This is a genomic window from Anaerostipes stercorihominis, assembly GCF_057535655.1.
Genome location: NZ_BAAJCL010000002.1, coordinates 284,630 through 342,300, shown reverse-complemented (window position 1 = coordinate 342,300; position 57,671 = coordinate 284,630). Strand labels below are relative to the sequence as shown.

51 protein-coding genes (2 of these 51 running past the window's edge) are annotated in these 57,671 nt (G+C 42.3%); 5 read left to right on the top strand and 46 right to left on the bottom strand.

Annotated elements, in window-relative coordinates:
- The 3 genes from AC27EF_RS03720 to ppdK form a co-directional block, all read right to left on the bottom strand.
- A protein-coding gene (locus tag AC27EF_RS03720) for a phospholipase D-like domain-containing protein (RefSeq protein ID WP_487108939.1) crosses the window boundary here: on the bottom strand, positions 1-1,116 show its 5' portion. 285 nt of this gene lie to the left of the window's left edge; only the first 1,116 of its 1,401 coding nucleotides appear in the window; its start codon is at positions 1,114-1,116; its stop codon lies off the left edge, out of view.
- Positions 1,117-1,180: 64 nt separating this feature from the next.
- Entirely contained in the window at positions 1,181-1,528 is a 348-nt protein-coding gene (locus tag AC27EF_RS03715) for a molecular chaperone Hsp90 (protein WP_487108937.1), read from the bottom strand.
- Between the two features lie 283 nt (positions 1,529-1,811).
- Positions 1,812-4,433, bottom strand: coding sequence for a pyruvate, phosphate dikinase (gene ppdK, locus AC27EF_RS03710; protein WP_487108935.1), 2,622 nt, complete (start codon positions 4,431-4,433; stop codon positions 1,812-1,814).
- A gap of 306 nt (positions 4,434-4,739) precedes the next feature.
- Here ppdK and AC27EF_RS03705 point away from each other — a divergent pair, with 306 nt between their 5' ends.
- Positions 4,740-5,030 carry a hypothetical protein gene (locus AC27EF_RS03705; protein ID WP_487108933.1) on the top strand — a complete coding sequence of 97 codons (291 nt, stop codon included), beginning with the start codon at positions 4,740-4,742 and terminating at the stop codon, positions 5,028-5,030.
- Positions 5,027-5,629 carry a LysO family transporter gene (locus tag AC27EF_RS03700; RefSeq protein ID WP_487108931.1) on the top strand — a complete coding sequence of 201 codons (603 nt, stop codon included), beginning with the start codon at positions 5,027-5,029 and terminating at the stop codon, positions 5,627-5,629. Before AC27EF_RS03705 ends, AC27EF_RS03700 begins: the two co-directional genes overlap by 4 nt.
- 7 nt (positions 5,630-5,636) lie before the next feature.
- On the opposite strand, the gene AC27EF_RS03695 is transcribed toward AC27EF_RS03700, so the two are convergent.
- The 9 genes from AC27EF_RS03695 to AC27EF_RS03655 all read right to left on the bottom strand — a co-directional run bounded on the left by AC27EF_RS03695 (position 5,637) and on the right by AC27EF_RS03655 (position 17,767).
- Positions 5,637-7,004, bottom strand: a complete 1,368-nt coding sequence (locus AC27EF_RS03695) for an alanine/glycine:cation symporter family protein (RefSeq protein WP_487108929.1) — start codon at positions 7,002-7,004, stop codon at positions 5,637-5,639.
- Positions 7,005-7,255: 251 nt separating this feature from the next.
- Positions 7,256-7,960 (bottom strand): C39 family peptidase, encoded by a 705-nt coding sequence (locus tag AC27EF_RS03690; protein WP_487108927.1) that lies wholly within the window; start codon positions 7,958-7,960, stop codon positions 7,256-7,258.
- Between the two features lie 89 nt (positions 7,961-8,049).
- Complete coding sequence (gene rpoN / locus AC27EF_RS03685; protein ID WP_487108925.1) at positions 8,050-9,351, bottom strand: RNA polymerase factor sigma-54; 1,302 nt, start codon at positions 9,349-9,351, stop codon at positions 8,050-8,052.
- Between the two features lie 41 nt (positions 9,352-9,392).
- A complete protein-coding gene (locus tag AC27EF_RS03680) occupies positions 9,393-10,601 on the bottom strand; it encodes a DNA polymerase Y family protein (protein WP_487108923.1) in 1,209 nt (402 codons plus the stop codon).
- A 10-nt stretch (positions 10,602-10,611) separates the two neighbouring features.
- On the bottom strand, positions 10,612-11,475 hold the full coding sequence (locus AC27EF_RS03675) for a phosphatidylserine decarboxylase (protein WP_487108921.1): 864 nt from the start codon (positions 11,473-11,475) through the stop codon (positions 10,612-10,614).
- Positions 11,476-11,541: 66 nt separating this feature from the next.
- A complete protein-coding gene (locus tag AC27EF_RS03670) occupies positions 11,542-12,156 on the bottom strand; it encodes a CDP-alcohol phosphatidyltransferase family protein (protein WP_487108919.1) in 615 nt (204 codons plus the stop codon).
- An 11-nt stretch (positions 12,157-12,167) separates the two neighbouring features.
- Positions 12,168-13,193, bottom strand: a complete 1,026-nt coding sequence (locus tag AC27EF_RS03665; RefSeq protein WP_487108917.1) for a lysylphosphatidylglycerol synthase transmembrane domain-containing protein — start codon at positions 13,191-13,193, stop codon at positions 12,168-12,170.
- A gap of 5 nt (positions 13,194-13,198) precedes the next feature.
- Complete coding sequence (locus tag AC27EF_RS03660) at positions 13,199-13,927, bottom strand: phosphatase PAP2 family protein (RefSeq protein WP_487108915.1); 729 nt, start codon at positions 13,925-13,927, stop codon at positions 13,199-13,201.
- Between the two features lie 135 nt (positions 13,928-14,062).
- Positions 14,063-17,767: an efflux RND transporter permease subunit gene (locus AC27EF_RS03655; RefSeq protein ID WP_487108913.1), complete on the bottom strand. Its 3,705-nt coding sequence runs from the start codon at positions 17,765-17,767 to the stop codon at positions 14,063-14,065.
- 186 nt (positions 17,768-17,953) lie between these two features.
- Between AC27EF_RS03655 and AC27EF_RS03650 the strand changes: the two genes are divergently transcribed.
- Complete coding sequence (locus AC27EF_RS03650) at positions 17,954-18,583, top strand: superoxide dismutase (RefSeq protein WP_487108911.1); 630 nt, start codon at positions 17,954-17,956, stop codon at positions 18,581-18,583.
- Positions 18,584-18,662: 79 nt separating this feature from the next.
- Here AC27EF_RS03650 and guaB read toward each other — a convergent pair whose 3' ends face one another.
- The 20 genes from guaB to AC27EF_RS03550 all read right to left on the bottom strand — a co-directional run bounded on the left by guaB (position 18,663) and on the right by AC27EF_RS03550 (position 40,706).
- The gene (guaB, locus tag AC27EF_RS03645; protein ID WP_487108909.1) at positions 18,663-20,114 is read right to left on the bottom strand and encodes an IMP dehydrogenase; all 1,452 of its coding nucleotides are present in this window, start codon (positions 20,112-20,114) and stop codon (positions 18,663-18,665) included.
- Between the two features lie 173 nt (positions 20,115-20,287).
- Positions 20,288-20,656, bottom strand: a complete 369-nt coding sequence (locus AC27EF_RS03640) for a PTS glucitol/sorbitol transporter subunit IIA (protein ID WP_487108907.1) — start codon at positions 20,654-20,656, stop codon at positions 20,288-20,290.
- 14 nt (positions 20,657-20,670) lie between these two features.
- Positions 20,671-22,062: an NADPH-dependent glutamate synthase gene (gene gltA / locus AC27EF_RS03635; RefSeq protein ID WP_487108905.1), complete on the bottom strand. Its 1,392-nt coding sequence runs from the start codon at positions 22,060-22,062 to the stop codon at positions 20,671-20,673.
- 2 nt (positions 22,063-22,064) lie between these two features.
- On the bottom strand, positions 22,065-22,886 hold the full coding sequence (locus AC27EF_RS03630; RefSeq protein ID WP_487108903.1) for a sulfide/dihydroorotate dehydrogenase-like FAD/NAD-binding protein: 822 nt from the start codon (positions 22,884-22,886) through the stop codon (positions 22,065-22,067).
- 306 nt (positions 22,887-23,192) lie between these two features.
- Positions 23,193-24,158, bottom strand: a complete 966-nt coding sequence (locus tag AC27EF_RS03625) for a sugar-binding transcriptional regulator (RefSeq protein ID WP_487108901.1) — start codon at positions 24,156-24,158, stop codon at positions 23,193-23,195.
- Between the two features lie 95 nt (positions 24,159-24,253).
- Entirely contained in the window at positions 24,254-25,306 is a 1,053-nt protein-coding gene (locus tag AC27EF_RS03620) for a zinc-dependent alcohol dehydrogenase (protein WP_487108999.1), read from the bottom strand.
- 24 nt (positions 25,307-25,330) lie between these two features.
- Positions 25,331-26,209: a class II fructose-bisphosphate aldolase gene (locus AC27EF_RS03615; RefSeq protein WP_487108899.1), complete on the bottom strand. Its 879-nt coding sequence runs from the start codon at positions 26,207-26,209 to the stop codon at positions 25,331-25,333.
- Between the two features lie 634 nt (positions 26,210-26,843).
- Positions 26,844-28,472, bottom strand: coding sequence for a chaperonin GroEL (gene groL / locus AC27EF_RS03610; protein ID WP_487108897.1), 1,629 nt, complete (start codon positions 28,470-28,472; stop codon positions 26,844-26,846).
- 27 nt (positions 28,473-28,499) lie between these two features.
- The gene (locus tag AC27EF_RS03605; protein ID WP_487108997.1) at positions 28,500-28,772 is read right to left on the bottom strand and encodes a co-chaperone GroES; all 273 of its coding nucleotides are present in this window, start codon (positions 28,770-28,772) and stop codon (positions 28,500-28,502) included.
- Positions 28,773-28,943: 171 nt separating this feature from the next.
- The gene (locus tag AC27EF_RS03600) at positions 28,944-29,435 is read right to left on the bottom strand and encodes a PTS sugar transporter subunit IIB (RefSeq protein WP_487108895.1); all 492 of its coding nucleotides are present in this window, start codon (positions 29,433-29,435) and stop codon (positions 28,944-28,946) included.
- Entirely contained in the window at positions 29,432-29,839 is a 408-nt protein-coding gene (locus AC27EF_RS03595; RefSeq protein ID WP_487108894.1) for a PTS sugar transporter subunit IIA, read from the bottom strand. The genes AC27EF_RS03600 and AC27EF_RS03595 overlap by 4 nt, the downstream gene beginning before the upstream one ends.
- Positions 29,840-29,865: 26 nt before the next feature.
- Positions 29,866-31,524 (bottom strand): glutamine--tRNA ligase/YqeY domain fusion protein, encoded by a 1,659-nt coding sequence (locus tag AC27EF_RS03590; RefSeq protein WP_487108893.1) that lies wholly within the window; start codon positions 31,522-31,524, stop codon positions 29,866-29,868.
- Positions 31,525-31,596: 72 nt separating this feature from the next.
- Positions 31,597-32,952, bottom strand: coding sequence for a DNA repair protein RadA (radA, locus tag AC27EF_RS03585; protein WP_487108892.1), 1,356 nt, complete (start codon positions 32,950-32,952; stop codon positions 31,597-31,599).
- A gap of 19 nt (positions 32,953-32,971) precedes the next feature.
- Entirely contained in the window at positions 32,972-33,385 is a 414-nt protein-coding gene (locus tag AC27EF_RS03580) for an endosialidase (RefSeq protein ID WP_487108891.1), read from the bottom strand.
- Between the two features lie 61 nt (positions 33,386-33,446).
- Positions 33,447-35,912 (bottom strand): ATP-dependent Clp protease ATP-binding subunit, encoded by a 2,466-nt coding sequence (locus tag AC27EF_RS03575; RefSeq protein WP_487108889.1) that lies wholly within the window; start codon positions 35,910-35,912, stop codon positions 33,447-33,449.
- Complete coding sequence (locus AC27EF_RS03570) at positions 35,909-36,298, bottom strand: GntR family transcriptional regulator (RefSeq protein ID WP_487108888.1); 390 nt, start codon at positions 36,296-36,298, stop codon at positions 35,909-35,911. The genes AC27EF_RS03575 and AC27EF_RS03570 overlap by 4 nt, the downstream gene beginning before the upstream one ends.
- 246 nt (positions 36,299-36,544) lie before the next feature.
- Complete coding sequence (gene tnpA / locus AC27EF_RS03565) at positions 36,545-37,015, bottom strand: IS200/IS605 family transposase (protein ID WP_487108887.1); 471 nt, start codon at positions 37,013-37,015, stop codon at positions 36,545-36,547.
- A gap of 228 nt (positions 37,016-37,243) precedes the next feature.
- Complete coding sequence (gene nrdG, locus AC27EF_RS03560) at positions 37,244-37,741, bottom strand: anaerobic ribonucleoside-triphosphate reductase activating protein (protein WP_487108886.1); 498 nt, start codon at positions 37,739-37,741, stop codon at positions 37,244-37,246.
- Between the two features lie 11 nt (positions 37,742-37,752).
- Complete coding sequence (nrdD, locus tag AC27EF_RS03555; protein WP_487108885.1) at positions 37,753-39,939, bottom strand: anaerobic ribonucleoside-triphosphate reductase; 2,187 nt, start codon at positions 39,937-39,939, stop codon at positions 37,753-37,755.
- 206 nt (positions 39,940-40,145) lie between these two features.
- Complete coding sequence (locus AC27EF_RS03550; protein WP_487108883.1) at positions 40,146-40,706, bottom strand: manganese efflux pump MntP; 561 nt, start codon at positions 40,704-40,706, stop codon at positions 40,146-40,148.
- Positions 40,707-40,859: 153 nt separating this feature from the next.
- Here AC27EF_RS03550 and AC27EF_RS03545 point away from each other — a divergent pair, with 153 nt between their 5' ends.
- Positions 40,860-42,140: an HlyC/CorC family transporter gene (locus AC27EF_RS03545; RefSeq protein ID WP_487108882.1), complete on the top strand. Its 1,281-nt coding sequence runs from the start codon at positions 40,860-40,862 to the stop codon at positions 42,138-42,140.
- Positions 42,141-42,261: 121 nt separating this feature from the next.
- On the opposite strand, the gene AC27EF_RS03540 is transcribed toward AC27EF_RS03545, so the two are convergent.
- From AC27EF_RS03540 to AC27EF_RS03520, 5 genes are all read right to left on the bottom strand, one after another.
- A complete protein-coding gene (locus AC27EF_RS03540) occupies positions 42,262-42,468 on the bottom strand; it encodes a hypothetical protein (protein ID WP_487108880.1) in 207 nt (68 codons plus the stop codon).
- 45 nt (positions 42,469-42,513) lie between these two features.
- A complete protein-coding gene (locus AC27EF_RS03535) occupies positions 42,514-46,269 on the bottom strand; it encodes a phosphoribosylformylglycinamidine synthase (RefSeq protein ID WP_487108878.1) in 3,756 nt (1,251 codons plus the stop codon).
- Between the two features lie 13 nt (positions 46,270-46,282).
- Positions 46,283-47,230: a M14 family metallopeptidase gene (locus tag AC27EF_RS03530; protein ID WP_487108877.1), complete on the bottom strand. Its 948-nt coding sequence runs from the start codon at positions 47,228-47,230 to the stop codon at positions 46,283-46,285.
- The gene (locus tag AC27EF_RS03525) at positions 47,227-48,165 is read right to left on the bottom strand and encodes a M14 family metallopeptidase (protein WP_487108876.1); all 939 of its coding nucleotides are present in this window, start codon (positions 48,163-48,165) and stop codon (positions 47,227-47,229) included. Before AC27EF_RS03525 ends, AC27EF_RS03530 begins: the two co-directional genes overlap by 4 nt.
- Before the next feature lie 67 nt (positions 48,166-48,232).
- Positions 48,233-49,477: a cation:proton antiporter gene (locus AC27EF_RS03520; protein ID WP_487108996.1), complete on the bottom strand. Its 1,245-nt coding sequence runs from the start codon at positions 49,475-49,477 to the stop codon at positions 48,233-48,235.
- A 62-nt stretch (positions 49,478-49,539) separates the two neighbouring features.
- On the opposite strand from AC27EF_RS03520, the gene AC27EF_RS03515 reads away from it, so the two are divergent.
- Positions 49,540-49,857 (top strand): DUF1292 domain-containing protein, encoded by a 318-nt coding sequence (locus tag AC27EF_RS03515; RefSeq protein ID WP_487108875.1) that lies wholly within the window; start codon positions 49,540-49,542, stop codon positions 49,855-49,857.
- Positions 49,858-49,979: 122 nt separating this feature from the next.
- On the opposite strand, the gene AC27EF_RS03510 is transcribed toward AC27EF_RS03515, so the two are convergent.
- From AC27EF_RS03510 to ptsP, 9 genes are all read right to left on the bottom strand, one after another.
- A complete protein-coding gene (locus AC27EF_RS03510) occupies positions 49,980-50,510 on the bottom strand; it encodes a methylated-DNA--[protein]-cysteine S-methyltransferase (RefSeq protein WP_487108874.1) in 531 nt (176 codons plus the stop codon).
- 35 nt (positions 50,511-50,545) lie between these two features.
- Positions 50,546-51,088 carry a DUF1653 domain-containing protein gene (locus AC27EF_RS03505; RefSeq protein WP_487108994.1) on the bottom strand — a complete coding sequence of 181 codons (543 nt, stop codon included), beginning with the start codon at positions 51,086-51,088 and terminating at the stop codon, positions 50,546-50,548.
- On the bottom strand, positions 51,057-52,931 hold the full coding sequence (locus tag AC27EF_RS03500; RefSeq protein ID WP_487108873.1) for an ATP-dependent helicase: 1,875 nt from the start codon (positions 52,929-52,931) through the stop codon (positions 51,057-51,059). Before AC27EF_RS03500 ends, AC27EF_RS03505 begins: the two co-directional genes overlap by 32 nt.
- Positions 52,919-54,388 carry a glutamate--tRNA ligase gene (gltX, locus tag AC27EF_RS03495; RefSeq protein ID WP_487108871.1) on the bottom strand — a complete coding sequence of 490 codons (1,470 nt, stop codon included), beginning with the start codon at positions 54,386-54,388 and terminating at the stop codon, positions 52,919-52,921. Before gltX ends, AC27EF_RS03500 begins: the two co-directional genes overlap by 13 nt.
- Before the next feature lie 68 nt (positions 54,389-54,456).
- On the bottom strand, positions 54,457-55,662 hold the full coding sequence (gene hydF, locus AC27EF_RS03490; protein WP_487108870.1) for a [FeFe] hydrogenase H-cluster maturation GTPase HydF: 1,206 nt from the start codon (positions 55,660-55,662) through the stop codon (positions 54,457-54,459).
- Between the two features lie 9 nt (positions 55,663-55,671).
- A complete protein-coding gene (locus AC27EF_RS03485; RefSeq protein ID WP_487108868.1) occupies positions 55,672-56,601 on the bottom strand; it encodes a DNA/RNA non-specific endonuclease in 930 nt (309 codons plus the stop codon).
- A gap of 188 nt (positions 56,602-56,789) precedes the next feature.
- Complete coding sequence (locus AC27EF_RS03480) at positions 56,790-57,305, bottom strand: prolyl-tRNA synthetase associated domain-containing protein (protein ID WP_487108866.1); 516 nt, start codon at positions 57,303-57,305, stop codon at positions 56,790-56,792.
- Positions 57,306-57,308: 3 nt separating this feature from the next.
- The gene (locus AC27EF_RS03475; protein WP_487108865.1) at positions 57,309-57,518 is read right to left on the bottom strand and encodes a zinc ribbon domain-containing protein; all 210 of its coding nucleotides are present in this window, start codon (positions 57,516-57,518) and stop codon (positions 57,309-57,311) included.
- Positions 57,519-57,621: 103 nt separating this feature from the next.
- Positions 57,622-57,671 carry the final stretch of a phosphoenolpyruvate--protein phosphotransferase gene (ptsP, locus tag AC27EF_RS03470; protein ID WP_487108864.1) on the bottom strand. Its footprint extends 1,663 nt past the window's final position, so 50 of the gene's 1,713 nt are visible here — the last part of the coding sequence; its start codon lies beyond the right edge, outside the window; the stop codon is at positions 57,622-57,624.

Here is a 57,671-nt window from a genome sequence, read left to right as displayed (position 1 = left end):
TCCATGAGTGGAATATTTTCCCATATACTCAAATACAGAAACACCGGTATCCAGAATCTCGTCTCTTTTGTTTTTATAATCTGCAGAAGCACAAATATTGTCACCGGAGGCAATGGAATTTAAAATGAGCTGCGTATCCGATATCTTTTTTTTGATCTCTCGCATTCCATCGTACATATCCTCCGAAAAGACAGCATAAGGCGTGTGAATCATAATTCTTTGATCGGCATCCAACATAAGCTCTTTCAAAGTTTCCCATACCACTGGTTCTTTTCCGTAAATATGTGTCGGATTGGTAACAAGTGTCGTTTTCATCGTCGGCACTGTGATCTTTTTGTAGTCAAAGGAAGGACTTTGAAGACTTCTTTCATGCGCCAGCAGTTTTTCAATCTTTTTGGACCGCCGTTCTTTGGACCACCCGTCAAATTTTACTTTGCATACGTCCAAATTCCAAACTTGATGAAAATATGATTTCACCTGCTCCACTGCACTGCCTTTTCCGGTTCCGGCACGGACAATCAAAATTTCCCGATCCAAACCAACACTTTTTCCAGGATATTTCCCCAGAAAATAATCAAAGGTATTGCGACCTCCCATCAGGAGATACTGATCATCCACGATCAAATATTTGTCATGGAGACATCCGTTCACCGTCCACGGTTTTAAAAGATTCGGAGTATTATAAAAACGAATCTCCACATTCGGCTCGCTGCCCACCGCATGAAACATATCTTTTCCACTCATATGGAGCGTTCCGTAAAGACCGTCCACCAAAATTTTTACTTTCACTCCTCTTCTGGCAGCCTGAGTAATCACGGAAAAAATATCATCGGTACTGTTTCCTTCCCGAATATCAAACGTCGAGAGAATGATCTCTTTTTTGGCTTTTCGCATCATGTCCAAGCGTAAGTCCAGTGCCTCCTTGTTATCTTCCACAATCTTTGCGCGATCCGGTCCCTTTTTTCCTGAAGTATTATAAAAATCTTCCACTCGAATCTTTTCTTTGTTTTCGGGACTAACTGATTTCATATGGACAAATGGTGCCAGCATTCCGATCACTACATACAATAAGAAAACCAAAAGAACGACCGCCGTTCTTTTTATAACTTTTTTCATAAGCATTTCCCCCTGTAGGAAAACATTATATCCCAAGGAATCCGGTCCGTCCAGTCTCTGTTGGCTATTTTAATTTCTTTAAAATAGTTTCTGCCGCCGCACAAGCAGGACAATCACAATATCTTGCTCCCTGTGCTTTGATTTTTCTTCCATGTTCTGCCACCTGAGGAGCTTTTTCCTCTCCAAACACTTTGCTTCCATCCTCTGATTCCGCAAATGCAATTAATCCGTCAATAGGAATGAGATCTTCTTCAAGTTCTGCAATATATCGTTTGGTTTCCTCTTCCTCCCTTCCTTCTTTTACCGCTTTAAGCCATCTCTGTGCCGCCTCTTTTGCTTCCGGACTGCATGTTGGCGCTTTGATTAATTCGTTGGTCTTTGCAATAACCTCTTTTAGCAGCTTTTCTTCCATAAGAAACCTCCTTTTTTGATGATTCTCCTATTCAGAATCATTTCTATAATCAACTTACCTGTTCTTTTATTATTTACAATGACACCGAAAATGTCAAGGCAAGTCTCCCTTCCTTATTTATCACGGTTTCCAGCTGCTATGATATGGATATACGAAGCTCGATAGCATGGACCAAGCGGACAAGCCCGGACTTCAGCTCTTCGCTATCACAAATAAGCGTATCATCATTTTCTGATGATACGCTTATTGTCGTTCAATTCTTATTAAGAAAAGAGAACTCTGCCTACTTTTGCAGAACCGCCTGTGCAGCCGCTAATCTTGCAATCGGCACACGGAACGGAGAGCAGGATACGTAGTCTAATCCAGCTCTGTAACAGAACTCTACCGTAGATGGATCTCCACCATGCTCTCCGCAGATTCCAAGGTGAATATCCGGGCGAGTTGCCTTTCCTTTCTTCGCTGCCATCTCAACCAACTGACCGACACCGCTCTGGTCCAATCTTGCAAATGGGTCAGATTCATAAATCTTATTCTCATAGTAAGACTCTAAGAATTTACCGGCATCGTCACGAGAGAATCCAAATGTCATCTGTGTCAGGTCATTGGTTCCGAAGGAGAAGAATTCAGCTTCCTCCGCAATTTCATCTGCAAGCAAAGCTGCTCTAGGAATCTCAATCATTGTACCTACTTTGTACTGAATGTCGGATTCATAGTAAGCTTTTACTTTCTCTGCAGTCTCCACTACCACTTTCTTTACAAACGCAAGTTCTTTCTTTTCTCCCACCAACGGAATCATAATTTCAGGAACGATATCATATCCTTTTTCCTGTTTTACTTCGATTGCAGCTTCCATAACAGCTCTTGTCTGCATTTTGGCAATCTCCGGATACGTCACTGCAAGACGACATCCGCGATGTCCCATCATCGGATTAAACTCGTGCAATGCTGCACGTCTCATATTGATCTCTTCTACTGTTACTCCCATATCCTTTGCCAGAGCTGTAATCTCTTCCATTGTGTTTGGAAGGAACTCATGAAGAGGCGGATCTAAGAAGCGGATTGTAACCGGTCTTCCTTCCATTACCTCATACAAATCTTTGAAGTCTTTCTTCTGATATGGAATCAGCTGATTCAATGCAACTTCTCTTGCCTCTTTGGTCGTAGAAAGAATCATACGGCGAATTTTCGGAATTCTTTCTGCGTCAAAGAACATATGCTCTGTACGGCAAAGTCCAATACCCTCTGCTCCGAATTTTACTGCATTCAATGCATCTGCCGGAGTATCGGCATTTGTTCTTACCTTTAATGTACGAATCTCATCAGCCCATGTCATAATACGATCAAAATTACCGCTGATGCTTGCAGGCACTGTGCGGATTTCTCCCAGATAAATCTTTCCGGTAGAACCATCCAGAGAAATGTAATCTCCTTCTTTGACTGTTTTTCCACCTAAATTAAAAGATTTGCCGTCTTCTGCAAATTTAATATCTCCGCATCCTGCAACACAGGCAGTTCCCATACCGCGGGCAACTACCGCTGCGTGAGATGTCATACCGCCGCGGGCTGTCAAAATACCTTCTGCTGCATGCATTCCCTCAATATCTTCCGGAGATGTCTCCAGACGCACAAGAATGACTTTCAATCCGGCTTCATGATGAATCTTCGCGGTTTCAGCATCAAAATATACTTTACCTGCTGCTGCTCCCGGAGATGCCGGAAGTGCTTCTCCAATCGGCAATGCTGCTTTCAGCGCTTCTGCATCAAAGTTCGGATGCAGCAGCTGATCCAAAGCTTTGGCATCAATTCTTGAGACAGCCTCTTCCTTGGTAATCATTCCCTCATCCACTAATTCACATGCAATACGCAAAGCCGCAGTAGCAGTTCTCTTGCCATTTCTTGTCTGAAGGAAATAAAGCTTCCCTTCCTGAATGGTAAATTCCATGTCCTGCATATCGCGATAGTGATCTTCCAGCGTATGTGCAATCTCCATAAACTGCTCGTAGCAATCCGGAAGATCCTCAGCCAGTTTTGTAATCGGCTGCGGAGTACGCACACCTGCTACTACGTCCTCACCCTGTGCATTAATCAGATATTCTCCGTAGATCTGTTTTTCACCTGTGGACGGATTTCTTGTAAACGCAACACCGGTTCCTGATGTATCTCCCATATTACCGAATACCATGGTCTGAACGTTCACCGCTGTTCCCCAATCCCCAGGAATATCGTTCATTCTGCGGTAATAGATCGCACGAGGGTTGTCCCAGGACCGAAATACCGCCTTAATTGCTTCAAACAGCTGATCTTTTGGATCCTGAGGGAAATCTTCTCCTAAAGCTTTGCGATAGATCCCCTTATATCTCTTGATCACTTCTTTCAGATCATCTGCATCTAAATCTGTATCGAACTGAACGCCTTTTTCTGCCTTGATGTCATCTAAAACATCCTCAAATTTTGCTTTGTCAACTTCTTTTACAACATCTGAGAACATCTGAATAAAACGACGATAAGAATCATAAGCAAATCGAGGATTTCCTGTCTTCTTAGCAAAACCTTCGACTGCTGCATCATTCAATCCCAGATTCAAAATAGTATCCATCATACCAGGCATGGATACTCTGGCTCCGGAACGAACAGAAACTAAAAGCGGGTCTTCAAGGTCTCCGAACTTCTTACCCTGAATCTCTTCCAATGCTGCCATAGCTTCGTAAACCTGCTGTGCTACTTCATCACTGATCTTTCCACCGCACTCATAATAATTGGTACATGCTTCTGTGGTTACTGTGAATCCCTGAGGAATCGGCAGATTTAAGCCTGTCATCTCTGCCAAATTGGCACCTTTTCCTCCAAGAAGGTTGCGCATATCCGCATTTCCTTCACTAAACTTATAGACCCATTTTGTTGACATGTTAATACCTCCTAAATTTAAGTTCTGTCACATCATATGTCATTGGATTTATTGTACCACACTTTTTATGTTTTGGGAAATATTTTTATATGTTTTTCACAATTTTTTTTATTATTTTGCATATTTCTTATGAATTCTGTATACTTCGATACAAAAACCAAAATTTCTCCCCAGACAAAGGATTTTCTTTCAACAGAATCCACAAAATCTAATGACTTTCCCTTCTTTTTTTGATAGAATAATACCATTCGTCCAAAGACCGGACGTCAGTGACAGAGGCTGTAAATATTTTAAAATTTAGAAGGAGTGATTTTTTTGGATATTATCATTATTATGTGCATCGGAATTTTGGCAGGACATTTTATTGTGCCAAAAAAATTGAAACACTGGAATCAACGAATTTCTTTTTTTTGTACACTGCTCTTAATTTTTTCTATGGGAGTTATGCTTGGACAGCGGGAAAACTTTCTAAAGGATCTGATCTCTTTGGGAATGGTCAGCTTTCTCTTTTTCTTAATTCCTGTTTCCCTGTCCATTCTATCCGTTTATATTCTCACCAAACGATTTATGGAAAAGAAAGAGGTTTCGGAGCAATGATGGTTATACTCACAATTCTTGCTTTATTTGCAGGTCTTTTATACGGAATTTTTGAAATTAATTTCCCTGTGATTTCTATCCTCAGTGAACATTCCGATTTTATTTTATATCTTCTGATGTTCTCTGTGGGCATCAGCGTCGGGATGTATCAGGGAATTGTCCGAAAAATCAAAGCTTATCATCTTCGGATTTTTATCATCCCTCTGGGAACCATTTTAGGCTCTGTCACCGGAGGACTCCTGTGCTCCGTGTTTCTTCACATGCCCTTAGAGCAGGGAACTGCTGTCGCCAGCGGAATGGGATGGTACAGTCTCGCCGGAGTAACGATCGGAAACTTAGGCGGTGCCGAACTTGGAAGTATTGCTTTTTTAAGTAATCTTATGAGAGAAATTTTTTCGTTCCTCCTGATTCCTCTTTTAGCTGTAAAACTAAATTTTTACACATGCATCGCTCCTGCAGGCGCAACAAGTGAAGATACTACGCTGCCTGTGATTCTTAAATACACCAACGAAGAAACTGTTGTTTTGTCTGTTCTAAACGGAATGATCTGCTCTTTTTTCGTTCCCCTTTTAATTTCATTCTGCTTCTATATTTTTTAAGCCTACGCTAGCGCACAGGCTCTCTTGCATCCAGATTATGAAGATACTTTTTCGTATCTTTTCTCATAAGATCCGACAAAGCGATCACTGCAATTAAATTAGGAATTGCCATCAAAGCATTTAACGTATCCGCAGCCGTCCACACCATATCCAATGCCGCCACCGGGGCAAGGAAAGAGACTGCTACATAAAGAATTCGATATAAAACCAGCACCTTTTCTCCCGCCAGATACTCTATGCAGCGTTCTCCGTAGTAAGCCCATCCGAGCACTGTTGAATATGCAAAGCACAACATGCCAAGAGTCAAAATCACAGGTCCCAGAATCGGAATCTGAGAAAACGCAAGAGATGTCAGCTCTCCTCCGTTGGTCACAGATTCCATATGAATCGCGGGATTCTTCATGATTGTCGTCACCAGAACAAGACCTGTCATAAGACATACCACAACCGTATCCCAGAAGGTTCCGGTTGATGAAACCAGCGCTTGGCGTACAGGATTTCTCGTCTGAGCAGCAGCCGCAGCAATTGGAGCAGACCCCAAACCAGATTCATTGGAAAAAAGTCCCCTTGCAACCCCATATCGCATAGCTGCTCGAATTCCGCTTCCCGCCAATCCTCCGGCAGCTGCTCCCGGAACCCATGCCAGACGGCAAATAGTCTGGATTGCCGGTATAATAAAATCGCAGTTCATAAATAAAATCACCGCACATCCTGCTATGTAAAATGCCGCCATCATCGGAACCAGTTTTTCACAGACCTTTGAAATTGACTGTATCCCGCCAAAAATTACAATAGCGGTCAGCCCTGCAACGACTACGCCAACAACCGAAGACGGAATGCCAAAATTTATTTTGCATACTTCTGCAATAGAATTCACCTGCGCTGCACATCCAATTCCAAAAGAAGCAAATCCTGCGAAAATCGCAAATAAAACTCCCAGCCACTTCATATGCAGCCCGCGTTCCAAGGCATACATTGCACCTCCCAACATTCTCCCATCTCTTGTTTTTACTCGAAACTTCACGGCAATATAGGCTTCTGCATATTTCGTCGCCATGCCAAGCACTCCGGTCAGCCAACACCACAATACTGCCCCTGGTCCTCCAAGTACAATGGCTGTTCCAACGCCAATAATATTTCCTGTTCCGATGGTTGCTGCCAGCGCAGTCGTCAGCGCTCCAAATTGTGAAACTTCGCCTTCTGCATCCGGCTCTCTGGACACCGACAATAAAATTCCCTTTGTAATGGAATACCGCTGGATAAATCCTGTACGGATTGTTAGAAAAACATGAGTTCCCAAAAGCAACAGAAGCATCGGCCATCCCCACACCATTTCGTTAAAGCTCTTTATTCCATCCCCAATCATATCAAGCATCTTTTTCCCCTCTCTTTCTTACCACGGCAAAAATTTTTTCAGAACACAGCAGATAATTCCTCTTCCTCCGCACATCGTGTGCATCCCGCGGAGCGTTTTGATCCAGGAAAGTGAAAACGTTCCTAATATCAAAAAAAGATTCCGAGGACTTCTGTGAATCTTCGGAATCTTTTGTATCATTTATCATAACTGTGTCAAATTTCTCTTATTTTACCATAGATAACAACTTCATGCAAGCGATGAATTTTCTGTTATTTCACAAGTTTTCCAATGGCAGCTGGAACTGCATCAATGCGGTCATGACTTTTTAAAACTTCTTCTCTATAATCCTTTTTGGGAACCTTTTTTTCTTTCTTGCTGATTTCCCAGAAAGGTCCTCCGGCATTGGCTCCTTGTTTTCCCTGCTGTACTACATCTTTTAGAGACCACGTTTTATAAGTATTTGCTCTGCTTCCCACGTCTACAATTTTCACCTGATCTTTTCCAACCATTCTTGTAAGAACTACAAAGTGTCCGCTGTCTGTAAAATCTCCCGGTCCCATCAGTGCAACGACCGGATGCCCGGCTCTCAAGGCTTTTTCCACGGCATCTTTACTGTATCCGAGACCTTTACAATTCAACCCATACAGCTTTGATAATCCCGGAACCACACTGTGCGAACATCCCTGTCCGGTGTAATACCAGCCATGTTTGTATGCCTGATCGCACATTTTCGGCACATCCGCCTTCTTTCCGGTCAGAGAACTGTAACACACCGCAACTGCAGTCGGTCCGCATCCTGCCGCCTGTATAGTACTTCCTCCAATTTTCTCACCCGGATAATCCGCCTGATTATAATATACCACCTTTAACTGCTGATTCTGCTCATCCGCCAATATCCCTACTGGCTGCGCCGCCAGCATCACTGTTATCGCCGCTGCCGCCATCCATTTGCTTGTCTGTTTTAAGATCTTCATAACAACCTCCGGCTTCGCCTTCTTTCGACAAATTTTATTTCCTATGCGATTATACCAAGGTTCATTATGTTAATCAAGTATTTCAAATGTTAATTTTTTATTAAATCTTTCCTTTCATAAGCCCCCGGGATTCCCATCTGTATCCGATATTTTGCCACCGTTCTTCTGGAAATTTTAACACCCTTTTTCTCAAGCTTTGCAGCAATTTTCTGATCACTCACAGGTTTTTGACCGTCTTCTTCTCCTATAATTCTGCGAATCATATCCTTCATATCCTCCGAGGTACATTCCTGACTTCCGAAGGTATAAGAAACTCCGAAAATTTCCCGAAGACTGACCGTTCCATATGGATATTGTATATATTTTCCTTTGACCGCACGACTGACCGTTGAAACATGCATTTTAATATCATCTGCAATATTTTGCATGGTCATCGGTTTCAGTTTCCCGCCCTTTTTAAAATAATCCTGCTGACGCTCTAACATTGCCCCGGAAATTTTCAGAAGAGTCTCTCTCCTTTGCTCAATACTCTCAATAATCCAACGGCATCGCTCATATTTTTTTTGAAAATATTCTTTCAGCTGGGAATCTTGTGCCTGCTCCATCATTTTTACATAATAATCATTGATAGAATAATCTCCGATCCAGCTGTCATTTAAATAAATCCTTCCCTCTCCATTCTCCCATTCTATTATGATATCCGGCACAATATACTCGGAAGCTTCCCAGGAAGCGCCAAAAAAAGGTCTTGGATTCAACTGTTGAATCTTAAATATATATTTTCTTACCTGCGCCGTGGAAATCCTGAGCTTTCTTGAAATCACAGATAATTTCCCCAGCGCAATATCCTCCAAATGTTCTTCAATGATGCATTGAAGATCTTCATTGAGTTCCTCTTCCCGTTCCAACTGAAGCTTCAGACACTCTGCTAAATGAACTGCAAACACTCCCGGCGGCTCTAACTGTGTCAGAATTCTTCTTAAATTGTCCACTTCCTCCACAGATACACCGAATTTTTTCCCGATACTTTCCAATGGAATTCTTAAGAGTCCGGAATCTTCCAGACACTCTGCCATATATCCCATGATCTCCCACTGTACTTTGGTATAATGTTTCGGATTCAGCTGTTCCATGAAAAAGCTTTTCGGATCTTTTGGAGCTTGATCCGCAATTTCCGGATACTGCATTTGAGATTCGACCGCCCTTGCCCCTTTTCTCACAAAAAATTCTTTGTCCGAGGGCTGATACTCCAACATAGGATTTTCTGCGAATTCATTTTGCAGAAACTGCTCCATCTCATAATTGTCAAATGAAAGAATTTTCAATGACTGTATCTGAAACTGACTCAGCTGCTGCGAAAGTTCTTGTTCCATCTCTAATTCAAACGACATCTCATCTCCTCCAGTTTTACTATTGTATTTCCCAGATAATATCATTTACCGTTACACTTTTTTTCCAAAAAACTGGCACGTAAAATTGCATTCTCACCGTATTTTTCTCTGATTCGATCAATGGAAGCATCGAGCTTCTCCAGTTTCTCCCGCCTTTTCTGGTCAAACAATCCCATCTGTGCAAATTCATTCCCGCTCAAATCGGTAGCGCGAATTCCCAACAGCCTTACAGACATTCCCTGATAATTTTCCCGGTAAAGCTCTCTCGCAGCCGCAGAAATTTCCTCGGTAATGTCCGTGGGAACCAAAAGCTTCCTCTGGTGAGTCCTGCGTCGAAACATGGTATCCTTGACTTCCACACAAATACAGGAAGTTTTCATGTTATCTTTGCGCAGTCTCAGGGCGACCGTTTCCGCAAGAGAAATCAGCACGTGATCAATTTCTTTTAAATCTGAAAGATCTCTCGGCAATGTGGTACTGTTTCCGTACCCTTTGTTCAAGCTTTCCTCTGCTTCCACCGGAGAATAATCAATCCCTCTTGCATAATTATATAAAGTCTGTCCGTGTTTATTCCCCACATGAGCTTTCAGCATCGCGAGATCTAATTTTTCAAGCTCTCCGATTGTACGGATACCCAAAAGCTCCAGCTTTTTCTGTGTTGCTCTGCCCACAAGAAACAAGTTCCGAACAGGAAGAGGCCACATTTTCTCCGGAATTTCCTCCGGAAATAACGTGTGTGCTTTATCCGGTTTTTCAAAATCCGATGCCATTTTTGCCAACAGCTTATTGGGCGCAACTCCGATATTTACGGTAAATCCAAGTCGGTCACGAATCTGATTCTTTAAAAGATTGGCTGCCGCCACCGGACTTTCATAAGCCCCTATGGTCTCGGTCATATCTAAAAAGGCTTCGTCTACACTATATTGTTCCAAAGTCGGTGAAAATTTCAATGCTTCCTCAATAAACGCTCTGGAATACCGCCGATACATGTCATGATCCGGACGGCAGATTTTCACCTCTGGACACTTTGTCACAGCCTCTCTGACCGTTTCTGCCGTTTGAATGCCAAATTGTTTTGCCGGTATGGATGCTGCCAGAACAATTCCGCGGCGGCGGCTTTCATCTCCGCCGATAATTGCCGGAATTTCCCGAAGATCTATTTCCTCTCCAAGATCTTTCAGTCGGTGAACCGCCTCCCAGCTTAAGTAAGCAGAATTGACATCCACATGAAAAATAATTCTTTGCTTCATCCATCTTCTCCTAGATCGCTTTTCCCAACGGTTCTCCCTGAAGAATTTTTGTTTCGCATTGCAGCCGCGTCCGCTCCAAAAGTTCTTTCTGAATCTCGACTTTTCCCTTTTCAAAAAAGAGAAGAATCGTAGAACCTCCAAATTCAAAATATCCCTTTTCCTGACCTCGTCTCATCCTTCCCGCGCCGTGATGATTTACAATTTTTCCAACCATCAGAGCGCCCACTTCCACTTGTACCACATTCCCAAAATGCTCGGTTTTCATCATTGTAAATTCCCTTGCATTTTCTTTATAAATTTTCACAAAATCATTTGCCTTTGGATTCACCGTATGATAAATTCCGGGAATAAACCGATTTTTACTTTTGATTCCATCATCAAAGTAGCAATAACGGTGATAATCGTCCACCGTCAATCGAAGAATCACCGCATACCCTCCCTGAAAACGTCTGGCAATCTTTCGATCTCTCAGCAGTGTTTCCACTGTATATCTGGTATCCTTTACAACAAAAGAGGTATCCTCCCGAATCGGATAGACACTGACTTTTCCATCACAGGGGCTTGGTAAGTAGGATTTGTCCTCCGGCATAGGGCGCATTCCCTTTTTTATTTTTCTCGTAAAAAAATCATTATAGGAACCATAGGTTTTCTCCTCATACTGGCTCATGGCAATATGGTTTCGCCTGATAAAGCCTTGGATCAGACATTTTGAAAAAGGAGAACTTAAAAAAGCTCCCCCCAACTTTGACACCCAGGGTCTGGTTAAAACCTTCAGACCAATCTGTCCTCCCACCGTCTCATAAAGAAATCTGATCAAACGATCTTGTCCGTTTTCTTCCTCATAAACATTTCCGTCTCTATCTGCATATTTCATCCAATCTCTCCTTTTCCCATTGGTTCCCCAAACCGAACTCTTTCCCTGCACATGAAATTTTGCATTTTATAAGCAGCAAAACATCTTAAACGCTACCACCGCTCCAATTACAACAAACGCAAGCATACATTTCTTTCCCGGCTTAAACACCTTAAAATCAATGACAAACAAAAGGGCAATCACCAAAATCATCCCAATGTATATGTACGGAAATTCCTGATAAAAAAATCGTCGAAGCTGGTAAACAATCGGTATAATCAATGCGACAGAAGTCACCGGAAGTCCCTGATAATGTTTTCTTCTGGAACTGCTGTGCGCCTGGCGCTGCTCTTCGGTTACATTAAAATAGGCAAGACGAATAACCGCCCCCAAAATATACATCATATAAATGATCTTTGCATACCACGTGTCCATGCCAAGACAATACCCAATGACAACCGGGTATGCTCCAAAACAGACAAGGTCGCAGAGTGAATCAATTTCGATTCCAAATTTCTTCGCATCCTCACTTCGCTTTATCTTTTTGGCAATGGTTCCGTCGTACATATCGGTAAGCCCCGAAAGCATCAAACATAAAATTGCAATCTTAAAATTCCCATGAAATGCCTGAGACATTCCGAATACAGCACTGACAACACCTAAATACGTTAAAATCACTGATACATTATAAAATCCTATCATACTTTTTCCCTCTATTCCTTCCTTTTTATGGTAACATGCGCCACGCCTGTCATCACAGCGCTGATCAATACCAATGCGTAGTAACTGATTCCCCGGCTCAAAAGCATCGCCGGATACAAAAGCCCCCCTGTAAAAATCTTTTTGAAAATACTCAAAAACAATCCTTCGCTGATTCCCATTCCTCCTGGAAGCGGCAGCATATCCACAGAAATTGAAATCACACATTGAAGCGCAACCACATCCATAAAGCCCAGTGCCGAAAGCCCCATTGCCCGATACACAAGATAGGTAATGGAAAAATGAAAAATTCTCTGAAGCAGTGTCACCACAAACATCCGAAATATAAAGACCGGATGCTCCTTTATGACCAAAGCCGCCTTATGATACTTTACCATAGATCTCTGAAATTTTTCCAGACGCTCCTCTTTCTTCTTTAGAATGTGAATTCTCTCCAGGAAGCGAACCAGCCATAGAACAATTCTTGAGGCAAGCGTCGGCTCAAATACAAGAATCAACATAAAGGTCACACACGCCACATTCAGAAAAATTCCCAGATAAAAGAAAAATGCAGCGCCCCCGATATATTTTGTAATGAGAGGATACCGAAATAAGAAAATTAGCGCTCCCAAAAATACCAAAACAAATTTATATAAAATGGTTACGATCATTAAGATCACTGTTCCCACCGATACATCCACTCTGTCACGATTCATATAATAAAGCTGCATCGGCTGTCCGCCGCTGGCAGAAGGCGTAATACAGCTGAAGAAAAATCCGACAAAGGAATATTTTATACAGTTGCGCTTGGGAACATTATCATATCGAAGCAGTCGAAGCATCCGATAGATGATATAGGACTCACTGCACACAAAGATCAAAATCAATCCCAATCCGGCAATATAATATATGGGCCGCACCGATTTTAAAACTTCCGATAACTCCGATAGTTCCTTTCCTTTCAAGACTGCATAGGCGGTCAGACCAAATAGCACAAAAAAGAACAATGTATTGCCGATGATCGTTTTCTTATTTTTCATACAATCTACCCCTTGATCTCAGATAATCTCCCTGGATGTTCCTCCTCGTTTTGCTTTTCAAATCCCAAAATTTCATTGACCTTCTGAAATACCTTCCACAGGTTCTGATACCACTGCGTCTTCTGACCAATCCAATAGCAGACCTCTCCTAAAAGAAGTCCTCCGGCTACATCAATGATGTAATGTTGTTTGGTCACCTGCGTTGAAACGCACACAAGCAACGCAAATATCATCGAAAATCTTCGATACCATTGAGGAATCTCCCTCTTTCCCCGAATGCCGATATAGCAAAACCAACTGACCAGACAGTGAATAGACGGAAATAAATTTGCCGACTGATCAATGGAATACACCATGCGAAGCGCCTGATCCCAAAAGCCCGTTCCTGTAATCTCCGGCCGCACCAGCGTGGTGGGAAGCAGTACAAAAATCACACCGCAAATCACTCTTGACAAAAAATCCCCCACAAGGAAACGATACATATGCTCTTTTCCGATTCTGCAGATCAGAATATAATTCAATGCCCAAAAAATATAGCAAATGAGATAAATACTGGTAAATTCCGGTATCACAGGAACCATTCGATCAAAAGACGTTGTAAAATCATAATGGTGGAAATCCTTGCACAAAACCATAGTTCCAGTATAAATCAAAGTATTAAAAACAAAGGCAGAAATTAGCGGAATCACCGCATATCTTGGTATGAACCCTAAAATATTATCTTTTCGATTCATCGTCTGCTCCTTTCGACAGACAATTTTCATCCTAATGAAAACCGCCGTATGTTATAAGAATCATGTCAAATTTTTGACATGATTCCTATTTATTATATCTTCCCTTCCTGCAAAAGTAAAGAAAACACCCTACTTTTAATATTTTTGTAAGAATTTCAATACGCCTTTCTTTTTTTCTCCTTTGCCTTTTCTATGAAACAGCCCGTAAATGCAAGGAACAACCAAAAGTGTCAAAAGGGTTCCATAAATCAATCCTCCGATTGTTACAATTGCCATCGGCTGCATCATCTCGGCGCCCTGACCAAATCCCATTGCCATGGTTGAAAGTCCGAGAATGGTTGTGAGCGCCGTCATAAGAATCGGACGAATTCGCATCGTTCCCGCCGTTAAAATAGCGTCTTCAAAGGCATATCCCTGTTCTCTTAACTGATTGATCGTATCCACCAATACAATTCCGTTATTTACTATAATACCCGACAGCATAACGAATCCAATCATGGCGATAGCACTCAAATCTTTTCCTGCAAGCAAGAGTCCCAAAAATCCTCCGGTAAAAGCCATCGGAATGGTAAATAAAATAATAAACGGAGATTTCAGAGACTGGAACTGGGCAACCATAATCAAATACATAAATGCAACCGCCAGCAGCAGCATTAACCCAATCTGCTGTGTCGTGTCCTGAATGGATTCGATCTCACCGCCCATGGAATAAGAATATCCCTTCGGCATTTTATATTTCGTTAAATTTTTCTGTACCGCCTGACTGACTTTTCCAATATTGTAATCATCCTTTAATTCCGCAGTTACGGTTAACATCCGCTCCTGCTGGTTTCGGCTGATGGATGAGAGACTGTCGCTGGTCCTCAGACTGGCAACATCATCTAATCTCACCTCTTTGCTCTGTCCGCCGACAGTTCCGGTAAGTTTAAACTTTTTCAGTCCATCGCGAGTCATTGTATTCTTTGCGCGATTTCCCACATTCACACTAAATTCTTTTTCATCCAAAGAAATCGTTGTCGCCTGAGAAGCATCTTTTAACTGAGCATTTAACTGCTGATACACACTTGCAACAGTCAGCCCATATTTTGAAGCCTTTTTCTTATTCACTGTAACATGAATATCCAGCGTTGTTTCCTCACTGCCATCGGTCACATTCTTCGTTCCTTTTGTCTTTTCCACAATCTGTGCAAAATCCTGACCAATTTCCCGCAGCTTTTCAAGATCATTGCCCTTCACCTCAATGGAAATTCCGCTTCCTCCCAGAGCACTCATATCCATACTGGATTCTTGTACCTGAATCTCACAGTCAAATTTCTTTGTTTTCCTTAAAATTTCGTTTTTAATTTCTCTGTTGGTTTTCTTCTTATTTTCCTTTAACAGTATGTACATACTGGACTGATCTTTCGTACTGCCTGTGGATGTGGATGCCATTCCGGAGGAACTATCCGATGAAATCATCGCCGCAACGCTCTTTACATCCTTAATTTCCTTTACCTTGTGAAGTACTGTATCTGTCATAGACGCAGTTTCTTCCATGGAAGAGCCTGTTGGCATTTTCAGAGATAACGTCATCTGCGTACTGTCCATACTTGGAATCAAAGAGGTTCCGAGATTGGCAGCTCCGGCGATACTGACCACGAACAAAGCCATCGTTAGAAACACCGTCAGAACCTTATGACCAAAGATCGGTCCCATTACTCTCTGGTATAGATTCTGAACTTTATGAATCAGATGATTGTCTTTTTCCGTCACCTTATGAAGAACTCCTGCCGACATCATCGGCACAAAGGTCACTGCCACAATCAGACTGGCAAGAAGAGAGTAACCGATGGTCAATCCCATATCCACAAACAGCTGTCTCGTAATCCCGGTGGTAAAGACAATGGGCAAAAATACAGAAACCGTTGTCAAAGTGGAAGAAGTAATCGCTCCTGCCACTCCTTTTGCCCCGACAATTGCCGCCTCCTTTACCGGAACCCCTTCCTTGCGAAGCCGGTAAATATTCTCAATGACTACAATGGAGTTATCCACCAGCATTCCGACACCCAGCGCCAGCCCCGAAAGAGAAATTACATTCAGGGTGATTCCACTAAAATACATTAGCACCACTGCAAAAACGACACTTAACGGAATCGAGCATGCAATAACAAAGGTTGGCTTGATATCTTTTAAAAACAGCAGAAGAATCATAATTGCCAGTCCGGCACCCATCAAAAGATTATCAATGACAGATCCGGTTACCATATCAATATAAACTCCCTGATCCATAATATTCACATAATGGAATCCTTTATTTTCCTTTGTGAGCTCTGCCATTCTATCTTCAATCCGATGTGCCACATCTGCTGTAGAATAATTATTCTGCTTCTGAACAGACAAAATGACCCCATTATTACCATTGACACGACAGTAAATGTCATTGGCATTGTCAATGATCGCTACATCTGCCACATCACTGAGTCTGACCGGAGGAATTCCGTCAATGCCCAGATCCATCAGCTCCATATCCTGAAGCTCTTTCAAATTCTCTGCTTTATCTCCTACTCGAACCAGATATTGTACATTATTTTCTGTAATATATCCCGCCGGCATCTCAAAATTCTGTGCCGTCAAAAGCGCCTTAACATTTTCCACCGTCAACTTATCTTTGATATTCGCTGCAGCCTCTGCCTGTTTTTTACTTTCATCAAGCTTTTGCTGACTACTCTGAAGTTGTGATTCTCCCTGTGCCAGCTGAATCTCTCCCATAGTCATTTTCTGATTGGCAGCGGCAGATTGTACTGAAAATTCTGTTAAATTTGTGCGGATCTCTTTCTTTCCCTGCTGAATCTGTTTTAAAGCCTTTTGCAGCGATTTTAAATTTTGATCCATGGTTTTCAGCGATTGTTTTGCTGTCTTCTGCTGCTTCTTCAACTCATTTACCTGAGCAGCCATCTGAAGTTTCTCTGCCCCGTCTAAGACCTTCATTTGCTCTTCCATCTTCTGAATCTGCTGATTTAAGGCTTTCAGTGTTACATTCAATGCCGTCCTCTGTGTTTTTAAGCTGGTAATCGCACTGGTGACTTCCACTTCCTTTTGAGCCAGACTCATCTGTCCGTCTGACAAAGCCGTCTGAGCTTTTGCCAGCTGCGTATTCGCCTTAGTGCGCTGGACATCCAATGTATTTTTTCCGGATTCCATCTGGGCTTTTGCCTGATCAATCTTATTTTGTGCTTCCTCAAACTGACCGTTTAATGCTTTTTGGATTTTGTTGTTTAGTTTTTCTATTTTTTTCTCATTAATGATCGCATTGATCTGTTCCTTGACCAGGCCGGTGCTGCTCACAGAAGCCACTCCGTCGACCGCCTCAATGGACGGTGTAATTTTATCATTTATCAAATCAGACAGCTCTGCGGTACTTAATTCATCTGAGTCCATAGCCGTTACCATAACAGGCATCATATCCGGATTCAATTTCATAATCGTTGGATTTCCAACCTCATCCGGCCAATACCCCTTTATCATATCAAGCTTTTCCCGCATATCCAAAGATACCGCATTCATATCCGTATCTCCCTCAAATTCCATCACGACCATCGACATATTTTCACTGGAGATAGAATTTACTTCTTTAATATTAGAAATTGTCGCCATGGATTGCTCGACTGGTTTTGTTACCGTCGTCTCTACAGTCTCCGGAGATGCCCCCTGATATGTCGTCATGACAATTGCATAGGGAAGTTCCATGCTCGGCAGTAAATCCGTAGTCATTTTTGTAAAAGAGACAATCCCCAGAATAATCACCAGGACAACACCCACAATTACCGTATATGGTTTTTTTACACTAAATTTTGAAATCATTTTTTCACCTTTTCCGTCTAAATTTTGTTATCCAATCACCGGAAGTGTCAAAAGACACATTCCGGGATTGCAAGCGGTCGCCAAAGTAATTTAATGATATTCCACTAAAAAAAAGAAGTCAACCTTTTTTGAATATTCTGCTCTGTATTCACGTACAATAAAAAGAAAACAAAGGAGATTAATAAAATGAATGAAACTTATCCTTTTTCATTGGAACCATTACCCTATGACTACGATGCTTTAGAACCTGTTATCAGTGCTGAAACCCTGCAATTTCACCATGATAAGCATCTTGCAACTTATGTGGAGAAATTAAATAAAGCTCTGGAACCCTATAAAGAACTTCAATCCATGACTCTGGAACAGTTATTAACTGAGCCGCTGACAGTACCTGACAGCGTCAAAACAGAAATCAAAAATAACGGAGGCGGGGTCTATAATCATCAGCTCTATTTTCGGTGCATGAAGCCGGCTGAAGATTCTGTTCCTCCTGCCGGAACTTTAAAAACAATGATTGACAGCGCCTTCGGTTCCTTTGACACCTTTGTCAGAGACTTAACCAATGCTGCCTTAACACAATTTGGCTCCGGCTATGGCTGGCTGGTTCTGCATGATGGAATGTTAGAAATCAAACAAATGGCAAATCAGGACGTTCCTTTGGGAAAAAATACGACGCCTCTGCTTCCGGTGGATGTATGGGAACATGCATATTATCTTCAGTATCAAAACCGAAGAGTCGACTATGTGAATAATTGGTTCTGCCTGATCAACTGGAATTATGTAGAAGAGCTTCTTTCCTGTGCAATGAACTCATAATCAAAATTTTGTGCAAATCACATTTCCTATAAAAAAATCGGCTTCCTAAGAAACCGATTTTTTTATCATTTTATTTCATTTATTCTACGCTATAGTTTGGAGCTTCCTTTGTAATGTGGATATCATGAGGATGACTCTCTTTTAAAGAAGCCGCGGAAATTTTTACAAATTCCCCGGTTTCCTGCAATGTCTTAATGTCTTTTGCACCGCAGTATCCCATACCGGAGCGAAGTCCTCCCAGCATCTGGAAAATTGTATCCTCGACAGTTCCTTTATAGGCAACCCGACCTTCAACACCTTCCGGAACTAATTTTTTCGCATTGGTCTGGAAGTAACGATCTTTGCTTCCATTTTCCATAGCTGCCAGAGATCCCATTCCACGATAAACCTTATATTTTCTTCCCTGATATAATTCAAAATCTCCAGGACTCTCATCACATCCTGCCAGCATACTTCCCAACATACATACATCTGCTCCGGCAGCAATTGCTTTCGTAATTTCTCCGGAATATTTAATACCGCCGTCTGCAATAATCGGGATTCCGGCTTTTTTTGCTTCTTCGTATGCGTTCATGATGGCTGTAATTTGAGGAACTCCAATTCCGGCAACTACGCGGGTTGTACATATAGATCCCGGTCCGATTCCAATCTTGACACAATCTGCTCCGGCTTCAATCAATGCCTTTGCTCCTGCTCCTGTTGCCACATTTCCTGCAATTACCTGAAGATCCGGGAATTTTTCTTTTACCATCTTTACGACATTCAATACATTTGCAGAATGTCCATGAGCAGAATCTACAACAATGACATCCACATGGACATTAACCAGCGCCTGTACCCGGTCCAGAACGTCTGCGGTAATTCCGACACCGGCTCCGCAGAGCAGTCTTCCCTGATCATCTTTTGCCGCATTCGGATACTTAATCTGCTTTTCAATATCTTTGATTGTAATTAAGCCTTTTAAATTAAAATCATCGTCCACGATCGGAAGTTTTTCTTTTCTCGCTCGTCCGAGAATCTGCTTCGCCTCTTCTAAGGTAATTCCCTCTTTCGCTGTGACCAATCCCTCTGAAGTCATAGATTCTTTAATTTTCTTTGAAAAATCTGTCTCGAACTTCAAATCACGGTTGGTGATGATTCCCACCAATTTGGTTCCCTCTGTAATCGGCACACCGGAAATCCGGAATTTGGACATTAAATCATCTGCATCCTGAATGGTATGTTCTGGTGATAATGAAAATGGATCTGTTATAACTCCGTTTTCTGAACGCTTTACCTTATCAACTTCTTCCGCCTGTGCCTCGATTGACATATTTTTATGTATAATTCCGATCCCACCTTGTCTTGCCATGGCAATTGCCATACGGTGCTCTGTTACCGTATCCATGCTGGCGCTCATCAGCGGAATATTCAACTGAATTTTATTTGTCAAACGTGTGCGTGTATCCACATCATTTGCGATTACTTCTGAAAATGCCGGTACCAATAACACATCATCAAATGTAATTCCTTCACCAATTAACTTACCCATTGTTTTCCTCACTTTCTTGTATATTGTCATATTTTTAGATATGTTAACAAATCCAATCTGTCCTGTCAATAATAATTCTCTGATTTTATTAATGAAAAAGGAATTATTGCTGCTGCAATAACTCCTCTTATGATAATGATACCAAGGACTTCGATATCTCTTCTAAACATTTCCTAATCTTCTACAATGGAAATCTTACTTCCCACGCAAAGCTTTGGCATCGGTTTGGCTTCCACACAAATACTTCCCGGAAGCCCTGCTTCTTTTGCACCGCTAAATACAACGGTTAAATGTCCCAGTGTTTCCAAATTAGACTGGGCAATATCTCCCACCGCGGTAATCAGATACTCCTTCTGATCAACGATCAGTCTGTCTCCCTTTTTGATTGTTCCATCTACTTGCTTCTGGTCAATAAAATGACAAAAGTCTTTCAATGTCTCCGGCACATTTTCTCCAAACAGAACAAACATGCCTTCCTCAAAAAAAGCATCTACCTGTTCCCCCAATTTGATAATGTCGGTCTGAAATATTGCTTTCCCCATTTGGAATCCTCCTTTTACTTTCCTTGTAATTTCTGATCAATTGCTGCTGCCGCTTTCTTTCCGGCTCCCATTGCAAGGATGACAGTTGCCGCGCCGGTTACGGTATCTCCTCCGGCATAAACTCCGTCTTTGCTTGTTTTCATCGTCTCTTCATCTACAATGATTCCGCCCCACTTTTGTGTATCCAGACCAGGAGTGGTCTGACGGATCAGTGGATTCGGACTCTGACCAATGGCAATAATTACGGTATCCACATCCAGATCATAGTTTGATCCTTCCACTGGCTGCGGAGAGCGTCTTCCAGACGCATCCGGTTCTCCCAATTCCTGTTTTATGATCTCCATTTTATTGACCCAACCGTTTTCATCCGCTTTAATTGCAGCCGGATTATTTAAGAATTTAAAAATAATTCCTTCTTCTTTTGCATGGTGAAGTTCTTCCAAACGAGCCGGAGCTTCCTCTTCACTTCGCCGATAAACGATATAGACATCTTCTGCGCCCAGACGCTTTGCAGTTCTTGCGGCGTCCATTGCGACATTTCCCGCACCCACAACTGCCACTTTCTTTCCAATCTTAACCGGTGTTGGACATTCCGGGAATTTATAGCCTTTCATAAGATTGACGCGAGTTAAAAATTCATTGGCAGAATAAACGCCAAGATGATTTTCTCCCGGAATATTTAAAAATCTAGGCAATCCTGCGCCGCTTCCTACAAACACCGCTTCATATCCGTCTTCCATCAATTCATCAATGGTAACAGAACGACCGACAATCACGTTTGTTTCAATATCTACACCCAACGCCTGTACACTTTCAATTTCTTTTGCTACCAAATCTTTTGGCAAACGGAATTCCGGAATTCCATAGCTTAACACTCCGCCCGGTTTGTGAAGAGCTTCAAAAACTGTGACATCATAGCCTTTCTTAATTAATTCTCCCGCACAGGTAATTCCTGCCGGTCCGCATCCCACAACTGCCACTTTCTTTCCGTTTTTCTCAATCTCAACCTTTGCCGGTTTGGCATGTGCCATATGCCAGTCTGCGACAAAACGCTCCATACGTCCAATCCCAACTGGCTCTCCCTTAATTCCGCGCACACACTTTCCTTCACACTGATTTTCCTGCGGACATACCCGACCACAGATTGCAGGAAGTGCATTTTCTCTTGTAATGACTTCATAGGCGGCTTCAAAATCACCTTCTGCCACCTTTTCAATAAATTCCGGAATCGGAACATTGACCGGACATCCGTTGACGCACGGTTTGTTTTTACAATTCAAACAGCGGGTTGCTTCTTCCATCGCCATCTCTTTTGTATATCCAAGGGCAACTTCCTCAAAATTCTTGTTGCGGACATTTGGGTCCTGCTCCGGCATTGCCACTTTTTTCAGACTCATATTTGCCACGGTTACATCCCCCTTCCAATCTTACATTGATGCTCTTCTTCTTTAAACATCCCCTGACGCTGCATACACTGGTCAAAGTCTACCTTAAATCCGTCAAAGTCCGGTCCGTCAACGCAGGCAAATTTTGTCTCTCCACCGACAGTTACACGGCATCCTCCGCACATTCCGGTTCCGTCAATCATAATCGGATTTAAAGATACCATTGTCGGAATATCATATTCCTTTGTAATCTTTACAACATTCTTCATCATAATCAATGGTCCGATGGCAATGACTTCATCATATTTCACACCGGCTTTGATCTGATCTTCCAGTACATTGGTTACAAATCCCTTCGTTCCGAGACTTCCATCGTCTGTTGCAATATAAACATTCTCGCAGAATTCTTCAAACAGTTCTTTTAAAATTACAAACTCCGCACTTTTTCCTCCAATGATTACATCCACCGGAACTCCCATCCGTGCCAGCTTGCGAAGCTGCGGATATAACGGCGCTGCGCCGACACCGCCTGCAACTCCAATCACTCGCTCACATTTATGCAATGGAGAAGGCTGTCCAAGAGGACCCACAAAATCCTGTACGAAATCTCCTTCTTCCTTCTTGCTTAACAGTTCTGTTGTATAACCAACAACCTGATAAATAATCGTAACCGTTTCCTTCTCACGATCATAATCAGCAATGGTAAGGGGGACTCTTTCTCCCTCTTCATCCACACGTATAATAATGAACTGTCCCGGTTCACATTTTCTTGCCACATACGGAGCCTGAATCTCCATTAACTCAACTAAATTATTGAGCTTTTGCTTTTTGACAATTTTATACACCACTTCCACCTCTTTCTTAGATATCTTCTTTCTATTATACCTTGTAATCGTATAATAAGAAAGTACTTTTTATTTTTTGTCTGCATATGTTACAATTTACCACGAAAAGTATTTCTGAAATTGCGGCAGTCTTATTATACAAAATTTAATTTCTTTTGTCTACTTTTAAAGAAATTAAATTTCGCATTTTAAAACAAAGTGAATCCAATTTCAGTTTATGGTCGCAAAAGAGACAAAGAATGGAACTCTTCTTTGTCTCTTTTACGATCAACCACCATAAAAATTCTTACTCGCCAAAAGATTTCCTCAGACATTCAGCAAATATTGGGCCACCTCGGTATCTGTAATCAGTACATTGACAATCCCGGTATGCAGCGCGCCAAGAATTGCGTCTTTCTTTTCCTTTCCATAGGCGACTCCTACACGAACCGGTATCTTTTTCAATTCCTCAAAAGAAAGGCTCACCAAACGATCATAAAATTCATCTTCAATCAATGCCCCGTCTTTGTCAAATCCATAACATAGGATTTCGCCGACACCGCCTTTTTTTCTTATCCTGGCGTATTCTTCCTTAGGTATCTCATCGGTATTGAGAATCGTAGTATTCTGGTCATCCATAGTTCCAATCCCGAAAATAACCACATCTGCATTTTTTGCCATCGTCATAACGCTACTCACAGATGACTCTTCCATAATCTTCTGTTTTGTAAACTGATCTGATACAGTCAAGGGAGCCATGATCTGATACGCACTGACTTTTAAAATTCTTGCCGTCTCGTCAATCAAATAATTGGAATATGCCATCCGATACGCCTCATCTGCATCCTCAGGAGGATTGTTCGCTCCTGCCGTGGGAACAATCTTTACATCTTTGTATCTTTTCATCCGAAGACGCACATCATTCTTTAAATAAGAAATTGCTTTCTGCAGCGTAATTCCTTTGGTTAACGCTAAAGTCATATGATTTTTCAAAACTCGGATTATATAATCCGCAGTTAAAAATCCGATCTCTTCAATCACCTCTCCATCTCTCGGATAAGCAATCAGTGCTTCCTGCAGATGAAACTTTCTCTCCAAAACCTCTTCTTCGTCCACCATGCTGTTTTGAGGAAAATGAATCTGAATCTGAACATACCCTTCCCTGCGTGCCCGTTCCAATGTTCTTGCGATGGTCATTCTGGAAACATTTAAGTGCTTCCCAATGTCTACTTGAGACATCCCACTTTTATAATACATTTTTACAACCTTCATCATAAATCTTTCATCTCTCAATTTCCATATCTCCCATCTGCTTTACTTCTGGCTCCCCAGTCTTTCCTTTCAGTATATAAAACAATCAGAACCTTCGTCAACCAGATCCGAAATTTTTATTCATCCAGTAATACGCTCACGCGATACATTCCCGGCTGGCTTGCCGCCTCGAAGGCTTTCTGAATCTGACTCAAGGAATATTTCTTTTCTTCAATTAACCGGGAAACATCTACTACACCGGCACTGAGCGCTTTTGCTGCCATTTGAAAATCAACATGATCTGCACCGAATGTTCCGATCAGCTCCATTTTCCGGTAATGCATCGTATTGGAATCGATTTTTAATTCCGGCGCCGGATAACCCGCGGCAAATAGCAACATCCTGCCATCATTTTGCTTCAGCATTTCTATTCCCTGTGTGTTCGCAGAAGTCACTCCAACAGCTACAATCACTGCATCGGCTCCTTCCCCATTGGTCAGCTCATGCACCGCTTTTACCGGGTCCTCTTTGCTGCAGTCAACGACCTCAAATCCCATCTCTCTCGCTGTCTTTATTTTTTTATCAATCATCTCGGAAACAATCACTCTGCATCCATATGCCTTCGCTACCTGTGCATTTAATAATCCCATGGTTCCCCCGCCAATCACAACAATCGTTTCAAAAGAACGCAGGCGCAATTTTTCTGCTCCGTGAATGACCGTTGCCAGAGGCTCCAAAAATGCAGCGGCAGAAGGATCCGTTTCCTTTGCAATTTTATAAAGACCGCCGGTTCCCTTTACACAATAATTTGAAAATCCAAAGAAGCTCCACCGGTATCCGTCCGGTGATGTTTTTCTCATTTCTACACATTGATCCACATGCCCCTCACGGCATGGTGAACAATGTCCGCACACATCGTACCCTGTTGCTACCAAATCCCCCACCTGAAATTCTGTTACTTTCGCACCGATTTTTTCTACAATTCCTGCTGCCTCATGTCCACCTGCCATCGGATATCCCTGATGCTCCCGTTTCCCCATCCACTGCTGATAATCTGTTGTACAGATATTGCATGCTTTCATATTCAGCAGGACCTCATAATCACCGATCTCCGGCAGCTTTCGCTCTCTGACTTCTGCTACGCCTTTTTCAACCAAACATCCGAATTTCATTGTTTCACTCTTCATCATCATGTTCTCCTTTTTTCATAAATCTTATGCTCTGTTTTTCCCATCAAATAAGCAAATATAATGTTTTAGAAGCTCTTTATATCCCTTTCTCATTGCATTGGATAAATCAAACATATTTGCTGAAGGGTTTCCAAACTCCCCGAGCTTTCCGTCTTTTTTGATCTGATCATAATCTATACTTAAATAGGATTTTAAAGCTTCCAAACCTGCATTGCTGAGATCCGTACATAAATTCACTTTCTGTATTCCCGTCTTCACAGCTTTCTGAAGATTCTCATCTCCGGTTCCCGAACCTCCGTGCAATACCAAAGGAACTTCTAACATTTGATGAAGCTCTGCCAGCAATTCAAATTCTAATTTAGGAGTCCCTTTGTAGGTACCATGAGATGTTCCCACCGAAACCGCCAGACAATCTACCCCGGTCTGTTCTACAAATGCCTTGGCCTCCTCTTTGCGCGTCAGTCCTGCATCTCTTGTCGTCTCATATTCAAATCCCTGTCCGACATGTCCAAGCTCCGCCTCTACAGAAACGCCTACCGCATGAGCAATTTTTACAATCTCTGCTACTTCTCTTACATTTTCTTCAAAGGATAAGGTTGAGCGATCCACCATAACAGATGTAAAACCATATCGAATCGCAGCTATGATCTCTTGAAAATCTCCGCCATGATCCAAGTTCAAGGCAGACGGAACTTCCGGAAATTTTTTTGCATAAAATTTTACCGCATCTGAAATTTCCTCAATTTGATGAATTCCCGCGCCGTCTATAATGATCGGAGCACGTAATTCTTTTGCTGCTTCAAAAACACTTTTCACCGTATTTAAGCTCCACACATTGGGCGCTGCAACTCCATATCCCTCTCTTTTTGCTTTTCTTAAAATGCTTCCCATGTCTGTCAACATATGATTCCCTCCCATATCAGTGCATATGTATTATTATTTGTGAATATGTAACTTATGTATGAATTGTAATACAATCCCACTGCTTTGTCAAGCATATTCACAATTATTTGTGAATATGCATTATTACAAAAAGCAACGACAACGGATCGGTGCATAAAATTTGCCTGTTATTTAATAGTGGATTATGAAGTGCGTCTTTTTTTACATAGAACAGTGATAATTTTGCAGGAAATAAGAATATGAAAGAAAAGAAGTGCTAGAACCGGTATTCACCGAAACTAGCACTTCTTTTTTTACTTGCTTTTGATTTATAGATCCTCTTTCCAAGCTTTATTTTAATCAATGCCCTTTTTGTCATTTTGCCTTTTACTATCTTCGTTGTTTCATATACAGAATTCACTGTCAATTTCTTCTTTGGGGCTGCATGCACCGGAACCAAAGAACTAAAAAAATTGATATCATTCCCATTAGCAAAAAAGGAACTGTTAAAAAAACTCCCCTAACTCAAAAATCGCCCAGACCATAAGGTCCGAGCGATTTTTTGGTAGAATGAATCTTGGACTTACACTAGTTTCCTGTGATTTCAGGCTTTTTCCTGGATTTGCCAAGACTCAAATTTATAAAACTGGAGTGCCTACATCATGCCCATGCCAGGTGCTCCTGCCCCTGCTGGCATTGCCGGCTCTGCTTCTTTGATATTTGCCACTACAGATTCTGTTGTTAACAGAGTAGAAGCTACAGATGTTGCGTTCTGTAATGCACTTCTTGTTACTTTTGCCGGATCAATAATTCCTTTTTCAATCATGTTTCCGTATTCTTCATTCAGCGCATCAAATCCGATTCCGACTTCCTGTTCTTTTACTTTATTAACAATCACTGCACCTTCTAATCCACCGTTTACTGCAATCTGGAATAATGGCGCTTCCAATGCTTTTAAGATAATATTTGCACCAGTCTTTTCGTCTCCTTCCAGATCTGCTGCCATTTCTGCAACCTTCTTTGATGCATGGATATAAGCAGATCCTCCACCGAAGATAATTCCCTCTTCCACTGCCGCTTTTGTAGCTGCCAGCGCATCTTCCATGCGCAGCTTGCTCTCTTTCATCTCTGTCTCTGTTGCCGCTCCGACACGGATTACAGCAACTCCGCCAGATAATTTTGCAAGTCTTTCCTGTAATTTTTCTTTATCAAATTCAGAAGTTGTCTCTTCAATCTGTCCTTTGATCTGACCGATCCGAGCCTGAATTGCATCTTTATCGCCTTCTCCGTCAACAATCACTGTATTTTCTTTTTCAACTTTGACAGATTTGGCACGACCTAACTGATCGATGGTTGCATCTTTTAATTCTAAGCCTACTTCTTCTGAGATTACAGTTCCGCCAGTTAAAATTGCGATATCTTCCAGCATTGCTTTTCTTCTGTCACCATATCCTGGGGCTTTGACTGCACATACAGAGAAGGTTCCGCGAAGTTTATTCACAATTAATGTTGTTAAAGCTTCACCTTCAATATCCTCCGCAATGATTAACAATTTCTTTCCGCTTTGTACAATCTGCTCTAACATTGGAAGAATATCCTGAATATTAGAAATTTTCTTATCTGTAATTAAAATATATGGATCTTCTAATTCTGCAACCATTTTTTCCATATCTGTGGAGAAATATGCAGATAAATATCCACGGTCAAACTGCATACCTTCTACCAAATCCAATTCTGTTTTCATTGTTTTGGATTCTTCAATTGTAATAACTCCGTCGTTAGATACTTTTTCCATAGCGTCTGCCACTAATTCTCCGACTTCGTCATCTGCAGCTGAGATTGCAGCTACCTTTGCAATCTGATCTCTTCCTGTTACCTTGCTGCTCATTTCTGCAATTGCCTCTACCGCTGCCTCTGTTGCCTTTTTCATTCCTTTCCGAAGAATAATCGGGTTGGCTCCTGCTGCCAGGTTCTTCATTCCTTCGTTAATCATTGCCTGCGCCAAAACCGTTGCGGTTGTTGTACCATCTCCGGCAACATCATTTGTTTTTGTGGCAACCTCTTTTACCACCTGTGCTCCCATGTTTTCAAATGGATCTTCCAGCTCAATCTCTTTTGCGATTGTAACACCGTCGTTTGTGATCAACGGTGTTCCGAAAGATTTATCTAACACGACGTTACGTCCCTTTGGTCCAATGGTAACTCTGACAGTATCTGCCAGCTGATTTACCCCTGATTCCAAAGCTTTTCTTGCATCAATTCCGTATTTAATTTCCTTTGCCATAATTTCTGTCCTCCGATTATACTTCTCTTACTCTACGACTGCTAAAATGTCATTCTGTTTTACAATAATATATTCTTCCTCTTCTAATTTCACCTCGGTTCCGGCATATTTGGAATAAATGACTTTCTGTCCAACAGAAACTTCCATCTTCACATCTTCGGTTCCCGGTCCTACTGCGACAACTTCTGCTTCCTGTGGTTTTTCCTGAGTTGCGGTTGTAAGTACAATTCCTGATTTTGTTGTTGTCTCTGCTTCCAACTGTTTTAATACAACTCTGTCTCCCAATGGTGTTAACTTCATACTCATATTACCTCCTAAATAATTTAGAAATTTGTCTTATTTTATCTTATATTGTTAGCACTCACCTTGATTGAGTGCTAACCCTTATGTTGTTAGTATAACACCGACAAAAAAAAATGCAACCCCTTTTTTATAAAAATTCAAAAAGGGACTGCAATTTTAACAGACAGTTTAGTTTTCCCGGGAAATATATTTTTGTGCATCTTCTCCGGTCTGTGTCGGAACTGTTTGGAAATAAACATGGACATTCTGGCGGATCATTTTATGGATGGATTCCATCTCTGCAGCATCACACGCCACACGTCTGGCTACCTTCTTTCGCTCTCCTCGTATTCCCATTCCTCCAATATTCAGCTGCGGAATTTGGATACCTCTTTTGATCAGCTCCTCAAATACAATCGGCGACTCCGCAAGAACAATTACATTTTCTCCCGGAAAAGAAGGCTGTTCTTTTAACTTTTCCACTGCGCGCTCCATTCCATAAACATGAATCACCATTCCTTTTGGAGCCATATCTTTGATGACCCGACTGCGGAATTTATCATTGGCAACCGTATCATCCACAATCAAAATGCGATTTGCATTGACTGCCGGCACCCATAATGTCAAAATTTCTGTGTGAATTAATCGGTCGTCGACTCTTGCTAATACAATGTTCTTCATTCTTCTTCCTCCTGAAATAACTTCCTCACATCACGAAACGTTTCCGGAGCCTGCGCAAGGGCGCTTTCACAAATTTCCCCGGCCGTTTTCCCTCCGTAACGCCCCATAATCACTTCCATCATCAAAGGAAGATTGATGCCGGTGAGATGGTACAAATCATATTTTTGCATCAGAGAGATCACCGCATTAAACGGACTCCCGTAAAACAGGTCGGAAACCATTAAAATCTCCTGTCCATGCTCTGTTGCCTGAATCTCTTCCTCGATACGCTCCCGAAATGTATCGACAGATTCCTCCTCTGCCAGCCCCAGCGCTGCCAAATTTTCCTGCTCACCCGCAATCATCTGTACTGTGTCAACCAGAGCCTGCGCATAAGGTCCGTGGGAAACAGCTATCACCTTCATACAATCTCCTCCCTTTTCCTCACATGTTAGTTTGGTTTATAAGAACTCTTCAAACTTACAATACGATTAAACACCATATGATCTTTGGTGGAATCCTTGGTATCCAAACAGAAATAACCGGTTCTCATAAACTGAAAGCTATCTCCCGCCTCAAATTTTTCCAGTTCCGGTTCCACATAGGCATTCGTAATGACCGTCAGAGAATTTGGATTGATATTGATCGTTCCATCTTCATTATATACACCTTTTTCCTCGTCTACAATATTTTCATAGAGACGAACCTCTGCTTTTTTGGCAGTCGGAACATAGACCCAATGAATGGTTCCGCGGACCTTTCTTCCGTCCGGGCTGTTGCCTCCTCTGGATTCCGGATCATAGGTTGCATAGACTGTCGTTACATTTCCATCCTCATCTGTATCATACCCTGTGCAGGTTACAAAATATGCATTCATCAGGCGAACTTCATTTCCCACATAGAGACGGCGGTATTTTTTCGGCTTCTCAATTTTAAAATCTTCCCGCTCAATGTATAACTCTCTGCCAAATGGTACCTGCCTTGTTCCCATCTCTTCATTTTCCTGATTGTTCGGCACGTCCACATACTCTGTTTCCCCTTCCTTGTAATTGGTAATTACAAGCTTGATCGGGTCAAGGATCGCCGCCATTCGAGGCCGCTTCAATTTCAAATCATCACGGATGCAATATTCCAGCATTGCATAATCTACAGAGCTGTGACTTTTGGACACTCCCACCAGCTCCATAAATTTTTGAATGGATTCTTTCGTATATCCCCGTCTTCTCAAAGCAGACAGGGATACCAGGCGCGGATCATCCCATCCGTCTACAATACCGTCCTCCACCAGCTTTTTAATATACCGTTTTCCCGTAATGACATTGGTAAGATACAGCTTGGCAAATTCGATCTGCTTTGGAGGATTTTCAAATTCACACTCTCTGACAACCCAATCATACAGCGGTCTGTGGTCTTCAAACTCCAACGTACAGATGGAATGTGTCACACCCTCAAACGCATCTTCTAAAGGGTGCGCAAAATCATACATCGGATAAATGCACCACTGATCTCCGGTATTATGGTGCTCCATTCTGGCAATTCGATACAAAATCGGATCTCTCATGTTTATATTGCCGGACGCCATATCAATCTTTGCGCGAAGCACCTTGCTTCCATCGGGATATTTTCCCTCTTTCATTTCCCGCAGCAAGGTTAAATTCTCCTCCGGTGTTCTCTCCCGGTATGGACTGTCCTTTCCCGGTTCCGTCAGGGTTCCTCGATATAAACGAATCTCCTCCGGTGTTAAATCACACACATAGGCTTTCCCTTTTTTGACCAAAAGCTCCGCACACTCATACATTTTGTCAAAATAATTGGATGCATAATACAAATGATCCTTGTAATCCGCTCCCAGCCATTCTACATCCTCTTTGATGGACTGAACATATTCTTCCTTCTCTTTGGTCGGATTTGTATCGTCGAAACGAAAATGAAATTCTCCTCCATACTCCTTCGCCAGCCCATAGTTTAGTAAAATTGATTTTGCATGTCCTATATGCAGATATCCATTGGGCTCCGGCGGGAATCTAGTCACAACCTTTTTGCAGCTTCCCTCTTCCATATCCTGATCAATGATCTGTTCGATAAAATTTTTAGAATTTATTTCTTCCATGCTGTCCTCCATATATTTTTATTTTATCATAATGTATCTTTGGGACCGTTGCAAGTCCTGCCGCAATAAATTTTAAATCAAGTCCAATGCCTCCAAAACATTGGTCACCGCAAGCAGTTCCATTCCTGTCTGAATTTTTATTGCTTCCTGATTCGCTTTCGGCAGAATACACCTTTGAAAGCCAAGTTTTGCGGCTTCCTTAATCCTTGCCTCCCCTCCGGAAACGCCCCGAATTTCTCCTACCAGACCCACTTCCCCGAAAATAATGGTGTCTTCCGGGACGGCACGATTTTTATAACTGGATGCAATTGCCATCACAATGCCAAGATCTATGGCTGGTTCTCCAAGCCGCATTCCTCCTGCCAGATTCACATAAGCGTCGCAGCCTCCTAACTGGAAACCAGCTCTTTTTTCTAACACTGCCATCAAGAGGTTGACGCGGTTATAATCAATCCCAACAGCTGTTCGTCTGGGCATCTGAAAACTTGTGGGAGATACCAAAGCCTGGATTTCAATGAGAATCGGTCTGGACCCTTCCATCGAACAGACAACCACAGAACCGGAAGCATCCACCGGTCTTCCGTTTAACATCGTTTTTGACGGATTTTCTACTTCCAGAAGTCCGTTTTGACACATTTCAAATACACCGATCTCGTTGGTTGATCCAAAACGGTTTTTCACTCCCCGCAGAATCCGATATACCGCTTCTCTTTCTCCTTCAAAATAAAGCACCGTATCCACCATATGTTCCAGTGTTCTGGGTCCTGCAACGACGCCTTCTTTTGTCACATGCCCTACAATAAAAACTGCCACATTTTGTTCCTTGGCAATTCGCATCATCTGAGCGGTCACCTCCCGCACCTGAGAAACACTTCCCGCAGCCGAAGACAGATCTGCGCTGTACATGGTCTGAATGGAATCAATGACCACAAACTCCGGTTTCACCTTTAAAACAGCATTCAAAATTTCTCCCAGATCCGTCTCACAAAACAGCAGCATCTCTTCTTCAAAAGTACCGATCCTCTCTGCACGCAATTTAATCTGATGCATGGACTCCTCTCCGGAGATATAAAGTACTTTTCTTTTTTTGTTGGCAAGATTTCTGCATACCTGCAGCAACAGTGTTGATTTCCCGATTCCCGGGTCCCCGCCGACCAATGACAGGGAGCCTTTCACGATTCCTCCGCCGAGAACCCGGTCCAGTTCCTTGATCCCCGTTGGAATCCGCTCTTCATTCTTGACGGTTACCTCAGATATATTCATAGGAGAGGCTGAAGTCTTTCCGGACTTCGCCCCTCCCTTTTTGCTTTCTGTTATGACCTCTTCTGTAAATGTATTCCACTGTTTACAGGCCGGGCACTGTCCCATCCATTTGGAAGATTCATGACCACACTGGCTGCAGAAATACATCGTTTTTTGCTTTGCCATTGCTCAATCCTCCGGCGTATTACAGCTTCTGAACACGGACAGAAGAAGCGGTTCCCTCACTCAACTCAACCCCAATGGTAAGTTTTCCTGCCAGGTTTGCTTTCATAGTTCCGATATTCGTATTATCAATAAAAACACGATAATCCTGCTGTGGTTCTACCTCGAGGGTGACCTGAACATCCGATGCTGATTCAATATCAAATGCAACTCCGTCTGCGGTTGCCGCAAAATTAGAAACTGCGGATCCCGGTACAGATTCAAAAATCAGTTGTCCGTTCTTGTCCAGTTTTGTCATTGTCTTAAAGGTCTTAATCTTATAAATATCTCCTTCAAACTGGATATCTCCTTTCTTCGCCTTTGTTTCTAATGTATAGTCTCCAAAACAAAGGGTTCCATTATCTTCGCTGCGGAATAATTCAGTTACCACTGCCATTTTTTTATCCTCCTAATATTGGTTTGCCGTAATTGTATTTTCATTATAATATATTTATCGTTTATTTACCAGTTTCCGTGACTGAAAATGTCAATTTTTTATCTTTCTTTCCGATTGTCATAACATCTCCTGATTTTAATCTGCCGTTCAAAATCCAATCTGCCAATGCGTCCTCCACCTCATTTTGAATGACTCTTCGCAGTGGTCTGGCTCCATAATTTTCGTCATACCCCTTTTCAGCCAGAAAATCCAGCGCTGCACCTGTAACTTTCAAAGAAATCTGATATTCCTGTACAAGACGCCGGCGAATGTCTTCCATAAATAATCGGGCAATTTTCCGAACTTCTTCTTTGGTCAAAACCGCAAAAACAATGGTATCATCAATGCGATTTAAAAATTCCGGCCGGAAAATCTGTTTTACTTCATCCATCACACTCTTTGTCATTAGCTGATGATTTTTCTCTTTTTCTGTCTCCGCCGCAAATCCAAGACGTTTTGGTGCGATAATTCTATTTGCACCGGCATTGGATGTCATAATAATCACCGTATTTTTGAAATCAACCTTTCTTCCGTTGGAATCTGTAATATGCCCGTCATCCAGCACTTGAAGCAAAATGTTAAACACATCCGGATGAGCCTTCTCAATCTCATCGAACAAAATAACCGAATATGGATGTCTGCGGATCTGCTCACTTAACTGACCGCCTTCCCCAAATCCTACATACCCCGGAGGAGAACCAATGATCTTTGAAACACTGTGTTTTTCCATATATTCTGACATATCCACACGAATTAAATCGTCTTCTCTTCCAAACATTGCTCTTGCCAGAGTTTTTGATAATTCGGTTTTTCCAACTCCGGTCGGTCCCAGAAACAGGAAGGAACCAATGGGACGATTTGGATTCCTCAGTCCCACACGACTTCTCTTAATCGCCTTTGCCACAGCTGTAACCGCCTGATCCTGTCCGATCACCTGTTTGTGAAGCTCTTTTTCCAGATTTTTTAATCTTTCCATGTCTCTTTTTTTCAGCTGTGTCACCGGGATCTGCGTCCAGAGGGAAATGACCTCTGATATATCTTCTTCATCTAATTCCGGTATATTGTTCTGTCTCTTTTTCATTTGATTTTCTTTTCTCTTCCAGACTTTTTCAAGCTTTTGCTTTTCTTCCTTTAGCTTTCTGGCTTCTGCCAGAGCGCCTTCTGATAATTTTTCTTCAATCTGCTCTACCAAAAGCTCCATCTTCCGGCGTTCTTTTCCAAAGTCCTCAAAGTTTCCTGCCTGCCCCATTCTTTTTCTCGCGCATGCCTCATCCATCAAATCAATGGCTTTATCCGGAAGAAAACGATCGCTGATATAACGGTCCGACAGGACTGCAATCGAATGAATGACATTCTCTGGAATCAAAACCCGATGAAAATCCTCAAAGCGATGCTTTAATCCACTTAAAATTGTAATGGTTTCTTCCACCGTCGGCTCCTCAATGCGTACCGGCTGAAATCTTCTTGCCAGGGCAGCATCTTTTTCAAAATATTTTGTATATTCTTCACTGGTTGTGGCGCCAATCAGTTGAAAATCCCCTCTTGCCAGTGCAGGTTTTAAAATGTTGGAAGCATCCATGGCCCCCTCAGAGCCTCCTGCCCCGATCATGGTATGGATCTCATCAATAAACAGTATGACCGAATCATCCTCAGTCACCTCTGTAATGATCCGCTTCATTCTTTCCTCAAATTCTCCGCGGTATTTTGTCCCCGCAATCATTTTTGTAAGATCCAAGGACAATAATCTCTTATTCTGAAGCCACACCGGCATACTTCCATCGGAAATCTTTTGTGCAAGTCCCTCTACAATCGCAGTTTTCCCAACACCCGGATCTCCGATCAGACACGGATTATTCTTCGTCCGGCGACAAAGAATCTGGACCAAACGCTCCATCTCTTCTTCTCTTCCGATCATCGGATCCAAACTTCCCTGTGCTGCCTTCTCCGTAAGATCTGTACTGAACTGTTCCAGAAGAGATTCTGCCATCCCTTCCTCCGGCGCATCTGAGCTAAAAGCCAACGCCTGTGCATACTCATTCTTCGCTGTCCGGTAATCTAAACCTGCCGTTACTAAAATATCCGTAAACATCCCCTCATCGGAAATTTTAGCCTTCTCCAGAAGTCGACAGGCTTCATTATCCGCATCCCGAATTAATGCCATTAAAATGTGTTCTGTTCCGATGGCATCGCACCCGTATTTTAGAGCAATCTCCCCTGCCATCTCCAGAAGATACTCCGTCTTTGGAGTATCTAGCACTTTGCGCCTTCCGTCTTTTGGCCTTTTGGATTTTTCTTGAATAAAGTTCTCGATTAATTCTCTTGTAACGCCATGCATCCGAAGCACCTCGCTGGCCATAGACCCACTGGTTCCATAAAGACCAAGCAATAAAAAAATACTTCCAAATTCCTGAAATCCAAGATATTTCGCAATTTCCCGTCCCTCATCCAACGCTTTTGCGGCAAGTCTTGTAAATGGTAATCGATTCATAACTCCTCCTGATTTTTTTCAAGCTGATGGTACATGTGACTGACTAACTGTTTCATCTCCTCTTCTGTAATCCCTTTGCAGACTGCCTCTGCAACCAGCATTGTGAGACTTTCTTCAATACTTTGAAGCTCCTGCTGCTTTTCCAGAGTTTCCACACTTACCACTGCACCTTTTCTTCTGTCTAACTTTAAGTATCCTTCTTCTCTTAAAATAGCATATGCTTTGTTTACCGTATGCATGTTTACTCCAAGAATCTGAGCCAGCTGCCGAACCGACGGCAGAGATTCTCCCTCTGTAAATTCTGCACATGCAATTCCCATAATAATTTGATTTCTTAGCTGTACATAGATTGCCTCATCACTATTGAAATCAATCTCCAGTATCATATGCAATCCCTTCTTTCTGAATATATTCTTGTTATACATAGGCTATAATAAAAGGCACAGTATGTCAAGAAGATTTTGTGACATAGAAATGAGAGGGCTTTTCTGCCCTAAATCAAAACCACCGGCTTAGCCGGTGGTTTGCTCTCGCCCTATAAGGGCTTATTACCGACGCTAAGTCTAAAGACCCATCGAATTTGGTTCGCCAACTGTACCGTCATTTACTTATTAAGCCCTACGGGGCTTATTTTATTTATTTTGGTTTACTGGCTCACCCGTAAACGGGTCAATATATTCTTTTAGTGTCATCTGGTCATACTCTAAATCATTTTGTAATTGATTTTGAATATATTCTTGTATTTTTTTTGCATTTTTCCCTACAGTATCTACATAATATCCTCTGCACCAGAGATGTCGATTCCCATATTTATATTTTAAATTTGCATGGCGTTCGAAGATCATAAGTGTACTTTTTCCCTTCAAGTACCCTACAAAACTTGAAATGCTTAAACTGGGTGGTATCTTCACAAGCATATGTACATGATCTGGGCATATCTCTGCTTCCACTATTTCTACACCTTTTCTTTTGCATAATATACTTAAGATATTTGCTATATCCTGTTTCATCTTTCCATATGCTACTTTTCTTCTATATTTAGGCGCAAAAACAATATGGTACTTACAATTCCATTTCGTATGTGATAAGCTATTAATATCCATTTGGATAACCTCCTTTGATTTTATGTGGTTGGCGAACCAACATGATTATATCACTGGAGGTTTTTTACTGTAAGCTTAAGCAGTGCTGACTCACCGGCCTAGCCGGTGGTTTATTCGTTCATCAAAGTTCCGTTTCTCTTCTGAGAAACTCCACTGTGCTGAACAGGCTTAAAGCCTAACAATAAAACAAAGGCGTGGAACAATCCTTTTAAGACCGTTCCACGCCTTTTATCTTCTCTCCGATTTATGAAGCTCTAAAATTCTCTGGTTTTTGCTCCCGCGAAATTTCAAAGTAATATCCTTCTGAGCTTCTATAAATCTTCCATCCACTAAGGTATCAATATACAATAACATTTCATCCGTATCTGCCGTATGAACCTTTCCGCCTGCCTTCAAATCTGTATCGTAACAATAGCCCGTATAACACCAAATGGTTTTTTGGGGATATCGATTGTGAATGTTCTTAAGAAGCCCTCTTAAAACCTGCTGATTTTCGGGTTCAAAAGGCTCCCCTCCCAACAGGGAAAACCCTTCAATATATTCCGGCTCCAGCAATCGCAGGATTTCCTCCTGCGTCTGCTTGGTATAAGGCTTTCCATACGCAAAATCCCACGTCTCCCGGTTAAAGCATCCGGGACACCGATTTCGGCATCCGGATACAAAAAGACTGACTCTCACCCCAGGTCCATTTGCAACATCACATTTTTTAATTTCTCCATAATTCATGCTCTCACCTTTTATAAATGAAGTACCCGATCTTTAATTTCCTGCGTACGTCCCTGATTCCAGAACTGAGTTCCGATATAACCGCAGGTACGCCTTGCCACAAACATATGATCCTGATCTGTATTTCCACAGTTCGGGCATTCCCAGACAAGCTTTCCTGATGCTTCTTCTTTGATTGAAATTTCGCCGTCATATCCGCAGCACTCGCAGTAATCACTCTTTGTATTAAGCTCCGCATACATAATATTATCGTAGATAAACTTCATTACAGACAGCACTGCCTCAAGATTATTTTGTAAGTTTGGAACTTCCACATAACTGATGGCTCCTCCCGGTGAGAGCTTCTGAAAATCAGATTCAAACGCCAGCTTGCTGAACGCGTCAATCTCTTCCGATACATGAACATGATAGCTGTTGGTAATATAATTCTTATCTGTCACTCCCGGAAGAATTCCAAACCGCTTCTGAAGGCATTTTGCAAATTTGTAGGTTGTAGATTCCATCGGAGTTCCATAAACAGAATAACTGATATTTTCTTCTGCTTTCCACTGGGCGCACTTATCATTTAGCTTCTGCATCACCTGCAGTGCAAATTCTTTTCCTTCCGGTGATGTATGAGATTTTCCGGTCATTCGGACACACATTTCGTAAAGTCCCGCATATCCAAGAGAAATCGTAGAATACCCGTTATAGAGAAGCTTGTCGATGGTCTCTCCTTTTTTCAGTCTTGCCAGCGCCCCATGCTGCCAGAGAATCGGCGCCACATCCGACACGGTTCCCAACAATCTTTCATGACGGCATCTCAATGCCCGGTGACAAAGTTCCAGACGTTCCTCTAAAATTTCCCAGAATTTTTTCATATCGCCTTCGGAACTGCATGCCGCATCGACCAGATTAATGGTGACCACTCCCTGATTAAACCGTCCATAGAATTTATGACTTCCATCAGGATTTCTCTGAGAATCTTCCACGGTCAAAAAGGAACGACAGCCCATACAGGTATAAACTTCCCCCTGTTTCAGAGAGCGCATTACCTTTGCAGATATATAATCCGGCACCATTCGTTTTGCCGTACATTTTGCAGCCAGTTCTGTTAAATGCCAGTATGGTGCATCCTGCGTCACATTATCCTCATCCAGAACATAAATCAATTTCGGAAATGCCGGAGTAATCCAGACACCTTTTTCGTTTTTCACTCCCTGAATTCTTTGCTTTAATACCTCTTCAATGACCAGCGCAAGATCTTCTCTGGTTCTTCCCTTGGGTACCTCATCCAAATACATAAAAACAGTAACAAACGGGGCCTGACCATTGCATGTCATCAGCGTCACAAGCTGATATTGGATCGTCTGAATTCCCTGTTTTATCTCATCATGAAGTCTCATCTCTGTAATTTGATCAATCAGAGCCTCATCCATGGATTCATTGGTTGCCTTCCGTTCCCGAATCACATTTTGACGAAGCTTTTTTCGGCTGACATCTACAAAAGGCGCCAAATGCGCCAGAGTAAAGGACTGTCCGCCGTACTGATTGCTGGCAACCTGTGCCACGATCTGCGTTGTAACATTACATGCAGTAAAAAATGAATGCGGCTTTTCAATCATCGTCTCACTGATTACCGTTCCATTTTGAAGCATATCCTCCAGATTAATCAGATCGCAATTATGCTCCTTCTGAGCAAAATAGTCCGAATCATGAAAATGAATGATGCCTTCTTCATGTGCTTTGATGATCTCGTCGGGAAGAAGAACTCTCTTGGTTAAATCTTTACTGACCTCTCCTGCCATATAATCCCGCTGTGTTGAATTGATCACCGGATTCTTATTGGAGTTTTCCTGATTCACTTCCTCATTAATATTCTCGAGAAGCGATAAGATCCCATCATCTGTTGTATTGGATTTTCTCTTCAGCTCCCGTTTATAACGATATCTCACATATTTCTGCGCAACTTCATAGCCTCGCATCTCCATGATCCCGGTCTCAACCATATTTTGAATATCTTCTACATTCACTGCATGAGATGATTTCTGCACCTGGTCTGCCACATTATCCGCCACAGCAATGATCTGATAATCATTCATCTGATGAATCTTCGGCACTTCTTTATTCGCTTTTGTCACAGCATTGATGATCTTTTCTAAATCAAAATCCACTTCTTCCCCATTGCGTTTAATGATTCTTGTCCTTACTTCCTTCATGGCATCTCCCTTATCTCTGTTATTTTTATATTTAATGCGCTGACCAGTCTTATATCTCAGATTGACGGCCCTCTGACCGCTCCCTTCCAGCCGCGCACAATGAATACTAAATGTTGATATACTTTTATGTAAAACACTATATCTTGTGTTTCCTTCTCCTATCTTACACCGTTTTCACGGAAAATGGAAGAGGAACTTTACGAAAATCAAAAAATCCCAAGATGTTCCAAAAGAATCTTAATGCCCAGAAGTATCAGTAAAATGCCCCCTGCAAGCTCTGCCTTGGACTTATATTTTGTTCCGAAAACATTTCCTATCTTTGTTCCGCAGGCAGACAAGACGAAAGTGCAGATTCCGATGATCGTTGCTGCTGAAAAGATTTCCACATCCAAAAATGCGAATGTAATTCCCACTGCCAATGCATCAATACTGGTTGCAACCGCCAGCAAAAACATTTCTTTGACTGCCAGGGAAGCGTCCTGACATTCTTCTTCCTCTTCACATCCCTCTTTCACCATATTCAGTCCTATCAGTCCAAGCAAAATAAATGCAATCCAATGGTCTACCGATGTGATCTGTGCCTTGAACCGTGTTCCCAAAAAATATCCCAGAATCGGCATCAATGCCTGAAATCCGCCAAACCAGAGACCTACGGTCAAAGCTTTTCCAATTTCTGCCCGCTTCATTGCCAGTCCTTTGCAAATGGATACCGCAAAAGCATCCATCGACAATCCAATTGCTAAAATCAGTAACATCAACAAATTCATAGCCATTCTCCTCTTCACGTTTAAAGTCTCCTATCTGATATATCACAGAACGGTCCTGTTGGCAACCAAAACCTTGACACATGATGTATTCTTTCGTAAAATAAATTTAATTGTATCTGAAAACAAACTTACAAATTTAGGAGGGATTTTACTTTGGACCCCAGCGTCATATTTCATTTAGTTGCGATTATTATTTTACTTTCATTATCTGCTTATTTTTCCTCTGCTGAAACTTCGTTAACGACGGTAAACCAGCACGCGGTGCGCGCCATGGCAGAGGACGGAAACAAAAAAGCGGAGATTGTGTTAAAGCTTATTGAGAATCCAAGTCAGATGCTTTCCAGCATTCTTGTGGGAAATAACCTTGTAAATATTTCCGTGACATCTCTTTCCACAACTCTGGCAATCAAAATTTTCGGAAGTATGGGAGCCGGAATTGCCACAGGTGTTATGACTGTTTTGGTTTTGATTTTCGGTGAAATCACGCCAAAAACTTATGCAACAATTAATAATACAAAACTTGCGCTGAATTATGCCACGAGCATTTACGTTGTCACAAAACTTTTTACACCCATTGTATTTTTGATTAATAAAATGTCAACTGCACTCTTAATGATTCTCCGTATTGATTCAAAGCAATCCAAGAGAGTTATGACGGAGCGGGAGCTTCGTACCATTGTCGATGTCAGCCATGAGGATGGCGTCATTGAGGACGAAGAAAAGAATATGCTGAACAATGTCTTTGATTTTAAGGACTCTATCGCAAAGGATATTATGATCCCCCGCATTGACGTATCCTTCGTGTCGGTTGACGCTGCTTATGAAGAAGTGCTGGATGTATTCCGCGAAGCAGGTTTTTCCAGACTTCCTGTTTATGAAGGAAGCAAGGATCATGTCATTGGAATTGTTTACTTTAAAGATGTATATTTTTACCGTTCCAAGCATCGGGGTGAGAGTTTCCATCTCAATGAGGTCATCCGAAAACCGTTTTTTACCTATGAGACACAAAAGGTTTCCAGCCTGCTGGCTCAAATGCGTGAAAAATCTGTAAGCTTCTCCATTGTCCTTGATGAATACGGCGTCACTGCCGGTCTCATTACTCTGGAAGATATTGTGGAAGAAATTTTCGGAGAGCTTCGTGATGAGTACGATGAGTCCGAAGAAGAAACCTTTCAGGAGTTGGAGGATGGCTCTTATCTTGCTGCCGCATCCATTAAATTAGATGATCTTGACGATCTGCTGGATACCGATATCGACTCAAAAGACTACGATTCTCTTGGCGGTTATATTATTGAGTTGCTGGATCATCTGCCGGAAGAAGGTGAGGTGGCAGAGGATGACCACTTTATTTTCCATGTTCAAGCGGTAGAAAAAAATAGAATCGAAACAATTCACATTGTCCGAAAAGAACCTGTGACCGACGATCTGTCATAGGTCAAGAACAAAGCGGAGCGTTTTTGTAAGATAGGAAGGTCAGAACTTTCCTAATCTTACAGAAAACCGCCGGTGAAATCACATGATTTTCACCGGCGGTTTTCTTTGTCTCTCTCGACTTTTAATGATTTTTCGTTTCATCTTCCTCTGGCAAAACAGGAGGTTTATACGGATATAAATCCATATATGCCTCATCCTCATAATCTGTGGCAGGTTCCACCCGAATCAGTCCGGTACAATCTGCCGCAGAACATACATTGCACATATCAAAGATATTTTCGTCAATTTCTTCGTTGGTTAATTCTCTTTTTTGTTTCTTATCTTCCATAACCATCAGCCTCCTTTTTTATAGTATGGCTGATTTTCTTTGGAATTATTTAAAATACTCGACTCCGGATTCAAAAATTTTCTGATCCTTCTGACCGGCAATATTGATTCCCACATAATCATCCCGACGCTCAGAGTGTCCCATTTTTCCAAGCACTCTTCCATCCGGGCTGGTGATTCCTTCGATTGCATGATAAGACCCATTCGGGTTGAAGTCTTCATTCATCGTCGGATCTCCGCTTAAATCTACGTACTGCGTAGCCACCTGTCCGTTTTCAAACAATTTCTGAATGACATCTTCATCTGCCACAAAACGTCCTTCTCCATGAGAAACCGGAATGCTGAAAACATCTCCTACATTTACATTGTTAAACCAAGGAGAAAGATTTGATGCAATTCTTGTATATGCTACTTTTGAAATATGTCTGCCGATTCGGTTGGTTGTCAGCGTCGGAGATTTTACAGACTGTTCTACAATCTTTCCTTCCGGAACTAAACCAAGCTTAATCAATGCCTGGAATCCATTACAGATTCCCAGTGCAAGACCGTCTCTCTGATTCAATAAATCCATCACCGCTTCCTTGAGCTTTTCATTTCGGAATGCTGTTGCAAAGAATTTGGCAGATCCATCCGGTTCATCTCCCGCGCTAAAGCCTCCCGGGAACATAATCATCTGAGATTCTCTGATTGCTTTCTCAAACACATCAACAGAATCACGAATTCCCTGAGCATCTAAATTCTGAAAGACTTTTGTAATAACATTGGCTCCCGCTCTTTCAAAGGCTCTGGCAGAGTCATACTCGCAGTTGGTTCCAGGGAATACCGGAATAAAGACCGTTGGTTTTGCAACCTTATTCTTACATACATAAATATTTCCCTTGACATAACTGCGTGTCGTGTCAAGAATTTTCTGACTTCCTTCGGATTTGGTAGGGAAAACACTTTCCAATGGTTTTTTCCATGCTTCCATTGCATCCTTGAGCGCAACAGATTCTTCTCCAAACACAAATTCCTGTTTTTCTGTAATCTCACCAATCAAAAGACCCGGAATGCCGATTTTATGAATATCTCTCGTATCCATTTCCACAACAAAAGATCCGAATTTTGGTTCTGTTAAGTCATTTAATTCCACTTCTTCATCAAAAATAACGCCATATTGATTTCCGAATGCCATTTTGGCAACTGCCTCTAAAGCGCCTCCGCCTCCAATTGCATAAGCGGACTTGATACTTCCGTCTTTGATTAATTTTTGTATTCTTTTATAAACCTTCTTTACCTCACTGTAAATCGGCAGATTGTATGCATCCACCGGGATACAGATGCGAACCAGACGATTTCCCGGTTTCTTCAGCTCCGGTGTAATAATATCCGTTGTCTTGGCTACATCCACTGCAAAAGATACCAGTGTCGGAGGTACATCAATATCATTAAAGGTTCCGGACATACTGTCTTTTCCTCCGATGGACGGAAGTCCGAATCCAATCTGCGCCTGATAAGCACCGAGCAGCGCTGCCACCGGCTGTCCCCATCTCGTTTTATCCTCGCCAAGGCGTTTAAAATATTCCTGGAAGGTCAGACGAATCTTTCTAAAATCTCCTCCTGAAGCAACAATCTTTGCAATAGATTCTGTAATTGCATAAACCGCCCCATGGAATGGACTCCATTTTGACAAATACGGATCAAAACCATAGCTCATCATTGTCACTGTATCCGTCTTTCCGTGAAGCACAGGAAGCTTTGCAATCATCGTCTGAATCGGCGTCATCTGATATTTTCCGCCGTATGGCATTGTAACGGTTCCCGCTCCGATGGAACTGTCAAAACGTTCTACCAGACCTTTCTGAGAGCATACGTTTAAGTCTGACAGAATCTTCATGCAGACTTCTTGAAACGATCCGATTTCTTCTGCCTGCTTAAAATAAGATTCTGCGCGGTGAGGAATCTCCACAAAAACTTCCGTTTCCTGATGAGCTCCATTGGTATCTAAAAAGGCTCTTGAAATATTCACGATTTCTTTTCCTCTCCATGTCAGAATCAATCGTGGTTCTTTCGTAACCTCTGCCACCGCAACAGCCTCTAAGTTTTCTTCCTGGGAATATGCCAGGAACTTGTCCACATCCTTTGCATCCACAACAACTGCCATACGCTCCTGTGACTCTGAAATCGCCAGTTCTGTTCCGTCAAGTCCCGCATACTTTTTCGGTACCTTATCAAGATTTACAATCAGTCCGTCCGCCAGCTCTCCGATTGCAACGGAAACTCCTCCTGCACCGAAATCATTGCATTTTTTAATTAGACGACTGACTTCTTCTCTTCGGAATAATCTCTGAATTTTCCGCTCGGTCGGCGGATTTCCTTTCTGAACCTCCGCACCGCAGGTTTCGATGGATTCTTCCGTGTGAACTTTCGAAGAACCGGTTGCACCTCCGCAGCCGTCACGTCCGGTTCTTCCTCCCAGAAGAATAATGATATCGCCCGGATCAGAATTTTCACGAATGACATTCCTTCTCGGCGCCGCACCCATAACAGCTCCGATTTCCATACGTTTTGCCACATAATCCGGATGATAGATTTCATTGACGAGTCCCGTTGCCAGTCCAATCTGGTTTCCATAAGAACTATATCCGTCTGCCGCGCCATTTACAATCTTGTGCTGCGGTAATTTGCCTTTTAAAGTATCTTTTAACGGTACCGTCGGATCTGCAGCACCTGTGACACGCATCGCCTGATATACATAGGAACGTCCGGAAAGCGGATCACGGATTGCGCCTCCAAGACAAGTCGCGGCTCCTCCAAACGGTTCGATTTCCGTCGGATGGTTATGAGTCTCATTTTTAAAGCTCACCAGCCACTCTTCTTCTTTTCCGTCAATCTCTACCGGAACTACAATGCTGCATGCATTAATCTCATCGCTCTCTTCCAGATCTGCAATCTTTCCTTCTTTTTTCAGGCGTTTCATCGCCATCAGAGCAATATCCATTAAACATACAAACTTATCATCACGCTGCGCATAAAGCTCCTCAAAATCATCCATATACTGATAATATGCTTCCTCCAATGGAGCCCTGTAAAATCCATCCTGGAAACCTATTGTCGTAAGCTCTGTAGAAAATGTCGTATGACGGCAGTGATCGGACCAATACGTATCCAAGACACGAATTTCTGTCATGGACGGATCTCTGTTTTCTTCTTCCTTAAAATAATTCTGAATATGAAGAAAATCTTTCAATGTCATTGCCAGGTTCAGGGAATCATAAAGAACCTTAAACTCCTCTTCGCCCATGTCTTTGAATCCATCCAATATTTTTACATCTTCCGGTTCTTCAAAATCCATGATTAGCGTTTCCGGTTTTTCAGCTTCTGCTTCTCTGGAATCTACCGGATTGATACAATAAGCTTTAATCTCTTCCAGCTGCTCTTCTGTTATATTTCCTTTTACTACATAAACTGTAGCGCTGCGAATCACTGCGTCTTCATCTTCATTCAGCAATTTCACACATTGCTGTGCAGAATCTGCTCTCTGATCAAATTGCCCCGGCAGAAATTCCACTCCAAACGCTGCTTCCCCTTCTTCCATCGGAAAACCTTCCTCGTAAACATCGTCCACCGGCGGTTCACTGAATACGGTTCCCAGCGCTTTATCATAGCTTGCATCCGACAAATTTTCAATATCATAGCGGACCAGTACCCGAATATTTTCAATATTCAGCCCAAGATACTGCTTTAATTCTCCTAACAGCTCTTTTGCCTTTACTGCATAGTCTTTCTTCTTTTCTACATAGACTCGTCTTACTCTTCCCATGATTTCCTCCCATTTATTCATGTAGTTTCTTAATCACCTGAAATGCAGATGCATTTTCTAAAATTGTCGGCTGATTTTCGGCAAAAAAGACAATGCCATCCACACTGGAGCGAATCTCAGCCAGAATTTCTCCATCATACGGATTCAAAATTTCTCCTAACAGCTGCCCCCTTTGAACTTCCTCGTTCACTTCTGTAAATCTGCGAAGAAAGCCGGGGGCCTGTGCCTTAATGGAAACTAAATCCTCTTCTTCTATAATACTAGCAATATACCCATTATGGCAATTATATTTTAAAATTCCCATACGAGTGAGAAAACGAAGTACAGCAGATACTGCCTGTTTCGCCTGAGCCTCATTAATATTCCCTGTCTCTCCGGAATAAATTGAAAAAGCTTCCGTTCCCTGAATTTGCCAATTATAATTTAAAGTTGTTTTGTCAAAATTCCTCTGTCTGCTTGTCACCACATAGGGCAGACCAAACAAATTAGCAAGGCTTACGCTCTCTTTTCCGGTAGAAGGCATCCGAACATGGGGAATAAAATCTCCCGGCTGGTAAAAAGACGGAAAGTGAATTCCATAACGAAACCCCTGAATCTTTGCAAAAAGATGCGCTGCCAGACGACTGGTCGGTTCTCCCTGAAAATTCCCCGGAAACTGTCGGTTAATATCACTGTTGTCAGATACCCAGTATTTCTGTCCCACGTTCATAGAAAAATTATTCACACATGGAATGACCAAAATTTGATTTTGGCCTACAATCGCGCCGCTCTTTTCCAAATCCTTCAATCGCTTTACCAGCATAGAGCATATATAGAGCTGCTGAAACTCGTTTCCCCGCATCGAACCTACAATGCAGGCGGCACGCTCCTGCTCTTCACATTTTTTCCCAAACCAATATCCTTCAATCTGGAATTCATCTCTTAAATAATTATCGGAAGCATATAAAATCTCTTTTTTCATAAATGGCGTCCTCCTATCACTCTTGCCACCAGAGATCCCTCCGTTACTCCCGGATGTTCCCGAAGTGTCATGAGCAGTCCATCCGTCGGCGCAATGACTTCCTCCTCAGCAATTCCCATCAGAGGATTTTGAATTCTTCCAATGACTTCCCCTTTTTTTACATGGTCTTTTAAATTCTTATAAGATACAAAAATTCCAGCCGACTCACAATTTAAATAATAAATCTCATCTTCCTGAATCACCGGCACATGCTTTCTGCAGCTTGGCGTTCCTTTCCAAACTCCAAGCTCTGCCATAACAGAAAAAATTCCGTTAATAATCTGTCTGCAATATTCATATTCAATGCGAAACGCCGCACCGGATTCTGTAACCAGCGTTGGAATCCCCATCGCGTTCATTGTATAGGCAAGACTTCCCTCATTGACAGTGGCAGACGGATGAATCCAAACCAAATCTGTATTCATCTGTCTTGAGAGATGAAGCAGCCGTTCGTCGGAATCATCGTTTAATCGCACCTGAGGAACTTCCTGTAAAAAAACATTGCTGGAATGAATGTCAATACAGCAGGCTGCGCCTTTCAATTCCTCCACCAGCTTTGCAGCGGTGTATTCTTCCAGCCCTCCATTCACATTCCCCGGAAATACCGTACTATAATCAATGTCAGAAATCGGAACGGCTCTCGTTCGGGCATCCAGACCCAGCGGATTCACTGCCGGATATACATCTACGATTCCCGACAATTGATGAAAATTTTCCTTGATTCTGCGAATCACCTCCCCGCAAATATACTGTCCGCCCAACTCATCTCCATAAATCCCTGAGATCAGGCAGATTCGTTTTTCCTTCCCGGTGAGACGGTCCGGCATCATCCGGTTCTTTTTTACGCGCAGCATCTCTCCCACCGGGAGCTTTACAGAAATTACGGTATCTATCATCGCTTAAACCTCTTTCCTTCCTCTGGTTTCTTTATCTAAAGCAAAAATCACACACCAAAACCATAGATCACGCAAACAAAACTTTTAATAAAACAGGAGCCAGCAGCGTAGTTACCAAAACCATCAGTACCACAGGAGCAAAAAATGCCTCTGACAGCAAGCCTACGGCAATCCCTTTCTGCGCTACAATCAGTGCCACTTCTCCGCGGCAGACCATTCCCGCGCCAATTTGAAGAGATTCTCTCTTCCCGTATTTACAAAGCATAGCGCCTGCCCCGCATCCGATCATTTTAGACAAGACTGCAATCACACTCAGAACAACCGTAAAAAGAATTAACGACTGTCCCATCCCGTGTATTTTTACATTCAAACCAATGCTGGCAAAAAACACCGGGGTTATAAACATATAAGACAGCACCTCGATCTTCCGGTGAATGTAAAAACGTTCCGGAAGTCTGCACAAAATAATTCCAGCCAAATATGCTCCGGTAATATCCGCAATTCCAAAGACCTCCGCCAAAAATGCCAGCGCAAGACAAAAGGACAATGCAAGAACCGGAACTCTTCTTCTGTGCCGCTCAATTTCCGTGTCTTTGTAAGTAGACATCCACTCAAAAAATTTTTTTACTCCGATTCCTCCGATTCCGGAAATCACAAAAAACGCTGCCATCTTTACAAGAATCCACAAAACAGACTGAATCTGAAATCCTCCTGCGCCCCCAATACTTGTCATCATTGACAGCAGTACAATTCCCAAAATGTCATCAATGATTGCCGCGCCTAAAATTGCAGTTCCCACACGTCCTTTTAATTTTCCCATGTCCTGCAGCGCTTCCACCGTAATACTTACAGATGTAGCGGTCAGGATAACTCCGATAAAAAGAGCTTCTAAAATTTTTGTTCCATACACCAGGGCAAGCGCAGAGCCTCCAATCAAGGGCACAACAACACCGCACAAGGCAATGACAAACGCAGGAAATCCGCTTTTCTTTAATTCATCAAGATCCGTCTCCAGTCCCGCCTCAAACATTAAAACAACCACTCCGACTTCTGCCAGATTTAAAATAGAGTCTGAGGGTTCCACCAGATTTAATACCACCGGTCCCAAAAGGATACCGGCAAGAAGCGCTCCTACCACCGGCGGCATATTAAACTTTCTTGAAACCAGACTAAACGATTTTGTCATCGCAAGAATAATCGCAAGATCCAACAAAAACTTATATTCTTCCATATCTTTTCCTCCATTATTTCGTATCGTAACACACATATTTTTCCCTGTCAATTCTTTGACAAACCATGTTTTTCTCATCATCACCTTGCTTTTTCCCCAAAGCTTTAGTATAGTGAAAAAAAGAATAGAAAAGAGGTGTCACAATGAACGAATTTGAAGAAGATGTAATTGTAGAAGAAGAAAATCCTGTCATCCATCTGGAGCTGGAAGATGGTTCCGTCATGGACTGTGCCGTCATCAGTTTCTTTGAGGCAGAAGGTCAGGAATACATTGCGCTCATTTCTCTGGAAGATCTGGAGAGCGAACAAGAAGAAAGCGCCCTCCTGCTCTACCGTTATATGCAGGATCCTAAAGATGAAGATGCTTTCAGCCTAGATAATATCGAAAGTGATGAAGAATATGAAATGGTAGCTTCCGTTCTGGATGCTATTTTAGAAGAGGAAGCTGAGGATGACGAATAACTTATATCACTTTCAGCCGCACGGGAGCCTTTCTTGGGCTCCTTTTTTTGTAATATAGGAAAGTCCTGACTTTCCTATATTACAAAAACGCTCCGGGGGATGCATACGATGTTCGGAAAAACCTACCGCTGCTTTGGAATAAAAAAATTTGACATCTCCGCACCTTCTATGGAAAGCAATTGAATTTTCTTCTCAATTCCGCCGGCGTAGCCGGTAAGACTTCCGTTTGATCCCACAACCCGATGACACGGAATTATAATTGAAATGGGATTATGTCCCACTGCCCCTCCCACTGCCTGTGCCGACATGGAGGACCGCCCTTTTATTTTCTCCAGCTGTCTCGCAATCTCGCCGTAGGTCGTTGTAGTTCCGTAAGGAATTCTGCAGAGAATTCTCCAAACTTCTCTGCGGAATTCACTGCCTTCCGGTGCCATGGGAATTTCATCAATGGATGGATTTTCTCCTTGAAAATACCGATCCAGCCATGACGTTACCTTTTGGAAAACAACGGTATCTTCTTTCGTCATTTGTTCCTTTGCCAGTGTTCCCAAAAAATATTTTTGTCCCTCCAGCCAAAGCCCGATGAGTGCAGAATCCCTTTGAGCCAACGTAAGTTTCCCCAGGGGCGATGAATACTCAGCTGTAAAAATCATAAACATTCCCCGCTTTCTCTTTCGATTCCATTCCTTTATCTTGGTTTCTTTTCGTATTGAAGTTTGGTACGAATCATTTTATCCAATTCATAATATTTCTCATCCCGGTCTTTTCCGTTTAAAACATAATCCATTGCAACGCCCATGGAATCCAGCATTGATTCCGTCCACTGACTGCGGTACTGCATCAGAAGACTCAACCGTTCTTCCAGATCACAGGTATCCAGAAACTGAAAGAGCATCTCCATATTTTCAGCTTCCTCTGGTCTCTGCTCTTTTTGCACCTTTTCGTTCAATTTCTTCTCCGGCTCCATCGACTGTCTTTTCAGACAAATTTCTTCTGCCGTCGTTTTCTCAAAGCGATAGCTTTGTCCGGCGTTGGGGTATTGTTCCTCATCCACCCTGCTCATAAACATCGACAGCGGTCTTGCATAAATTCCAAAATCCTCATACAAAGCCTGATAAATCACCAAGTCTTCTCCTGTCTCCGTATGTTTTGCAATGGTAACAATCTGATACAATCCTCCTTTGAAATGCAAATAAAACTCACCTGCTCTTGGAAATTCTCGTTCTTTCATCATAGGCTTTTCCTCCTCTGCCCTCAATTTCTGCAACAAACCTTGACGGAATACTTTCTTTATTGTATAGCTTTTTCGTCGAAAAAATATGTAAATGCTTCTTTGCTCTGGTTGCCGCTACATAAAACAAACGTCTCTCTTCCTCAATCTCCTCTTCCTTCATAGATTTTTTATGAGGGATGATCTCCTCGTTGACATCCGGCAAAAACACCCGGTCAAATTCCAGACCTTTTGCTCCATGCATAGTACTGATGACAATCCCATTTTTTTCCTGATGATTCTTTTTGGACTGCCGTTTTAATTCCTGCGTAAATTCCCGAATATAATCAAACCATTCCTCATAAGTATCAAAGCCTCTCGCACTCTCCTGAAGCTCTTCCAAAATCTGTGTAAATTCCTCTTCCCTGATTCTGCGAAATCTTGCGTATTCAGAGAGATATGCATTATACCCAACGGATTTGCGAATATAGATGATTGCCATCATCGGCGTCATTGATCTCAGGATTCTCAAATCCTCTTTCATATTCTCCACATATTCATAAAGCCATGGCTTATCTTCCACCTTTCTTAGGAGATCTTCAAAGGAAACTTCCGGTTCTGTCAAATATTCTCTGGAAATATATCGCTTGGGACGATTCATAACTCTTAAAAACGTACTCCGGCGCCGATCTCCCAGAGCCAGTTTCATATAATCCATGATATTTCGGGCAATCCAATGCTCAAAAAGATTCGGTACTACATCCTTCATATAAAACGGAATATTATATGCCATCAAGGCTCCAACCAGCTGTCTCGGTCCCTGATTGGTCCGACAGAGCACGGCAATCTCAGAAAGTGGTCTCTCCTTTGCCATATCCTCCCGGATTTTTTGGATGATATACTTATTTTCTTCCCGCTGATCCTCAAAATTTTCAATCTGGACCGTTCCTGTCTTTCCTTTTTCGGCGTGCATCTGCTTTTCAAACCGTTTTTTATTTGCCGAAATAATTTTTTCTGCAGTCTCTACAATTTCCTCACCCGATCGAAAATTGGTATTGAGAATCACCTGCTTTGTCTCCGGAAAATCTCTCGGAAATCCCAGCATCAGCTCCGGTTTTGCCCCTCGAAATCTATAAATAGACTGGTCGTCATCTCCTACTATAAATAAATTTTTTGCATCTCCCGTCAGCATCTTGACAATCTCATACTGAATTCGATTAATGTCCTGAAACTCATCAATTAAAATATAGGAAAACTTCTGCTGCCATGCTGCTCTGATATCGTTCCTTTCCTTCAAAAGTTCATATGTATAGACAAGAATATCATCGAAATCAATCCAGCGGTTTTGATGAAGCTTTTCCTCGTACGCTTTATAAATCTCCTGAAATACTTCATCGCTGCTGCAGCCGCTGTGATAATATTCCAGAGCCAGCATCTGACCCTTCACGAGACTAATCTCCTGAATCAAGGACCTGATAAAATCTCCTTCATCTTCCACGTCCAAATGCCTGTCATACAGAATTTCCCGAATAAAATCATATTTTTTTGTCTCCGGCAGAATATTTTCCGCCCGGTAATGATACGCATGTTTTAGAATCGTAAAAAACACAGAATGAAACGTTCCAAAAGAGACCGGAAGGGTCTCCCCTGCCAGCCTCCAGAACCGTTCTTTCATCTCTGCCGCAGCCGCTCTTGTAAATGTAATTACCAGAATCTGCTGAGGCAAAATCTGAAAATGGTGAATTAAAGATTGAATTCGCTCTGTGATCACCAGAGTTTTTCCTGAGCCGGGACCTGCAAGCACCATCATCGGTCCTTCCTTATGCATAACTGCACTTTTTTGTGCCTCGCTTAATCCTGACACTGCATTGCTTCCTCTAATTTTACAATCGCATCCTGCATTCTCTTCATAGATTCTTCTTTTCCCAGAAGTTCCATCAGCTCCGTGGCTCCGCCCGGAGTCATCGCTTTCCCTGAAACAGCGGTGCGTACCGGCCACATGACATAACCGTTTTTATACTCATGTTCCTTTGCAAAGGATACAAGCATTTCATACAGAGCATCATTGGTAAAATCTTTTTGTACCTCGACTACCGGAATGATTTCTTTCAACACACTGAGAGCAGTCTCCGGTGTCGTTTTCATCTTTTTATGTTTGTACATCGTTACATCATATTCCGGAACCGCTTCAAAGAAATCAATATGCCCCGGAATCTCTGTAAATAATTCAATTCTTGTTTTTACCATAGACAGAATTTTATCAAAGTCCATTTCGCGATGAATCGTTTCCTTCACATATGGCATCGCTAATGTTTTAAATCTCTCAAAATCCATGGCTTTGATATACTCTCCGTTCATCCACGCAATTTTCTTTCGGTCGAAAACAGCAGGAGTCTTGGATATATGTGTATAATCAAAAATCTCTTCCAGCTCTTTTAATGTGAAAATTTCCTGTTCTCCCCCCGGACTCCATCCAAGAAGCGCAACAAAGTTTACGATGGTTTCCGGCAAAAATCCCTGCTCAATCAGATCTTCAAAGGAAGAATGACCTTTCCTTTTGCTGAGCTTGTGATGTTCTTCATCGGTAATCAGCGGACAATGTACATAAACCGGCTTTTCCCATCCGAAGGCATCGTACAGACGATTATATTTCGGTGTGGACGATAAATACTCGTTACCGCGGACCACATGGGTAATTCCCATCAAATGGTCGTCCACCACATTGGCAAAATTATACGTAGGATATCCGTCGGACTTGATCAGAATCATATCATCCAGTTCCATGTTATCCACCGTAATCTCTCCGTAAATCTCATCGGTAAACGAAGTTGTCCCCTCGGTGGGATTATTCTGGCGAATCACATAGGGAACCCCCGCCTCCAGTTTTTTCTGCACTTCCTCCGGGTCAAGAAATAAACAGTGCTTATCATAATGGCTGATGGTAACGTCTCCGGATTTTACTTTTAAAGTATCCAGACGTTCCTGATCACAGAAACAATAATATGCTTCCCCTTTCTCGATCAGTTTTTTCGCATATTCCATATAAATGCCCGCCGCCTGCCGCTGGCTTTGAATATAAGGTCCCACACCGCCGTCTTGATCCGGTCCCTCGTCATGATCAAGACCTGCTTTCTTAAGCGTCTGGTAAATAATTTCTTCTGCTCCCTCTAACTTTCTCTCCTGATCCGTATCTTCAATTCTTAAGATAAACTCACCGTCTGCATGACGCGCGATCAAATACGCATACAGTGCAGTTCTTAAATTTCCCACATGCATTTTTCCTGTAGGGCTCGGTGCAAATCTTGTTCTTACTTTGCTCATGCTTTCCTCCATATTATGTTTTTTTCTATTCTACCCAACTTCTGATTTTTTGTAAAGAATTTAACGTCTTACATTTGATCTAAAATTTTTGCCGCATCTTCAAACGGTTGCAAACTTCTTTTTAAAATTCCCTGCACAGCGGCAATGAAAATTCCATAATTTACAATCGGCACTCCGGCTTCACAGACCCTTGCAATCCGATTTTTCATTTCCCTGCGGTTTAACGTGCATCCCCCGCAGTGGATCACAAGCTGATAAGAATCCAAATCCTCCGGGAAGGAAGCGCCGCTGCTTGTATGAATTTCAAATTGCTTTCCCGTATATTCTTTCAGCCACGCCGGAATTTTTACTGTGCCGATGTCATCGCATTGACGATGATGGGTGCAGCCTTCTGCAATTAAAATCTTATCTCCGCTTTTTAAATGTTCCAATGCTTTGATGCCGCGAATTTCCTCCTCCAAATCACCTTTATATCTGGCAAACAAAATGGAAAAGGACGTCAGCAAAATATCTTTGGGAACCTCTGATGCAACTTTTCCAAATACTTGGGAATCTGTAATCACCAACGCCGGTTTCTTTCCCAGTTCTTTCACTGTCTGCGCCAGTTGGGTCTCCTTTACCACAACAGTGACGGCTCCTGCTTCCAGAAGATCTCGAATGGTCTGCTGCTGCGGAAGAATCAGCCTTCCCTTTGGCGCAGCTTTGTCAATGGGTACAACAAGAATTACAACGTCCATCGGTTTTACAAGATCCCCGACAATCTGAAGTTTTTCATGATCTGTCGGTACCAGTTTTCCAATACGTTCTTTCAATTCCCAAATTCCCGTTTGGTTTGCCGCGCTGACAAAACAGGCGTTTTCTTCCTCCCACAGTTTCCGTGACAGATCCGTTTTATTGTATACTTTTAAATAAGGGATCTTCTTCTCCTCCACCAATGTCAGCATATCTCTGTCAAATTTTGTCATCCCGAGAGCAGCATCCATCACAAGCAGCGCAATATCTGCCTTATTTAAAACTTCTTTTGCTTTCTGAACCCGCATCTTCCCAAGCGCTCCTTCATCATCCAATCCCGGTGTATCAATCATCACAACCGGACCTAAAGGAAGCAGCTCCATCGCTTTATAAACCGGATCTGTGGTTGTCCCCTTAATCTCCGATACAATCGCAAGTTCCTGCCCTGTCAGGGCATTGATCACACTGGATTTTCCGGCATTTCGCCTTCCAAACAGCGCAATATGGATTCTATCTCCTCTTGGTGTCTCATTTAGGCTCATCTCTTCCTCCTATCTCTGTGCTCTGCGATATCCTGCTTCTTTTGCCTCTTTTTCACTGTGGAAAATTTTTAAATATTTTGAAGATTTCATCCGATCATAATCTCTCTGCCCCGGACAATGATACACTTTGGAGCGTGTATTGCCGCGAATGATCGTTTGCCCCGCTTCCTCCGTATTGGCTGCCGGTTGATTCACAGAAACAGAGACACTGCTGTCTTTTTTACTTTCTCCGGTTTCATAATCAATGCGAATTCCATCCTGAACATTATAGACAAATACATGAAATTTCAAATCTTTCCCTTTGTCTTCCACCGACATGGCTTCCATCTCAACCCCTTTTGCAACTAAATTATCTCCTTCAAACACAGGGGTAACGCGGTACAAAACATGATTTCCCGTCTCACGGACATAATCTCCCACTTTTTCTTCATAAGGAAGCATGCCGTCTACATTAAAAGAGCGGGTCCCGGTGATGAGATTTTTACGGTTGGCATTTTCTCCGGTCAGTTGATACGCGATCAGATGACAGCGGTTGTAAAGATATTTTCCATCCACTTGATTGTATTTCACCGTATGCCATCCGCTTGGTTTCACCATCCCGATTGCACCTCGCTCTTCTTTGGGCATAAGATCCCTGCCAACGCATGCCTGCGCAGCTCGGCAGCGCCCCTTTGAATCTAAATTCCCGTAGGTTTCATAAGATTTTTTTGTGAGATCTTTTGAGGTAAAATTCGGCTGATTCTGATCCAGCGTGATCGTCATCTCACCGGAATAATCAGGAATATTTTCCGATGATGCCGATTTTGCAGCACTGATCTCCTGCTGTGTCTTCGATCCCTGCCTTGAATTTTGTCCCTCTTTTTGCATCTGGCATCCCAAAAGTGACGCCGACAACCCCAAGGACAACAACAAGACATAGAGTCTTTTCATAAATTCCATCTAAATTCTGCTCCTTTTCTTCTCAACATTCCTGTCTTCGTATAGTATATACCATTTTCTCAATCACCGAAAGTGCCAAATGAAATGCAACCTTGCTCCGCTTTGCGCGCCGATATCCGGCTGCTTTCGCAGCTTTCCTATATTACAAAAAAAGACAAGAGAGACCTCCCTTGTCCTTTTCGATTTTGTCACTCTTTGTCCTTTTGTTCCACTGTAATCCATGAAAAAGAATTTCCATGATCCTCAATGATACGGATCATAACTCTCGTCCTCATCCAAACCGTCGCTCGATTATCATTTGGATGAACCGCGAGATACTCATATTTTTTTAAATCTGCATCAAAAAATACCGCAACTTCCCGCGCCTTATCATTGAGAATTCCAAAAGGTGAGACAGACCCCGCTGACACACCGAGATATTTTTTCAGACGTTCTTCCGATGCAAAACTCAACCTCGAACTGTGAATCTCTTTTCGCACCTGCTTTAAATCAACCTGTTTATCTTCTCTTACCACAATGAGAAAATGATGCTTCCCACTGCCGTCCCTCAGAAACAGATTTTTCGCGCCGATCCCGTTCTCATGCTTCCACAAATCGGCTGTCACAATATCCTCTACTGTATACATAGGGTCATGTTCCAAAAGTTCGTATTCTGTATCATAATTTTTCAGCAGTTTTAAGACCGCCTCTTTGCTGCCGTTCATGCGCTAACCTATCAGAAAATCTAAAATGTTCATTCCTGTCTCTGTCTCGCTCTTATAAAGCTCTGTATACCCGCATCTTGCGCAGCTTACCGTAATAAACTTTTTATTTTGAACATCAAAGAGTTTTGCAAAATTTCCTCCGGTTGCCTGAAACTGATCGCTGTCATAGCTGGTACATCCGCATTTCGGACATTGGTATTGTCTCTGTTCCATCAATCATGTCTCCTTTCGTACGCAGAAAACAAAGCGGACAAGGAGATTCCGGTCTTCCTCCAAAATTTCCTTGTCCAAACTGCATCTGTAATGCCTGAAAAATTTAGCTTCTTGCTCTCTCTTCCAATAATGCTTTTACTTCTGCTTCTGTCT

Excerpts from the sequence above, each read along its gene's own strand:
- AC27EF_RS03680 (WP_487108923.1), bottom strand. The coding sequence starts at position 10,601 with ATGAAGCAAAGAATTATTTTTCATGTGGATGTCAATTCTGCTTACTTA.
- AC27EF_RS03515 (WP_487108875.1), top strand. The coding sequence starts at position 49,540 with ATGAACGAATTTGAAGAAGATGTAATTGTAGAAGAAGAAAATCCTGTC.
- AC27EF_RS03520 (WP_487108996.1), bottom strand. The coding sequence starts at position 49,477 with ATGATGAGAAAAACATGGTTTGTCAAAGAATTGACAGGGAAAAATATG.
- radA (WP_487108892.1), bottom strand. The coding sequence starts at position 32,952 with ATGGCAAAGCAAAAAACGATGTATTTCTGCAGCCAGTGTGGTCATGAA.
- AC27EF_RS03580 (WP_487108891.1), bottom strand. The coding sequence starts at position 33,385 with ATGGCAGTGGTAACTGAATTATTCCGCAGCGAAGATAATGGAACCCTT.
- ppdK (WP_487108935.1), bottom strand. The coding sequence starts at position 4,433 with ATGTCAACAAAATGGGTCTATAAGTTTAGTGAAGGAAATGCGGATATG.
- AC27EF_RS03715 (WP_487108937.1), bottom strand. The coding sequence starts at position 1,528 with ATGGAAGAAAAGCTGCTAAAAGAGGTTATTGCAAAGACCAACGAATTA.
- AC27EF_RS03590 (WP_487108893.1), bottom strand. The coding sequence starts at position 31,524 with ATGGAAGAAATAAATTCTAAAAATTTTATCGAACAGATCATTGATCAG.
- AC27EF_RS03665 (WP_487108917.1), bottom strand. The coding sequence starts at position 13,193 with ATGAAAAATAAGAAAACGATCATCGGCAATACATTGTTCTTTTTTGTG.
- AC27EF_RS03700 (WP_487108931.1), top strand. The coding sequence starts at position 5,027 with ATGATGGTTATACTCACAATTCTTGCTTTATTTGCAGGTCTTTTATAC.
- AC27EF_RS03485 (WP_487108868.1), bottom strand. The coding sequence starts at position 56,601 with ATGGAATTTATGAAAAGACTCTATGTCTTGTTGTTGTCCTTGGGGTTG.
- AC27EF_RS03675 (WP_487108921.1), bottom strand. The coding sequence starts at position 11,475 with ATGAAATATGCAGATAGAGACGGAAATGTTTATGAGGAAGAAAACGGA.
- rpoN (WP_487108925.1), bottom strand. The coding sequence starts at position 9,351 with ATGTCGTTTGAATTAGAGATGGAACAAGAACTTTCGCAGCAGCTGAGT.
- AC27EF_RS03650 (WP_487108911.1), top strand. The coding sequence starts at position 17,954 with ATGAATGAAACTTATCCTTTTTCATTGGAACCATTACCCTATGACTAC.
- AC27EF_RS03550 (WP_487108883.1), bottom strand. The coding sequence starts at position 40,706 with ATGAATTTGTTGATGTTACTGATTTTAGCAATTGGATTGTCGATGGAT.
- AC27EF_RS03510 (WP_487108874.1), bottom strand. The coding sequence starts at position 50,510 with ATGATTTTTACAGCTGAGTATTCATCGCCCCTGGGGAAACTTACGTTG.
- AC27EF_RS03640 (WP_487108907.1), bottom strand. The coding sequence starts at position 20,656 with ATGGGGAAAGCAATATTTCAGACCGACATTATCAAATTGGGGGAACAG.
- AC27EF_RS03525 (WP_487108876.1), bottom strand. The coding sequence starts at position 48,165 with ATGATAGATACCGTAATTTCTGTAAAGCTCCCGGTGGGAGAGATGCTG.
- AC27EF_RS03530 (WP_487108877.1), bottom strand. The coding sequence starts at position 47,230 with ATGAAAAAAGAGATTTTATATGCTTCCGATAATTATTTAAGAGATGAA.
- AC27EF_RS03480 (WP_487108866.1), bottom strand. The coding sequence starts at position 57,305 with ATGAACGGCAGCAAAGAGGCGGTCTTAAAACTGCTGAAAAATTATGAT.
- AC27EF_RS03670 (WP_487108919.1), bottom strand. The coding sequence starts at position 12,156 with ATGATAGGATTTTATAATGTATCAGTGATTTTAACGTATTTAGGTGTT.
- AC27EF_RS03655 (WP_487108913.1), bottom strand. The coding sequence starts at position 17,767 with ATGATTTCAAAATTTAGTGTAAAAAAACCATATACGGTAATTGTGGGT.
- gltX (WP_487108871.1), bottom strand. The coding sequence starts at position 54,388 with ATGAGCAAAGTAAGAACAAGATTTGCACCGAGCCCTACAGGAAAAATG.
- AC27EF_RS03535 (WP_487108878.1), bottom strand. The coding sequence starts at position 46,269 with ATGGGAAGAGTAAGACGAGTCTATGTAGAAAAGAAGAAAGACTATGCA.
- AC27EF_RS03695 (WP_487108929.1), bottom strand. The coding sequence starts at position 7,004 with ATGCTTGATATGATTGGGGATGGAATAAAGAGCTTTAACGAAATGGTG.
- nrdG (WP_487108886.1), bottom strand. The coding sequence starts at position 37,741 with ATGAATTATGGAGAAATTAAAAAATGTGATGTTGCAAATGGACCTGGG.
- guaB (WP_487108909.1), bottom strand. The coding sequence starts at position 20,114 with ATGGGTAAGTTAATTGGTGAAGGAATTACATTTGATGATGTGTTATTG.
- AC27EF_RS03605 (WP_487108997.1), bottom strand. The coding sequence starts at position 28,772 with ATGAAGTTAACACCATTGGGAGACAGAGTTGTATTAAAACAGTTGGAA.
- groL (WP_487108897.1), bottom strand. The coding sequence starts at position 28,472 with ATGGCAAAGGAAATTAAATACGGAATTGATGCAAGAAAAGCTTTGGAA.
- tnpA (WP_487108887.1), bottom strand. The coding sequence starts at position 37,015 with ATGGATATTAATAGCTTATCACATACGAAATGGAATTGTAAGTACCAT.
- AC27EF_RS03615 (WP_487108899.1), bottom strand. The coding sequence starts at position 26,209 with ATGTTGACAGACATGGGAAGCATTTTAAGAAAAGCAAAAAGAGAGGGA.
- AC27EF_RS03690 (WP_487108927.1), bottom strand. The coding sequence starts at position 7,960 with ATGAAGATCTTAAAACAGACAAGCAAATGGATGGCGGCAGCGGCGATA.
- nrdD (WP_487108885.1), bottom strand. The coding sequence starts at position 39,939 with ATGAAGGAAGTAAGGACAAGAATCATTAAACGCAATGGGGAAGAAGTG.
- AC27EF_RS03595 (WP_487108894.1), bottom strand. The coding sequence starts at position 29,839 with ATGAAGGTGATAGCTGTTTCCCACGGACCTTATGCGCAGGCTCTGGTT.
- AC27EF_RS03540 (WP_487108880.1), bottom strand. The coding sequence starts at position 42,468 with ATGGAAGATAAGAAACAAAAAAGAGAATTAACCAACGAAGAAATTGAC.
- AC27EF_RS03575 (WP_487108889.1), bottom strand. The coding sequence starts at position 35,912 with ATGAATCGATTACCATTTACAAGACTTGCCGCAAAAGCGTTGGATGAG.
- AC27EF_RS03600 (WP_487108895.1), bottom strand. The coding sequence starts at position 29,435 with ATGAAGAACATTGTATTAGCAAGAGTCGACGACCGATTAATTCACACA.
- AC27EF_RS03505 (WP_487108994.1), bottom strand. The coding sequence starts at position 51,088 with ATGAAAGAACGAGAATTTCCAAGAGCAGGTGAGTTTTATTTGCATTTC.
- hydF (WP_487108870.1), bottom strand. The coding sequence starts at position 55,662 with ATGAGCCTAAATGAGACACCAAGAGGAGATAGAATCCATATTGCGCTG.
- AC27EF_RS03660 (WP_487108915.1), bottom strand. The coding sequence starts at position 13,927 with ATGAATCGAAAAGATAATATTTTAGGGTTCATACCAAGATATGCGGTG.
- AC27EF_RS03620 (WP_487108999.1), bottom strand. The coding sequence starts at position 25,306 with ATGATGAAGAGTGAAACAATGAAATTCGGATGTTTGGTTGAAAAAGGC.
- AC27EF_RS03475 (WP_487108865.1), bottom strand. The coding sequence starts at position 57,518 with ATGGAACAGAGACAATACCAATGTCCGAAATGCGGATGTACCAGCTAT.
- AC27EF_RS03570 (WP_487108888.1), bottom strand. The coding sequence starts at position 36,298 with ATGATACTGGAGATTGATTTCAATAGTGATGAGGCAATCTATGTACAG.